40 protein-coding genes and 1 other annotated feature are annotated in these 42,567 nt (G+C 41.3%); of the genes, 17 read left to right on the forward strand and 23 right to left on the reverse strand.

Annotation, left to right across the window (positions count from 1 at the left end; all coding sequences use genetic code 11):
- Window positions 1-164: 164 nt before the first annotated feature.
- Window positions 165-2,435 carry an LTA synthase family protein gene (locus tag WS40_RS04775; protein WP_325208419.1) on the forward strand — a complete coding sequence of 757 codons (2,271 nt, stop codon included), beginning with the start codon at window positions 165-167 and terminating at the stop codon, window positions 2,433-2,435.
- A gap of 107 nt (window positions 2,436-2,542) precedes the next feature.
- Here WS40_RS04775 and rpmB read toward each other — a convergent pair whose 3' ends face one another.
- On the reverse strand, window positions 2,543-2,728 hold the full coding sequence (gene rpmB / locus WS40_RS04780) for a 50S ribosomal protein L28 (RefSeq protein ID WP_022288401.1): 186 nt from the start codon (window positions 2,726-2,728) through the stop codon (window positions 2,543-2,545).
- 248 nt (window positions 2,729-2,976) lie between these two features.
- Here rpmB and WS40_RS04785 point away from each other — a divergent pair, with 248 nt between their 5' ends.
- The 11 genes from WS40_RS04785 (at window position 2,977) to WS40_RS04835 (ending at window position 13,561) form a co-directional block, all read left to right on the forward strand.
- On the forward strand, window positions 2,977-3,642 hold the full coding sequence (locus tag WS40_RS04785; protein WP_046440626.1) for a site-2 protease family protein: 666 nt from the start codon (window positions 2,977-2,979) through the stop codon (window positions 3,640-3,642).
- A gap of 26 nt (window positions 3,643-3,668) precedes the next feature.
- Window positions 3,669-4,871, forward strand: coding sequence for a segregation and condensation protein A (locus WS40_RS11425; RefSeq protein WP_325208420.1), 1,203 nt, complete (start codon window positions 3,669-3,671; stop codon window positions 4,869-4,871).
- A 20-nt stretch (window positions 4,872-4,891) separates the two neighbouring features.
- On the forward strand, window positions 4,892-5,455 hold the full coding sequence (gene scpB / locus WS40_RS04795; protein WP_046440628.1) for an SMC-Scp complex subunit ScpB: 564 nt from the start codon (window positions 4,892-4,894) through the stop codon (window positions 5,453-5,455).
- Between the two features lie 19 nt (window positions 5,456-5,474).
- A complete protein-coding gene (locus WS40_RS04800) occupies window positions 5,475-6,479 on the forward strand; it encodes a hypothetical protein (protein ID WP_046440631.1) in 1,005 nt (334 codons plus the stop codon).
- Window positions 6,480-6,499: 20 nt separating this feature from the next.
- Window positions 6,500-6,895: a GerW family sporulation protein gene (ytfJ, locus tag WS40_RS04805; protein WP_046440632.1), complete on the forward strand. Its 396-nt coding sequence runs from the start codon at window positions 6,500-6,502 to the stop codon at window positions 6,893-6,895.
- 123 nt (window positions 6,896-7,018) lie between these two features.
- Complete coding sequence (locus tag WS40_RS04810; protein ID WP_325208421.1) at window positions 7,019-8,104, forward strand: D-alanyl-D-alanine carboxypeptidase family protein; 1,086 nt, start codon at window positions 7,019-7,021, stop codon at window positions 8,102-8,104.
- 37 nt (window positions 8,105-8,141) lie between these two features.
- Complete coding sequence (locus WS40_RS04815; RefSeq protein ID WP_046440634.1) at window positions 8,142-8,873, forward strand: pseudouridine synthase; 732 nt, start codon at window positions 8,142-8,144, stop codon at window positions 8,871-8,873.
- A gap of 233 nt (window positions 8,874-9,106) precedes the next feature.
- Window positions 9,107-10,489: a carboxyl transferase domain-containing protein gene (locus WS40_RS04820; protein ID WP_022288409.1), complete on the forward strand. Its 1,383-nt coding sequence runs from the start codon at window positions 9,107-9,109 to the stop codon at window positions 10,487-10,489.
- Between the two features lie 38 nt (window positions 10,490-10,527).
- The gene (locus tag WS40_RS04825; protein WP_046440636.1) at window positions 10,528-10,890 is read left to right on the forward strand and encodes a biotin/lipoyl-containing protein; all 363 of its coding nucleotides are present in this window, start codon (window positions 10,528-10,530) and stop codon (window positions 10,888-10,890) included.
- A gap of 37 nt (window positions 10,891-10,927) precedes the next feature.
- Window positions 10,928-12,325, forward strand: a complete 1,398-nt coding sequence (locus tag WS40_RS04830) for an oxaloacetate decarboxylase subunit alpha (protein WP_022288411.1) — start codon at window positions 10,928-10,930, stop codon at window positions 12,323-12,325.
- 108 nt (window positions 12,326-12,433) lie between these two features.
- The gene (locus WS40_RS04835) at window positions 12,434-13,561 is read left to right on the forward strand and encodes a DUF4317 domain-containing protein (RefSeq protein ID WP_022288412.1); all 1,128 of its coding nucleotides are present in this window, start codon (window positions 12,434-12,436) and stop codon (window positions 13,559-13,561) included.
- 34 nt (window positions 13,562-13,595) lie between these two features.
- On the opposite strand, the gene yfcE is transcribed toward WS40_RS04835, so the two are convergent.
- Genes yfcE through WS40_RS04850 form a run of 3 tightly spaced genes read right to left on the reverse strand, consistent with a single transcriptional unit; the run spans window position 13,596 to window position 16,320 of the window.
- A complete protein-coding gene (gene yfcE, locus WS40_RS04840) occupies window positions 13,596-14,111 on the reverse strand; it encodes a phosphodiesterase (protein WP_046440638.1) in 516 nt (171 codons plus the stop codon).
- A 13-nt stretch (window positions 14,112-14,124) separates the two neighbouring features.
- A complete protein-coding gene (locus WS40_RS11430) occupies window positions 14,125-15,312 on the reverse strand; it encodes a PIN domain-containing protein (protein WP_325208422.1) in 1,188 nt (395 codons plus the stop codon).
- A gap of 6 nt (window positions 15,313-15,318) precedes the next feature.
- Window positions 15,319-16,320: an SGNH/GDSL hydrolase family protein gene (locus WS40_RS04850; protein ID WP_046440640.1), complete on the reverse strand. Its 1,002-nt coding sequence runs from the start codon at window positions 16,318-16,320 to the stop codon at window positions 15,319-15,321.
- Window positions 16,321-16,454: 134 nt separating this feature from the next.
- Between WS40_RS04850 and WS40_RS04855 the strand changes: the two genes are divergently transcribed.
- Window positions 16,455-17,315, forward strand: coding sequence for a helix-turn-helix domain-containing protein (locus WS40_RS04855; protein WP_278634634.1), 861 nt, complete (start codon window positions 16,455-16,457; stop codon window positions 17,313-17,315).
- A 40-nt stretch (window positions 17,316-17,355) separates the two neighbouring features.
- On the opposite strand, the gene mnmA is transcribed toward WS40_RS04855, so the two are convergent.
- The 4 genes from mnmA to rnhA all read right to left on the reverse strand — a co-directional run bounded on the left by mnmA (window position 17,356) and on the right by rnhA (window position 20,612).
- Window positions 17,356-18,426: a tRNA 2-thiouridine(34) synthase MnmA gene (mnmA, locus tag WS40_RS04860; protein WP_046440643.1), complete on the reverse strand. Its 1,071-nt coding sequence runs from the start codon at window positions 18,424-18,426 to the stop codon at window positions 17,356-17,358.
- Window positions 18,419-18,850 carry a Fe-S cluster assembly scaffold protein NifU gene (nifU, locus tag WS40_RS04865; RefSeq protein ID WP_022288418.1) on the reverse strand — a complete coding sequence of 144 codons (432 nt, stop codon included), beginning with the start codon at window positions 18,848-18,850 and terminating at the stop codon, window positions 18,419-18,421. Before nifU ends, mnmA begins: the two co-directional genes overlap by 8 nt.
- Window positions 18,851-18,862: 12 nt before the next feature.
- Window positions 18,863-20,068, reverse strand: coding sequence for a cysteine desulfurase NifS (gene nifS, locus WS40_RS04870; RefSeq protein ID WP_022288419.1), 1,206 nt, complete (start codon window positions 20,066-20,068; stop codon window positions 18,863-18,865).
- Between the two features lie 106 nt (window positions 20,069-20,174).
- Window positions 20,175-20,612, reverse strand: a complete 438-nt coding sequence (rnhA, locus tag WS40_RS04875; RefSeq protein ID WP_046440646.1) for a ribonuclease HI — start codon at window positions 20,610-20,612, stop codon at window positions 20,175-20,177.
- Window positions 20,613-20,861: 249 nt separating this feature from the next.
- Between rnhA and WS40_RS04880 the strand changes: the two genes are divergently transcribed.
- Window positions 20,862-22,277, forward strand: a complete 1,416-nt coding sequence (locus WS40_RS04880; RefSeq protein ID WP_046440648.1) for an ABC transporter substrate-binding protein — start codon at window positions 20,862-20,864, stop codon at window positions 22,275-22,277.
- Window positions 22,278-22,375: 98 nt separating this feature from the next.
- Here WS40_RS04880 and trpA read toward each other — a convergent pair whose 3' ends face one another.
- From trpA to trpE, 7 genes are read right to left on the reverse strand one after another with little or no spacing between them, the layout of a single operon-like run.
- Window positions 22,376-23,167, reverse strand: a complete 792-nt coding sequence (trpA, locus tag WS40_RS04885) for a tryptophan synthase subunit alpha (protein WP_046440650.1) — start codon at window positions 23,165-23,167, stop codon at window positions 22,376-22,378.
- The gene (gene trpB / locus WS40_RS04890; RefSeq protein WP_038671769.1) at window positions 23,157-24,347 is read right to left on the reverse strand and encodes a tryptophan synthase subunit beta; all 1,191 of its coding nucleotides are present in this window, start codon (window positions 24,345-24,347) and stop codon (window positions 23,157-23,159) included. Before trpB ends, trpA begins: the two co-directional genes overlap by 11 nt.
- A complete protein-coding gene (locus WS40_RS04895) occupies window positions 24,348-24,980 on the reverse strand; it encodes a phosphoribosylanthranilate isomerase (RefSeq protein WP_046440652.1) in 633 nt (210 codons plus the stop codon).
- Window positions 24,981-25,760, reverse strand: coding sequence for an indole-3-glycerol phosphate synthase TrpC (gene trpC, locus WS40_RS04900; RefSeq protein WP_046440655.1), 780 nt, complete (start codon window positions 25,758-25,760; stop codon window positions 24,981-24,983). It lies immediately after the preceding gene.
- 2 nt (window positions 25,761-25,762) lie between these two features.
- Window positions 25,763-27,400, reverse strand: coding sequence for a bifunctional anthranilate synthase component II/anthranilate phosphoribosyltransferase (locus WS40_RS04905; RefSeq protein ID WP_046440657.1), 1,638 nt, complete (start codon window positions 27,398-27,400; stop codon window positions 25,763-25,765).
- 12 nt (window positions 27,401-27,412) lie between these two features.
- Entirely contained in the window at window positions 27,413-28,489 is a 1,077-nt protein-coding gene (trpS, locus tag WS40_RS04910) for a tryptophan--tRNA ligase (protein WP_022288427.1), read from the reverse strand.
- Window positions 28,490-28,508: 19 nt separating this feature from the next.
- Window positions 28,509-29,984: an anthranilate synthase component I gene (gene trpE, locus WS40_RS04915; RefSeq protein ID WP_046440659.1), complete on the reverse strand. Its 1,476-nt coding sequence runs from the start codon at window positions 29,982-29,984 to the stop codon at window positions 28,509-28,511.
- A 75-nt stretch (window positions 29,985-30,059) separates the two neighbouring features.
- Window positions 30,060-30,312, reverse strand: a binding site (T-box leader).
- A 206-nt stretch (window positions 30,313-30,518) separates the two neighbouring features.
- Between trpE and WS40_RS04920 the strand changes: the two genes are divergently transcribed.
- On the forward strand, window positions 30,519-31,841 hold the full coding sequence (locus tag WS40_RS04920) for an AI-2E family transporter (protein ID WP_022288429.1): 1,323 nt from the start codon (window positions 30,519-30,521) through the stop codon (window positions 31,839-31,841).
- 49 nt (window positions 31,842-31,890) lie between these two features.
- Here WS40_RS04920 and WS40_RS04925 read toward each other — a convergent pair whose 3' ends face one another.
- The 3 genes from WS40_RS04925 to WS40_RS04935 all read right to left on the reverse strand — a co-directional run bounded on the left by WS40_RS04925 (window position 31,891) and on the right by WS40_RS04935 (window position 35,400).
- On the reverse strand, window positions 31,891-33,336 hold the full coding sequence (locus WS40_RS04925; protein ID WP_325208423.1) for a D-alanyl-D-alanine carboxypeptidase family protein: 1,446 nt from the start codon (window positions 33,334-33,336) through the stop codon (window positions 31,891-31,893).
- Window positions 33,333-33,968 carry a hypothetical protein gene (locus tag WS40_RS04930; RefSeq protein ID WP_325208424.1) on the reverse strand — a complete coding sequence of 212 codons (636 nt, stop codon included), beginning with the start codon at window positions 33,966-33,968 and terminating at the stop codon, window positions 33,333-33,335. The genes WS40_RS04925 and WS40_RS04930 overlap by 4 nt, the downstream gene beginning before the upstream one ends.
- 211 nt (window positions 33,969-34,179) lie before the next feature.
- Complete coding sequence (locus tag WS40_RS04935) at window positions 34,180-35,400, reverse strand: peptidylprolyl isomerase (RefSeq protein ID WP_046440662.1); 1,221 nt, start codon at window positions 35,398-35,400, stop codon at window positions 34,180-34,182.
- Between the two features lie 197 nt (window positions 35,401-35,597).
- On the opposite strand from WS40_RS04935, the gene WS40_RS04940 reads away from it, so the two are divergent.
- Together WS40_RS04940 and WS40_RS04945 are read left to right on the forward strand one after the other, a co-directional pair.
- Entirely contained in the window at window positions 35,598-36,350 is a 753-nt protein-coding gene (locus WS40_RS04940) for a glycerophosphodiester phosphodiesterase family protein (protein ID WP_325208425.1), read from the forward strand.
- 1 nt (window position 36,351) lies between these two features.
- The gene (locus tag WS40_RS04945) at window positions 36,352-36,975 is read left to right on the forward strand and encodes a pentapeptide repeat-containing protein (RefSeq protein ID WP_325208427.1); all 624 of its coding nucleotides are present in this window, start codon (window positions 36,352-36,354) and stop codon (window positions 36,973-36,975) included.
- Between the two features lie 40 nt (window positions 36,976-37,015).
- On the opposite strand, the gene udp is transcribed toward WS40_RS04945, so the two are convergent.
- The 5 genes from udp to WS40_RS04970 all read right to left on the reverse strand — a co-directional run.
- Window positions 37,016-37,804 (reverse strand): uridine phosphorylase, encoded by a 789-nt coding sequence (gene udp, locus WS40_RS04950; protein ID WP_046440664.1) that lies wholly within the window; start codon window positions 37,802-37,804, stop codon window positions 37,016-37,018.
- A 20-nt stretch (window positions 37,805-37,824) separates the two neighbouring features.
- A complete protein-coding gene (locus WS40_RS04955) occupies window positions 37,825-38,334 on the reverse strand; it encodes a DUF3592 domain-containing protein (protein ID WP_325208426.1) in 510 nt (169 codons plus the stop codon).
- A 107-nt stretch (window positions 38,335-38,441) separates the two neighbouring features.
- Window positions 38,442-39,281, reverse strand: a complete 840-nt coding sequence (gene nadC / locus WS40_RS04960) for a carboxylating nicotinate-nucleotide diphosphorylase (protein ID WP_046440668.1) — start codon at window positions 39,279-39,281, stop codon at window positions 38,442-38,444.
- Window positions 39,278-40,774: an L-aspartate oxidase gene (locus tag WS40_RS04965; RefSeq protein ID WP_046440670.1), complete on the reverse strand. Its 1,497-nt coding sequence runs from the start codon at window positions 40,772-40,774 to the stop codon at window positions 39,278-39,280. Before WS40_RS04965 ends, nadC begins: the two co-directional genes overlap by 4 nt.
- Window positions 40,775-41,058: 284 nt before the next feature.
- Window positions 41,059-42,567: iron-containing alcohol dehydrogenase (locus WS40_RS04970; RefSeq protein WP_046440672.1), on the reverse strand; the 1,509-nt coding region annotated here is incomplete at its 5' end.

Below are 42,567 nucleotides of genomic sequence, written 5' to 3' on the forward strand. Positions count from 1 at the left end.
ATTTTATAACAAGAAGGCGGCTGACACTTTCTATTACGAACGCTTAGTTCTAAGGGGGTGACCGTCAGTCCATTACCTTCTTATTATATCAAAATAAGCATAGCCTGTCACCACTGTAGTCAGCAGTTTGGACTATGCTAATATTATACCAAAAGGAGATATAAATGAATAAGGTCATAACAAAGATCCGCAGCGGAATAGGCGGATATCTGAAGGATAACATCTTGTTTCTAACATTTGTATTTGCATCTGTTCTGAATGGATTTCTTCTTAGAGCATTTACTGTTAAGTTTAATTACAGCCAGATAAAACCGCTCATGGCTGATATGGCAGTTATACTGTTGCTTGCTCTAATTTCATATGTGTTTAAAAAGCCAAGAAAGCAATTTGTATATTTGCTTATACTCACCATAATTTTTTCTATTCTTTGTACGGCAAATTCTATATACTATACAAATTATAAGTCGTTTATCTCAGTGTCGCTTATTTCAACGGCTTCACAGCTCGGCGGAGTAATGGACGCTGTTACTGAGAACATCATGGAACCAAAGGATCTTATTTTCCTGTGGGATATCCCTGTGATCATAGTTGTGTACATACTTCTTAAAAGACGTACAAGAGATTATATCACCGAGGTCAAGGAAAAGAGAAAGCGCCGTGGATATGCTCTTGGAACATTTTGTGTTTCCATAGGTCTTGCAGGAATATTTTGCTCAACACTTACTGGCACTGATTATTCAAGACTTGCTAAGCAGTGGAACAGAGAATATGTTCTTGGCACTTTTGGTCTTTATACATATCAGTTCAGCGATGTTATTTCATGCACTCATGCGAAAATAAATATGATGTTTGGTTACGAGGAAAGCGAGGAGGTTTTCAATAAGTTCTATGACGATAAGTCAAAGACTGAAGAAACTTCCGAAAAGAGTAACAAGTACACAAATATTTTCAAGGGTAAGAACATTATAGTTATCCATGCTGAAAGTTTTCAGCAATTTTGTATGGATACATATATAAACGGAGAAGAGCTTACACCTAATATGAACAAGCTTGCGAGAGAGGGTCTTTATTTCTCAAATTTCTACGCTCAAGAGAGCGTGGGAACAAGCTCAGATAGCGAGTTTACCTTTGCTTCTTCACTTATGCCAGCTTCAAGCGGTACAGTTGCTATCAACTATTGGGACAGAGATTACACAACTACCCAGAAAATGCTTAAGAAGAAGGGCTATTATACTTTCAGTATGCACGGCAACAACGGTTCTTACTGGAACAGACTTAATCTACATCATTCCCTTGGTTATGATGATTTCTTTAACTATAACAAAGATTTTAACATTGATGAAACTATTGGTCTTGGTCTGTCAGACAAATCGTTCTTCAGACAGGCAGTTCCAAAGATCGATAAGATAAACAAGGAGCATGATAAGTGGTATGGTGCGTTCCTTATGCTCACAAACCATACGCCGTTTACTGACATTGAGCGTGTGAGCGACTATGAGGTAGATTTCAAGTATAAGATGTACAACGAAGAGGACGGGATGTATGAGGAAAAATCTGCACCGTTCCTTGAGGGTACAAAGCTTGGATCTTATTTTAAGTCTGTTCACTATGCAGATCAGGCTATCGGTCAGTTCATGACAGACCTTGACAATGCAGGACTTCTTGATAACACTGTAGTTGTTATTTATGGTGACCATGACGCAAAGATAAAGGCAGAGGAGTATGACCGATATTTCAACTATAATCCATTTACTGATTCTGTTCTTACTGAGGATGACGAGGGCTATGTTCCTGTTGATGATTTCTACTACAATCTTAACAGAAAAGTGCCGTTCATAATATGGTCGAAAGACGGCGGATATGAGCCTACAGAGGTCAAGCAGATAATGGGTATGTATGACGTTCAGCCAACACTTGGAAATATGTTTGGCTTCTCAAATGTCTATGCACTTGGTCATGATATCTTTTCTGTTGCTGATAACGAGGAAAATGTTGTTATCTTCCCAAACGGCAATTTTGTAACAGATACTGTTTACTATGATAGCCAGAAAAACACATATTTTGATCTTACGGATTACAAAAATGTGGCAACGGCGGTGTCATGCAATCAAGTATATAAAGATGATCCTAACCCAGTGTATATGGACGACGATCAGGGTCTGTTCAAGACCACTGTGAATGAAACGTACTGTCAGGATTCTTGTAACGCACGAATAAACGATGGTGTTGTGGACGAGGATTATATCAGTAATTATTCAAATTATGCCGAGGAGCGAATTAACATCTCCAATGCTATAATCTACTATGATATGATATATAAGACCGACCACGGTTTCAGCAACAACAATATGAACAGTGACAATTCATCGTCAGGTGCTAATTCTGTTTTTGCACCGCCTGAGAATAAGAGAACATTTGGCAGACACGCTGCATAATAAAAATCGGAGCAGAGTATGACACTCGGCTCCGGTTTTTTGTTGTATCTTAAAAAGCATAAAAAAAAGACTAGCGAAGCTAGTCGATTTTTTGGAATATTCAAGCATTAAGCTCTTTCTACCTTACCTGAACGCAGGCATCTTGAGCAAGCGTAAATGTGACAAGGAGTGCCGTTTACAACAGCTTTAACTCTCTTTACATTTGGCTTCCAAGTTCTGTTTGTTCTTCTGTGTGAGTGTGATACCTTGATTCCGAAAGTAACGCCCTTACCGCAGATTTCGCATTTTGCCATTACGCTGCACCTCCTTTACCCTTAAAAATGCAATACTATTATTCACAATATTAAATATTATAGCATAACTGAAAAGAAATTGCAAGAGCTTTTTGAGATTTTTTTTGAAATTTCCGTAAAATCGTATATATTTATAGTTTTCGATTAAAAATAAAGACAAAATGCCTTGAAATTTCATTGAAAATAGTGTATAATTACACTTGTGATTTGTGTAATTTTGTTTTGAAATGACAGGAGGTCATGAAAATATGGATCCGCAGAAAATTCTTGATTACGGTGCAAAGCTCATCGTAATTTTCATGTGTATACCTATCCATGAGTACGCTCACGCATGGGCGGCAACAAAGCTTGGGGATGATACCCCACGCTATCAGGGTAGACTTTCTCTTAACCCTCTTGCACATCTTGACCCTATTGGTGCATTGTGCATATTCTTCATAGGTTTTGGTTGGGGTAAACCTGTTCAGGTAAACCCTATCAGGTTTAAGAATTACAGGAAGGGCATGGCACTCACGGCAGCCGCAGGTCCTATCTCAAATATCATAATGGGACTTATCGGAATAGTTCTTTATAAGCTTTTCTATGTTCTTTATATAGTGCATTATTCTATAGCTCTTTACTATGTGTCGCTTATATTATATTACTTTACAGCTATAAACGTGGGACTTGCAGTGTTCAACCTTATACCTATCCCACCGCTTGACGGTCAGAAGATACTTTCTTACTTTACAAGCAGTAAGGTAGATCGCTTTATTGCGCAGTATCAGAACTATATCGCTATTGCATTTATGATACTTGTTGTAACAGGAATTCTTGATACGCCTATAGGTTGGTTGCAAAATGGTATGTTCTGGATAATGGATAAGCTTACGTTCTGGGTTGACCCTATACTAAAAGCGATATTTTTGAAATAAAACTGTTCATGAAAGGAAAAACGTAAATGAGTGCTGCTCAGTTCAAGCTTGATATGTTTGAAGGACCGCTTGACTTGCTTCTTCACCTTATCAGCAAGCACAAACTGAATATTTACGATATTGAGATATCTTTGCTCCTTGAACAGTATATGGATTATATCAATGATCTTGACCACGAGGATTATGAGGATGCCGCTGATTTTCTTGAAATGGCGGCACGCCTTATATACATAAAGACCTGTTCGCTTCTGCCTCATGACGAGGAGTCAAAAGAGCTTAAAAAAGAGCTTGAAGGCAGGATCATTGAGTATTCTCTGTGCAAACAGGCGGCACAGACTCTCCGTGAAGTTTACGTTGGTGACCTTGTTTTTATAAGGACGGCGATAAAGCTTCCTGTAAACAAGACCTATACCCGTGAGCATGACCCTCAGTGCCTTTATGACGCTTATATGGGCATATCAAAGAAAGCCCGTGAGAGCGTTCCGCTGAAAGCGAAGATGTTCGAGCCGATAGTTTCACATAAGATAGTATCGGTCACATCGAAGATAATCCATGTCCTTAAAAGACTATATAAGCATGGTGAATGCGATATGGGCGACCTTTATGACGGCATGACGGAGAAAAGCGAGAAAGTCGCTACTTTTCTTGCTATATTGGAGCTTACAAAGTCTGGCAGGATATTTCTCAATGACGATAACTCAAAGATTTTTTTCAACAAGGCTTCAAAGAACGAAAAAGTCGAGTCCGACTTCGATAAGCCTGTTGTTATCAAAAGCGAAACGACAGAAGCTGTCCCCGAGCCTGAGCCTATAGAAAATATACTTGGCGATGAGCCTGCAGATGAGATAGAAGAAGTTGCTGATGTCGACGCAGAGCGTGAAGAAGCTTCTCAGTCAAAGCGGTATATATCTGCAAAATCCGAGCGCATATCAGGTGAAGTCATTGCGGCGTATGCTCCTGTGAAGTCAGCTGAGGAGGTCATGGCAGAAATGGAGCAGATATCTGAAAAGATAGACAGTGTTGTTTTATATACCGAGCCTGTTATGGCAAAGCCTGAGCCCGAACAGCCTGATGAAGCCACTATGGAGGAGATAAGGCTAATCGAACAGCTTGCGGATATCACCCCTGATACTGTATTCAAGCCGAACTATTGGGCAAAAAGAAGATATTATTGGGGATATTCACCTGTGGGCGATGACGGAGACAATAATTTCTGGTGCTACGGATAAAATAAGAAAAGGGATAATCTATGGAACATTCAAATATACAGGCAGCCGTCGAGGCTGTGCTTTTTGCAAGCGGGGAGCCAGTGGAGAGCGAGAAGCTATGCGAGGCAGTTGGTATCGTCAAAGATCAGCTTGAGGAAGCTCTTGGCTCTTTGGCGGATAAATACAGCAAGGCTGAAAGCGGAATTACGCTTCTGAGCCTTAATGGGTCATATCAGCTTGCCACAAAAGAAGAGCTTGCGACATTCATTAAGGCGGCTTTAGAGATAAAGAAAAACTCTGTTCTTAGCCCTGCGGCAATGGAGGCGCTGACAATAGTCGCATACAATCAGCCTGTAACAAAGGGCTTTGTCGAACACGTCAGGGGAGTTGACTCCTCGGGAGTTGTAAATTCTCTCGTGGATAAGGGTTTGCTTGCAGAAGCGGGAAGACTTGACCTGCCTGGCAGACCTATTGCATACAAGACGACGGACAATTTTCTCCGTTGTTTCAGGCTGTCAAGCCTGGACGATCTGCCGCCTATCCCTGATAAGCAGGAGCAGATAACCATTGACGAGATAACAAAAGAGAATGATACGGAAGAATAAAGTATGACCGTGAGGGGAGATGATAACGATAATTGTTTTATGGATACTGCTTGGTATTATAGCAGTTATTGTTATCCTGCTTCATTTTTCCATTACGGCACAGATAGATCTGAATAAAAAAGGCTTTGATCTAAAAGTGCGGTATATGTTTTTTGACATTTATCCACGAAAGCCTAAGAAGAAAAAACAGAAAAGATCAAAAAAAGCTCAACTGCCTGAGGATAGTTTTGATGATTTTGAGGAGTTTGAGGACAATATTGAAGAAAGCTTACCTATCCCGCAGACTGATGATACGCCTGATAAAACAGGAGAAGTGTCCGAGCAAATTGTTGAAGCTAAGCCTGAAAAAATAGAAAAGAATGAAACAGATGAAAATGTCAGCGTGGCTGAGGTAGAGGATAAGCAGGAAGATATCTCTGATATTGATACTGATACCAATGTTGAAGCTGGTGCAGAGGACAAACCCGAGAAAATAACTGTGAAGCATGAGAAAAAGGGCTTTGTCGGAAAGCTTTTTCATAAAAAGGATAAGGGTGAAAAGAAGCCGGTTTCCAAATCTAAAGAAAAGAAAAAAAGCAAGTTCTATGAGCTGAAAGCGCAGTATAAAAAGGTGAAGCCTTATATTCCAATGGGCTGGAAATATTTCAAAAAGCTTCTGAAAGCTATACGCTTTACAGACACAAGGATAGTTCTTGACGTTGGAAAAGAGGACGCTTACGAATCGGCTATGCTATACGGCAAGGTGCAGGCAGGGCTTTTCAATACCATTGCAATACTTGCGAGTGTTTTTACAGTAAAGCTTAAAAAAGCTGATGTGAACTGCATTTTTGATGAAAAAAAGTTCGGATATGACGTTCATACCTTAGTCAGGGTAAGACCAAGCACTTTGATAGCAATAGGGTTTTGCACGGGCGTTAATTTTCTTAAAATATATCTTTCAGGCAGACGTAAGAAAAAGCGTGCTGCCAAGCGTCGCAGTAAAGAGCTTGCGGCTAAGAAGAATGAAGTTAAAGCAACAAATTGAAATACGAAAGGTTGAGAAAAATGAGCGAAAGTACAAAGATCGAGGGACTTGTTAAAACTGCAATGGACAAGGTCCGTGAAATGGCAGACTGCGAAACTGTTGTGGGCAAGCCTATCGTTACCGCAGATGGTACTACTATAATCCCAGTTTCAAAGATATCAGTAGGCTTTGCGTCGGGTGGCTCCGACTTGCCAACAAAAAGCACAAAGGAAACGTTCGGTGGTGGCTCAGGCGGAGGAGTAACTATCCAGCCTATCGCTTTTATCACTGTTTACAAGGGCGAAGCAAAGCTTTTACAGCTTTCAATGAATGCGACAAAGGAAAACGCTATCATAAATATGGTACCTGAGGTAATAGATAAGATAACAGATTTTCTTGGCAAAAAGTCTGACGACGAGGACGAAGACGAGGAATAATTTTACTGAATTTTAAAAGCGTAAGTGAGCAAACTAATCCTTGAAATTGATTTTAAGGGTGTGGTTTGTTTGAAATGCGTGACGGTATTTATTTGTACGGTCATGATGATGTGCTTTTGCTGTATGAATGTCAGTGCTGACGATCTCAGTGAGATATCCGCGAAGAGTGCTATAGTTATAGACGGTGAAACAGGTGATGTGCTGTTCGAGAAAAACGCCTATGAAAGGCGTCCGATGGCAAGCACTACCAAAATAATGTCTGTGCTTCTTGTGCTTGAAAGTGGTGAAGATCTTGACAAGCAGTTCGTGGTAGACAGCGAAGCTATAAAGGTCGAAGGCTCGTCCATGGGTCTTCAAGATGGTGACAAAGTCACTCTACGCGATCTATGCTGTGGTATGCTTCTTCCAAGCGGAAATGACGCTGCAAATGCTGCTGCGGTAAGAGTGGCAGGAAGTATCGGCAAGTTTGTTCAGTTTATGAACAAAAAGGCTGAACAATTGGAGCTTAATGATACTCATTTTGTAACGCCGTCAGGGCTTGATGATGATACAGATGAGCATTATTCCACTGCAGCGGATATGGCAACGCTTGCAGCGGAAGCAATGAAAAATGAAGATTTCAGGGCTATATGCCACCTTGAAAAGGTTGAGTTGTGCTATGGAAACCCACCGTATGACCGCTGGCTAATTAACTCAAACAAGCTTTTAAAAAGCTGTGAGGGTATTGTGGGCGTAAAAACGGGGTTTACGGACAAGGCGAGGAGATGTCTTGTTTCAGCCTGTGACAGAAAGGATAAAGAGCTTATATGCGTTACCTTGAATGCTCCTGATGATTGGAATGATCACTCAAAGCTCTATGATTATTGCTTTGATTTTGTATCTAAACAAAAGCTTCCACTGGATAAAAGTAGTTTTGATGTTGCAGTTGTTGGCGGAGTGAGCGACAGTGTGAAATGTAAGGTAGGGCATGCAAGTGCTGTGCTTTTGAACGGCAGGGCTTACAAAGTCAAGACAAAGATATATCTGCCAAGGTTTGTTTATGCGCCTGTGAAAAGTGGAGATAAAATAGGGCTGGCATTGTTTTACTACAATGATGTAGAAATAGCCCGAACGGATATCACGGCGGTGGAAGATTCGATGCTTGCAGAGCCTGAAAAGCCAGATATATTCCACTATTATCTAGATAAGCTGAAAAAATTGTTTGCATAACGGCTCAATGTGAGCCGTACATAAATAAGGAGAAAATATGGAAAAGATTCGTATACAGAAAATAATGTCTGACAGTGGTGTTTGTTCAAGAAGAAAGGCAGAGGAGTATATCTCAGAGGGAAGGGTAAAGGTCAATGGCAGACCTTGCAAGCTTGGCGACAAGGCTTTGGCAGGCAAGGATATAATCACACTTGATGGGGAAAAAATATATGTTGCCAAGAAAAGACAGCTTTATTATATCATGCTCCACAAGCCAAGAGGATATGTTACCACAATGAGCGATGAGCTTGATAGAAAGTGCGTAACCGAGCTTCTAACAAAAGTGCCTGAAAGAGTTTATCCTATCGGCAGACTTGACAAGAACTCAGAGGGACTGTTGCTTTTCACAAATGACGGAAATTTTGCCAATGATATCATGCACCCTTCAAGGCATATCGCTAAGACTTATCGTGTTACAGTAAGACCTGACATAAACGATGAGCAACTCATAAAGCTTGCTTCAGGAGTTGAAATAGACGGCAAAATGACGCAGGAGTGTTCAGTTGTCGTGCTCGACAAACAGCCTGGCAGGGTTGTGCTTCAAATGACTATCCATGAGGGCAGGAACCGTCAGATAAGAAAAATGTGCGAAGCTGTGGGACTTGAAGTCGCAAGACTAAAGCGCACTGCCATCGGTCCGGTTAAACTGGGCATGCTAAAACCAGGTGAGTATAGAGAGCTTAAACCTGACGAGCTAAGGGCTTTAAGGAATGCTATCACCAAAAAATAACGCTCATCGAGGGTCTCTTTTTGTCAGGAGGCCCTTTGCTATTGTGCAAAATGCTTAATAATATGCGTGTATCGATATTGATTATGCTACTAAACGTAAAATATGCGGAAATAGGTCAATTTACTCTTGTAAATTTGGCGAAAAAATAGTATAATATTAAGTGTATAAATATGATAAAATCCAGTAGTTTTGCGTTATTTTATCACAAAAATTATTTGAATGGAGGAAACTGTATGTCTGATTCAATTTCTACTCTTGCTGAGCTTAAAGCTGCGTCGCAGACTCCTACTGCTGCAAGAAACAGGCTGACATATTTGTTTGACGAAGGAAAATTTACAGAGCTTGACGCTTATGCTGCTGCGGGTGACTCCCTTGCTGGAGTTATTACTGCTTTTGGCTATGTTGAGGGTAATCCTGTATATGCTTTTTCTCAGGACGTGACTGTTAAGGACGGTGCTTTGACAGAGGCACAGGCAAAGAAGATAGCAAAGGTTTATGACCTTGCTGCTAAGACAGGTGTTCCTGTTGTCGGAATATTCGATTCTTATGGTGCTGACGTAAGCGACGGTTCAAAGGCTCTCAATGCTTATGGTGAACTGCTTATGTGGACTTCTAACCTTTCAGGTGTTGTTCCTCAGATAGCTGTTGTCGCTGGCACTTGTGCAGGCTGTGCAGCAATGCTCGCTGAGTCTGCTGACTTCACTGTTATCGCAAAGGATGCTGAGCTTTATGTTGCACCAAACGCAAACATAAAGAACTCTGCTGAAAATGCTGCTGAAAACGGCACTGCTGCTGTTGTTTGCGAGGACGATAAGGCTGCTGTTGAGGCTGCAAAGAGTATACTTACAAAACTTCCACAGAACAACCTTTCACCAGTACCAATGTATGAATTTGCTGATCCAACTGAGGCTGTTGGTGATGACGCTGATGGCATTGCAAAGGCTGTTTGCGATGGCGACAGTGTAAATGAGCTTAATGCTGAGTATGGCAAGGCTTCTTATACAGCACTTGCAACACTTGGCGGTGCTACAGTTGGCGTTGTTGCTACTAACAAGACAGGCGACAAGCTTACGTCTGCTGATTGCTCAAAGATCGCAAGATTTGTAAGAACTTGCGACGCTTACGCTATCCCTGTTGTAACTTTTGTTGATACAGAGGGCTTTAAGGCTGATGATGATACTGAGGCTTACGGTGCTGTGAAGGATATGGCAAAGCTTTGCCACGCTTACGCTGAGGCTACTACTATTAAACTTGCTGTTGTTACAGGTAAGGCTTATGGTCCTGCATTTATTGCACTTGCTGGTAAGGGTTCAAATGCTGATCTGTCATTTGCTCTTGATACAGCTGTTATCTCTGCACTTGCTCCTGTAACTGCTGTTGAGTTCCTCCAGCATGATGAGCTGAAGGGTGCTGCTGATCTTACTGCTGCAAGAAACACTCTTGCTGATAAGTTCGCTAAGGAGAATGCCTCTGCTGCTGTTGCTGCAAAGAATGGCTGCGTTGACGGTATAATCGCTAAGAACGAGATCAGACAGACACTTATGGATTCTATCGAGGTAATGGCTGGAAAGAGAATTTCCAGACTGCCTAAGAAACATAGCAATATTCAGTTGTGATAAACATATCAAATTAAAAAAGATTGGTGGTTTTTAAGATGAAAAGATATAATATTACAGTAAATGGAAAAGCTTATGACGTTGCAGTTGAAGAAGTCGGCGGAAGTGCCGCTGCTGCTCCTGTAGCCGCTGCCCCTGTTGCAGCCGCTCCTGCTGCTCCAGCTTCAGCCGCTGCACCTGTTGCAGATGGCACAAAGGTAACAGCTCCAATGCCTGGTACTATCCTTGACATCAAGGTAGCTGTAGGCGACACTGTTAAGTCAGGTCAGGCTATTTGCGTACTGGAAGCTATGAAAATGGAGAATGACGTTAACGCTCCTTGCGACGGTAAGGTACTGAGCGTTAATACAACTAAGGGCTCTGCTGTTGAGACTGGTGCAGTTCTTGCTGTTATCGGCTAATAACATTCCTGAAAAATAACGAAAGGATCGATTTAAAATGGCAAAGCTTAAAATAACTGAAACTGTCCTCCGTGACGCTCATCAGTCACTTCTTGCTACAAGAATGTCAATGGACGATATGCGTGAGATACTCCCTGAGATCGACAAGATCGGTTTTTATTCTGCTGAGTGTTGGGGCGGTGCTACATTTGACTCATGTATCAGATTCTTAAATGAAGATCCATGGGAAAGACTTCGTATACTTAGAAAAGAAATGCCTAACACAAAGCTCCAGATGCTTTTCAGAGGTCAGAATATGCTTGGCTACCGTCACTATGCTGATGACCTTGTTGAGTATTTTGTACAGAAGTCTATTGCAAATGGTATTGATATTATCAGAATTTTTGACGCACTGAACGATATCAGAAACCTTGAAACAGCTATCAAGGCTGCTAAGAAGGAAAATGGTCACGCTCAGGTTGCTATCTCGTACACACTTGGCGAGGTATTTACTCATGAGTATTACATGAACTATGCAAAGCAGATTGAGAATGCAGGTGCAGATTCTATCTGTATTAAGGATATGGCGGCTCTTCTGACTCCATATGAGGCTGAAACACTTGTTAAGGACCTCAAGTCAGCAGTTAAGATCCCGATCCAGTTGCATACTCACTACACATCAGGTCTTGCTTCCATGTGTATCCTTAAGGCTGTTGAGGCTGGTGTTGACGGCGTTGATACTGCAATGTCACCACTTGCTCTTGGTACATCTCATGCGCCAACTGAGTCTATCGTTGCCACATTCAAGGGCACTGAGTATGACACAGGTCTTGACCTTGTTAAGCTCAACGTGATAAGAGATTACTTCATGAAACTCAGAAAGAAGTACATCGACAACGGTCTGCTTGACCCTTCAATGCTCGCTACAAATACAAACGCACTTCTGTATCAGGTTCCTGGTGGAATGCTTTCAAACCTCCTTTCACAGCTGAAACAGGCTGGCAAGGCAGATCAGCTTGACGACGTTCTCAAGGAAGTTCCAAAGGTTCGTAAGGACGCAGGTTATCCACCACTTGTTACACCTACATCACAGATCGTTGGTACACAGGCTGTGTTCAACGTAATCATGGGCGAGAGATACAAGACAGTAACTAAGGAGTTCAAGGGACTTGTTAAGGGCGAGTACGGTAAGACACCAGTTGCTATCGACCCTGAGTTCCAGAAGAAGATTCTTGGCGACGAAGAGCCTATCACTTGCCGTCCTGCTGACCTTCTCCAGCCAGAGTTTGAAACAATGAAGAAAGAGGCTGCTGAGTGGACAGAGCAGGAGGAAGATATCCTCACATATGCAATGTTCCCTAAGGTTGCACCTAAGTTCTTCAAGGACAGACGTGATAGAAAGTACGGCGTTGACGGTAAGCACTCAGACGCTGAAAATAAGGTTCACCCAGTTTAATAACAATTATCCCACAGTTTCGGCTGTGGGATTTTTTTGTCTGTGGCTCTTGAAAAATCTGTACATTTGTGCTATAATTAATATACATTTTTTCGGGAGGACGCCAAGATGAACAAAAAGGAAATAAATGAAATAAAGAAAAATTTTAATGACGATTGTGGCTTTTTCACTGTAAATCACGTTGTTACGGCATTTGTGGATGCTGAAAAGAACATAAAGTGCAAGACCAATCAGCTTTACAACACTATTCCGCAGGACGAGGCGGAGCTGATAATGATAAACCTGAAAAAGGTGCTCAGCGGCTCTATCGGCAAAAATCTGCTGGAATATTCGTTTCCAAAGGACGCATATCTTGAGGGTGGGGCACAGCCTTTCATGTATGAAACATTGCAAAGCAAGCTGCTTGATGAGGAAAAGGTTGATAATTTTCTCAACGCCATAGTTGAAAAGGTGGAGTATGTGTCAACATATACCATTTTCATGGCACATTGTACATATTCTGTGCTGAAAAAGAACAAAATGGACGAGTTTGAGGACGAAGCTGACACAGATTACAACTTCATAGTGACGGCGCTTTGCCCTGTAAATCTGCGTATTGACGGGCTTGTGTATGACGAGCAGGACAACTCTATCGCTAAGAAAGAGTCATGCGATAGAATTGTTGAGCTTCCAAGCGATGGCTTTTTGTTTCCTCTTTTCAATGATCGTGCGCCTGATATCAACGGCGTGCTTTACTACACGAAAAACGCCAAAAAGCCGAACACTTCCGTTGTGGAAGAGCTTCTGGGTTGTGAGTTCTCAATGACCTGTCAGAACGAAAAGGAAACTTTCAAGGATATCCTCACAAGCGTTGTGGGTGATGAGCTTGACTATGATCTTATCACTACTGTGAATGACAAGATTTCCACATTTGTTGACCAAAATGCTCATGAAACTGAGATACCGACAATTGACGAACATAAACTTTCGTCCATTCTGTGGGAAGCTGGAGTTAGTCAGGATAAGCTTGATAATCTTCCTAAAGTTTTTGACGCAGCGGCTGGTGGAAAGCCACTCACAGCGGTAAACCTTGTGGAGAAAAGGACCGTAGTTTCTGCTCCAAGCATAACCGTAAATATTGGCAAGGACGCAGTTGACAAGGTAAAAACTCAGATAGTCGATGGCAGAAAATGCCTTATAATCAATCTTGATGACCCTGAGATAGAGGTCAACGGACTTGAAACTACAATAAAATAGGCACAAAAAAAGGCAGCCTTGAGCTGCCTTTTATTTATGTGAGATCACCGAATGTGAACTTGCCGTTTTCCAGTATCAGATAGCTGTGTGCTGAATTTTCTTTCGGTATGGAAACAGAACCGGGGTTTATATAGGTGTAATCGCCACAGTCTTTAATAACAGGTACATGGGTGTGACCGTGAAGAAGAATGTCGCCATTTGAAAGTGGTGGCAGATTGTCGCAGTTGAATTTGTGACCATGTGTGGCGAATATCCTCAGTCCGTCACAGCATATATAAGCATATTCCGCCATAACAGGGAAGTCAAGCACCATTTGATCGACTTCTGTGTCACAATTACCACGCACGCACAGAAGCTTGTTTTTTAGTGGATTTAGCATGGCTATCACCTGCTTTGGTGCATATTCCTCTGGAAGGTCGTTTCTTGGTCCGTGATAGAGGATATCACCCAAAAGAATTAGTTTTTCCGCGCCGTTTTGCTCAAAGGCTTCAAGCATTTTTTTGCACCAGTAAGCCGAACCATGAATGTCTGACGCTATCATAAGTTTCATATTTTACACTCCTTTATTTAATGATCTCAGATGCAAGCTTGTGCAAAGACACATACTCTGGCTTTATTTTGTTATATATATCGCAGCCTTTTTCCTTTTTGAACTCTTTTACCATTCTGATATAAAGCTGCTGTTTTGTTGTGGCATCAATGACTGCTTCTCTTATAAGCGCCAGTTCGTCTTTATTGCATTTGCCGTCGAGTAGCTCATCAAGTTTTACGGATAGTACATCATGGTAAACAACCTTTTCAGTTTTCTGAGCCGTCATCGTTTTATCTTCATCAGCGGTGCATGTATTTTCGGATTCCTGTAGTCCTTTAAGTCGCAGATATCTTGGCCTGAGAAGCTTGTAAAAATCTGTAGCCTGCTTTTTATATACCTTTGCAAGAGAGTTGTGAAGCTCCTCTTTTGTGTTAGACTCAGCTATAAGTTTGCTGATCTCTTCTATTTGCTCTTCGCTGCAAATGTTTGCAAGTATGCTTTGGAGATCGTTGTTTTTTTGTGTGGTACACTTTTTTCTACCCTTTTTCACTTTGACGATAGTTTCAACAACAGGATCACTTTCTACTTCGACAATATCAGGTGCACAGGCTTCTGGTTCTTCTTCGACCTCTTCTGTATTACCATTCATATTTTCGTTTAGTGTAACAGAATAATCTATAGCCGCAGACTCAGGGTTTGGCTCATCAGCTTCGTCAAGAGTTATCTCTGACTCTGTCTGAATTTCTGCTGTTTCTTGTATTTCTTCTGCTTTTTCGACTATATGTTTAGTCGTTTCTTCATCTTCATTGTTTTCGGTCGGATTAACCTTATGATTAGCGAAATTAATAGCGGTTTGTATTGTCCTAGTTCTGTAGACCATAGCATTTGGGCTATCAACATACTTACCGTGCCAGAAATCATGAAGAAAGTCAAAACCTCTGTCATTGCTGATAACAAAAATATTCGTATAAGTATCCTTGGCTACCAGATAACCCAGAAGTGTTGAAAGCTGAAAATCCAGGGCATTTTTGCCACCAACGTTTACCTTGAAGTATTCAATATCAGCCTTTGATGTAAGAACTTTCTGGTGCATTTCAAAGTTAATGGTATCGGAATTTTCACTGTAAAAAATTATGACGGTATCAGTTTCAGTTAAATTGTCTATGCCCTGAAGTCCTTTGGATTTGACATTTTCAAAGTCTACCAAATATATTTTCATGTTGATCTATCCTTTCTTTTTGTGTCGTATAAGCATCGTAGCTGCGATTATAACAATAAGTCCGCCTGTCGCAGTTGCTGTCATAAGTATGGCATTTTTGCCTTTTTCATCGTTCTCACTGCTGTCAGTAACGATCTCCTCATAGGTATAAGTTTTTGTCCTTAACGCCTTGTCTATACAAGAAGCAATAAGTGCATGACCTTTTTTATTAGGGTGTATATCAAAGTCATTTATGTTGGTAAGTTCCTTTCCGTGACTGCTGAATTCACTAAAAACATCTGCCACTATGTATCTCTCATTTTCATCTTCGTCAGTGGAGTGTTCTTTGATAATGTTGTTAAGTTTTGAAATTTTATCCTTCGACATACTCTGGAAAACAGCAGCTGCAGTGAAATTATCAAGCGGGTCATATAGTGTCTGAACGATTATTTCACCCTTACTTTTAGCTTCAACAGCGTTAATTATATCATCTAGAGTGTTCGTAAAATTTTTCAGCGCCTTATCCATATCATCAGACATATCCTTCATATCCATTGCAATGCCAATAATATCCTTGGTTTTATCCATCAAATCAGACATTGTGCTTTTAGAAGTAATGCCCAGATCGTTCATCAAAAAATCTATGAAAAGACCAAGAATGTCATTGCCACCTATGGATATAATAACAGCGTCGCTGTCTGCAAGGTCAGCGTCAAATTCGCCTGAATTAATGCGGTCAAGAAGCTGTTGTGAAGTGTCGCCCACAACAGCAGAGTTCACAAGCTTACAGCCGCCAGCGCCTTTAAGCTCAGCGTCATACTGGTCGTGAAGAAGATTTGCATAAGACGCACAAGAATATCTGTTTTCACTGTAGCCTTCCAGACCATAGCCAGCGGCGATTGAATCCCCAAGCACAAGTATATTAGGCGGAACATTTACTTCATGCTTTATAACTTCAGCGTTGCAGGCAAGAGGTGTGGCACATGCCATAACGGTTGCCGTGAAAAAAGCCGTTAATTTTTTTAACATCTTATCATCTCCTATATGAGTATATTAACCTTATTATATAATATATTGTACCACATTCAGGACAATTGTACAACATATTTTTTTGAAATTTCTTGACTTTTTTAGTGTGTTGTGATAATATATAATAAAAGAATATGAAATCAGTTTGGAAAGCGAGATTTATTATGACTGACTATTATTACCCTGTCCTCAGCGATGAAACGAGCCTGCCTTTGTATGTGCTTGGAATCGGTGCGAGAGATAGAGAATTTCATTTTGTAAGAGAAGATGGCTATCCTAATCATCAGATAATATACTGCACTCGTGGTCAGGGTCACATTATATTTGATGGTCATGAGTATGATATAAAGCCGGGGGATGCATTTTATCTGCCGCCTTCTGTGCCGCATGAGTATTATCCTGTTGGTGATATATGGGAAACCCACTGGATAACCTTTGAGGGCAGGGAAGCAATTGAAATGCTCAAGCATATCAAGCTTGAGAAGGCTAAAGTGTTTCACATAAATGATATCAATGCTGTTGATGCCATATTTAAGAAGATACTTTATCTTATGAAGACTAATTACTACTACTGTGGTCACCAGTGTTCGGCATATCTATATCAGTTTCTTATTGAGCTACACAGAGTCGTAAACCTACAAAATGGTAGTCAGGACGGACAAAAACTCAATCAGCTGCAGCCTGTAATTGATTATATTGATAAGAATTTCAGAAAAGAACTTACACTTGTGGAGCTTGCTGATCTTATTGACCTTTCACCGCAGTATCTTTGCAGACTTTTCAAGGAGTGTCTTAGTCTAAGACCTTTTGAGTATCTAGCAAGAAAGCGTATACAGCAGGCAAAGCTGCTTTTATTGGAGGATAAGCTTAACATCAATGAAATCGCTGCGGAGGTAGGTTATAACGATTGCAGTTATTTTTGTGCGGTGTTCAAAAAGCATGAAATGCTTTCCCCTGCAGAATTTCGTTCTCTTCATAAAAAAGCAGGTAATTAAAAATTTGATGCCCCACGGAAATGGATCCGTGGGGCTTTTTTTATAATATAGTTCCGCCTCCGATAACGTATTCGCCGTCATAGAAAACCACTGCCTGTCCCTTTGAGATAGCTTTATGAGGTTCTTTAAAAGTCACGAGTACTTTGCCATCATTCATTGGTGAAACCGTACATTCAGCGTCCTTTTGATGATAACGTGTCTGAGCAGTGCAGGTTATAGGCTCTGTGAGGGTGTCAAACGGAATAAAGTTCACATCTCCTGCCACAAGGCTGTCACTGTATACTTCATCAGCCTTGCCCATAATAAGTCTGTTATGCTCCATATCTTTTGTAATAACGAAAAGCGGTTCGCTATATGAAATGCCTACGCCCTTTCGCTGTCCAATAGTATAGTGTATCAGACCTTTGTGTTTACCAAGCTTTGTGCCGTCAGAAAGAACGATATCTCCCGACTGCTGTTCACCGCAGCGTTTTGTGATAAAGCCTGCGTAATCACCGTCAGGGATAAAGCAGATGTCCTGAGAGTCAGGCTTGTCTGCATTTATAAGCTTGTTTTCTTCTGCAATATCACGGATCTTGTCCTTGTGCATCTCGCCAACAGGAAAGAGAGTGTGTGCTAACTGCTCTTGCGTCATGCTGTAAAGAACATAACTTTGATCCTTTGACCTGTCAGGTGAGCGTTTCAGAAGCCACCTGCCTGAATTTCCGTCATATTCTCTGGCAGCGTAATGCCCTGTAGCTATATAATCAAAGCCCAGCAGCTTTGCACGCTCATAGAATTTTGCGAATTTCAGATGTTTGTTGCACTCGATACACGGGTTAGGCGTGCCGCCTGCCAGATATGTATCAACAAAATTGTCGATAACATAGTGCTTAAAATCATCAGAAAAATTGAATACATGGAAATCAATGCCTAGTTTAAAAGCAACAAAACGTGCGTCCTCTACATCATTGAGAGAACAGCACGTTCTTGTTTTATCCAGACCGATGTCCTCATTGCTGTAGAGCCGCATGGTAGCCCCTGCCACGTCATAACCTTCATCAAGAAGGAGCTTGACCGAAACAGAGCTGTCAACGCCGCCGCTCATTGCCACAAGAACTCTATCAGCCATTGCAGTTCTCACAATCAGGAGCAGACTGCTTACCTACGAACGGAGTTGGATCGATACCCTGTCTTTTATAGTAGTCAGAAACCGCAGCCTTCATAGCCTCTTCGGCAAGAACAGAGCAGTGAAGCTTTGCTGGTGGAAGACCGTCAAGAGCTTCAACAACCGCCTTGTTTGTAAGTTTCAAAGCGTCTTCAAGCTTTTTACCTTTTATCATTTCTGTAGCGATAGAAGATGTAGCAACAGCCGCACCGCAACCAAAAGTCTTGAACTTAACGTCAGTTATAACGCCGTCATTGACCTTGATGTACATTTTCATTATATCTCCGCACTTGGCGTTTCCTACCTCGCCGACACCGTCAGCATCTTCAATCTCGCCGACATTTCTCGGATGCGCGAAATGATCCATTACCTTTTCGCTGTATATCATTTTTTATTCCTCCTAATCAAGTGTATAGTCGTGAATATTCTCAGTTCTGCAAATTCTTTCCCAAAGTGGTGACATACTTCTCAGGTGCTTTACGATTGGTGGAAGAACCTCAAGAATATAATCAACATCTTCCTCTGTGTTCTCGTCATTGATAGAAAGTCTGAGTGAGCCATGTGCTACTTCATGTGGCAGACCAAGTGAAAGCAGAACGTGTGACGGGTCAAGTGATCCGCTTGTGCAGGCTGAACCTGATGAAGCTGCAACGCCCTGAAGATCAAGTGAAAGAAGCAGGCTCTCGCCCTCTACTCCTCGAACAGATATGTTTACGTTTCCTGCAAGTCTGTGTTCTGTGTCACCATTAAGTCTTGACTCTGGAATCTTTAGAAGCCCCTCGATAAGTCTATCTCTCATTTTTCTTACACGCTCGTTCTTTGCAGGGATATCCTTTACAGCATCAGTGATAGCAACGCCGAGAGCCACGATAGAAGGTACGTTCTCAGTACCTGCACGCTTATTTCTCTCCTGTGCTCCGCCGTAGATAAGGTTAGGAAGGTTGATGCCTGTTTTTACATAAAGCGCGCCAACGCCCTTAGGAGCGTGGAGCTTATGTCCTGAAAGTGAGAGCATATCAATGTTCATATCTTTAACATTGATGTCAATATTTCCTACAGCCTGAACAGCGTCAGTATGGAACCATACGCCATGCTTGTGGCAAACTTCGCCGATCTCAGCGATAGGCTGTATAGTACCGATCTCGTTGTTAGCTGTCATTATTGTAACAAGGCAGGTATCCTCACGGATAGCATCCTCGACCTGTTGTGCAGTAACAAGACCCTTGTCACCTACAGGAAGATATGTTACCTCAAAGCCAAGCTTTTCGAGATACTGACAAGTGTGCAGAACTGCATGATGTTCAAAAGCAGTTGTGATGATATGCTTCTTGCCCTTTTTTTCTCCAAGCTGTGCACAGCCTCTTATAGCCCAGTTGTCAGACTCAGAGCCGCCAGCAGTGAAATAGATCTCGTTGACCTTCGCACCAAGAGCGTTTGCGACCTGTTCTCTTGCTTTAAGAACGGCTTTTGCACATTCCATTCCCAAAGAATATATACTTGACGGATTTCCGTATAGCTCAGTGAAATAAGGCAGAGCGGCGTCAAGAGCTTTCTGAGATACTCTAGTCGTAGCTGAGTTATCTGCATAGACAAATCTCTTTTCCAATTAAATCATACCTTTCATATATAGATTTCTATTTTATTATATACTAAATTACTACAAAATGCAATAGTTTTCCTTAACTTAATAAAAAATTAATATTTATTTAATTCTATTTATACTGTTTAGAGCCCATTACTGCAAGTTCGTCGCAACGTTCGTTTTCCGGATGTCCTGCATGGCCTTTTACCCAGTTGAAATTGACCTTATGCACCTCCAGCAGATCAAGAAGCTTTTCCCACAGATCACTGTTTAGAGCCTTTTTCTTGTCCGATTTCACCCAGTTGTTTGCACGCCATTTTTTTGCCCAGCCTTTTGTAACAGCGTCGATTATATACTTTGAGTCGCTGTAAAGCTCTACCTCACATGGCTCTTTCAGTGCTGAAAGAGAAGTGATAACAGCGGTTAGCTCCATGCGGTTATTGGTTGTAGAAGGATCACCGCCCCAAAGTTCTTTTGAATTGCCTTTGTATCTTAGTATCGCACCGTATCCACCCGGTCCAGGATTTCCAGAGCAAGCACCGTCAGTGAAAATTTCTATTTTCTTCATTTATTTATCTCCGTTTTTGTGATGATTATTATGCAAAACATATTATACTACATTTCTCTCGTTTTTTCAAGTACCTCTCAAGGTTTAATATTTTAATATTTATTACTTTTGAAATGTTCAAATTATACAAATGGCTTGAATGTCTTTGTATAAAATGAGAATTGACTTAAAGGACATTAAGCTTTATAATTGTAGTGTAACATTGGTTGTTAAGACAGAAAATCATTTGATTTGGAGGTCAATTATTTTATGAAGATCAAGAAGATTCTTGCATTGGCAGTAGCGCTTACATCTGTTTTTGCAGTTGCAGGTTGTGGCTCCACAGGCGACAGTAGTTCAAAGGTATCAACAGTAAAGAAAGTTAAGGTCGAGGACACACAGGAAATAGAGGCTATCCCTGACGATGCTCAGAAAACTATCCGTTGGATGGGTACATATGACCTTAACCCTGACGAGAAAAAGGGCGAGGATAAGTCCGTTGAGATGACCCTTTTCAACAACAAGGGTGGTAAAGTAGAGTACACAAGAGTAACTGATAGCGAAAAATTTGACCAGCTCGCTAGTGCTATCATGGCTCAGCAGAATGTACCTGATATCTTCAAGTATGAGTGGATGGCTTTCCCTGCACAGGTGCTTAAGGATATGTATCAGCCGGTTGACGATATTGTGAACTTTGACGATCCGTTGTGGGCTGATGTGAAAACAGCGGCTGATAAGTTCGTTATGGGCGGCAAGCATTATGTTGCTCCTATAAGCTTCACAGTCGGCACGCTTATGATGTACGATCAGGACGTCATTGATGCTGAGGGTCTTGACGATCCATATGAACTTTATCAGAACAACGAGTGGAATTGGGATAACTGGTATGACATGATGTCGGAGTTTGTTTCAAACGCTCCTGCTGATGTTGAGAGATTTGGTATCAATGGTTGGTTCCAGACACAGGTCATTCAGCAGACCGGTAAAACAATGGTAAACTATGACGGAGAGAAGTTCACAAACAATATAAATGACCCTGATATCGAAAGAGCAGAAGATCTGCTTTATCAGGTAGGTAAGAACAACCTTGTAAACGGCAACTGGCTTGGCAATGCTAAGCAGGCGCTTAAAGACGGCAATCTGCTGTTTTACTGCATGGGTACATGGGCTATGACAGGAAATAACGGACCTTCTGACGCTGACACTTGGAGAGTGGTCCCTGTTCCGTCTGATCCTAACACTGATGAAAAGTACATGACATCTGATATGACGGCATATATGTGGGTAAGAGGTTCAACAGCTAAAGAGGCTGTTAAGTGTTGGTATGAGTGTTGCAGAATGGCTAACACAGATGAAACATATAAGGAAAACGGCAAGGAGAAATTCCTCAACGCTAACCCTAACTGGACAGAGGATATGTATCAGGTGATCGTTGACTGCTCATCTTCTGAGTACAATCAGGTGTTTGACTACGGCTACGGAATTTCTTCCACAATGTCTGACGACAACGCAAATGAGGACGGCAACTGCGTAACAAGAAAGCTTTATGAATACACAAACAAGGCTGACGATAACGGCAAGCAGTTCTCATGGACAGAGCTGAGAGAATCATACTCTGCAACTGTTGACGCCGAGCTTAAGACTATCAACGACGCTGTTGTTGCATTCAATAAGAAAAATTCATAAGAATACTTTACAAGACTTCGGTTTTATCGGGGTCTTGTTTTTGCATAAAAATAAGGCTCTGAGAGATACATTTCTCAGAGCCTTTGCTATTGTTATGTTTAGTTGTCCATGCCTTCACGAACAGACTTGATAAACTTGCCAACATATTCAGGAGCGTCTTTGCCGTGTTCCTCAACTATCTTGACAACAGCACTTCCCATGATAACGCCGTCAGCGTACTGGGACATTTTCTTTGCCTGCTCAGGATTTGAAATTCCGAAACCTATGCAGCAAGGGCAGTGATCGTTGTTTCTGATAGGCGCAAGAAGCTCGTTGAAATCAGTGGTTATCTCTGAACGCATACCAGTAACGCCCAGTGAAGATACAACATACAAAAAGCCCTTTGACTTTTCTGCTATCATTTTTACACGCTCGTGTGAAGTCGGTGCAACGAGGAAGATAGTGTAGATACCATTTTTCTCAGCTTCGCCCTGAAGCTCTTCACGTTCCTCGAAAGGCATATCAGGAACGATAACACCGTCTATCTGAGTTTCTTTGCAAAGCTCAAAGAACTTTGCTGTACCGAACTTGAAGATAGTGTTTATATACATCATCAGAAGCATAGGCTTGTCAGTCTGTGTGCGGAGTTTTCTTACAAGGTCAAATATCTTGTCAAGATTTGTTCCACCACTGAGTGAACGCAGAGAAGCTTTCTGAATAGTCACACCCTCTGCGATAGGGTCAGAGAACGGCACGCCTATCTCGATAATGTCAGAACCATTCTTATACATTTCAAGAACGCATTTTTCTGTTGTATCCATATCAGGGTCGCCTGCGGTGATAAATGTCACAAGCGCCTTTTTGTTTTCTGCTTTGAGTTTTTCAAAACAAGCGTCTATCCTATTCTTCATTGAGCTCGACCTCCCTGTATCTTGCTATTGAGTATACGTCCTTGTCGCCTCTGCCTGAAAGGTTGATGACAAGTATTGAGTCCTTATCCATTGTAGGAGCAATCTTAAGCGCAGCGGCAACTGCGTGTGATGACTCGATAGCAGGGATTATACCCTCTGTTCTTGAAAGGTACTCAAAAGCACAAACTGCTTCTTCATCGGTTATGTCAACATACTGCGCTCTGCCTATAGAGTTAAGATATGCGTGCTCAGGTCCGATACCTGGGTAGTCAAGACCTGCGGAAATTGAGTAAACAGGGTCGATTTGACCGTATTCGTTCTGCAAGAAAAGCGACTTCATTCCGTGGAATATACCAAGTGAGCCTTTTGCAACTGTAGCCGCATGGTCAGGTGTGTCAATGCCTCTGCCTGCTGCTTCTGCACCAACAAGCTTAACTGACTTGTCTTCGATAAAGTTGTAGAATGCACCCATAGCGTTTGAGCCGCCGCCTACACAGGCAACAACACAGTCAGGCAGTCTGCCTTCCTTTTCCATAAGCTGTGATTTTATTTCAGCACTGATAACTTTCTGGAAATCCCTAACCATTGTAGGATAAGGGTGAGGTCCCATTACAGAGCCTATGCAGTAGTAAGTTGTGTCGATATTTGATACCCAATCTCTGAAAGCCTCATTGATAGCGTCTTTCAGTGTAGCAGTACCGCTTGCAACGCCAGTTACCTTTGCACCAAGGAGGTTCATTCTGTAAACGTTAAGGGACTGTCTTTTCATATCTGTTTCGCCCATATAGACCTCACATTCAAGACCCATAAGAGCACATACTGTAGCGGTAGCAACACCGTGCTGACCTGCACCAGTCTCAGCGATTATGCGCTTCTTGCCCATTTTCTTTGCCAAAAGTATCTGACCCAAAACGTTGTTTATCTTGTGTGAGCCTGTGTGATTAAGATCCTCACGTTTGATGTATATTTTAGCTCCGCCAAGATCTTTGGTCATCTTTTCTGCATAATAAAGCATTGACGGTCTGCCTGCATAATTGTGGTATAGCTCCTGAAGCTCTTTGTTGAACTCAGGATCGTCCTTGTATTTATCGTAAGCTTTTTCAAGCTCGTGAACAGCAGTCATGACAGTTTCAGGAATATATTGTCCGCCAAATTCGCCGAATCGTCCAATTTTACTCATTTATATCCTTCTTTCGGTATTATTTCTGATAGTTTCAACTATCCTTTTTATCTTGTTTTCGTCCTTAAAGCCATCGGTTTCCACTGAACTTGAAAAGTCAACGCCGTAAGGTTGTACCTTTTCCATAGCATAGCAGATGTTGTCCTCGTTCAGTCCACCTGCAAGGAAAAACGGCTTTGATATGTTTAACTGTGAAAATATATCAAGGTCAACACACTTGCCAGTCCCACCGTAGCTGCCTGCTGAAAAGCTGTCTATAAGCAGTTTGTGGACGGGAAGTGCGTCAGCTTTTGCAATATCATCAGCACATTTCATACGAACGGCTTTCCATATCTCACAGTCGCAGTTTTCACGGAGCTTATCAATATACTCTGCGTTTTCCTCACCATGAAGCTGGATAACATCAAGCTTCTGTGCAAAGCTTTTCAGTATATTCTCTATAGGCTCGTTTACAAAAACGCCCACTCGTTTGATTTCCTTATTAAGAAGAAGTTCAAGATCGTAGAATGTGTCAATGTCTACCGTGCGTGTAAAGCCCTCCGACAGTATAAAGCCAGCATAATCAGGGTGGTATGTGTTCACATAAAGAATATCGTCCACACGGCGCATACCACATATCTTGATTTTTGTCATTTATACGCCCTCTCTCAGTTCATGGAGAGTTGTAGCGATATTGCCGCTTCTCATAAGCGTTTCACCTATAAGCACAGCGTCTGCACCAAGGCTGCGTACCTTTTTCATATCGGCATTTGTTTTTATGCCGCTTTCTGAAACAAGCACAGCATGGTCGCCTACTATATTGCTGAGCCTGCCCGTGGTTTCAAGGTCAACGTCAAAAGTGTAAAGATTTCTGTTGTTTATGCCAAGCATATCAGGCTTAAAACCAAGCGTCTTTTTATACTCTTCCTCGTTGTGCACCTCTACAAGACATTCAAGTCCAAGCTCGTGAGCGATATCAGAATATTCTTTCATTTGATCCTCGCTGAGTATAGCCGAGATAAGCAGCACTGCATCAGCACCTATGGCTCTTGCCTCGTAAAGCTGATATTCGTCGATAACGAAGTCCTTGCGGAGTATAGGCAGATTCACAGCCTTTCTTATTGCTTTGAGATATTCCGCAGAGCCTTGAAAATAATGCTCTTCAGTGAGACAGGAAATAGCGTTCGCACCGTTTTTCTCATACTCGCAGGCGATTTTCACAGGGTCAAAGTCAGGGCAGATAAGTCCCTTTGACGGAGAAGCTTTCTTTACCTCGCTTATGACTGAAAGGGTATCACGCTTTACAGCCTTTGAAAAGGAGACAGTTTGGTATTCCTTTTGGGCTGACATAGCTTTTATATCCTGTCTTGAAACTTTTGATATATCTCTTTCAAGCTGTTCTTTTCTTTTGTCGCAGATATTGTCAAGTATCATTTTTATCCTCTGTTAGTAAGTTCAACAAGTTCTTCAAGCTTTTTAAGAGCCTTTCCGCTGTCTATCATTTCAGCTGCAGTCTTTACGCCCTCTTCGATGCTGTCACATTTGCCGCAGATATAAAGTGCACAGCCTGAGTTGAGAAGAACAATATCTCTCTTTGCACCCTTGATTGTGCCCTCAAGTATACCTCTTGTGATAGCTGCGTTGCCCTTTCCGTCATCGCCAACGATGTCAGCAAGCTTGCCTCTTTTAAGACCGAAGTCCTCAGGCTTTATCTCATACTTGATAAGCTTTCCGCCGTTTATCTCGCAAATAGTTGTTGGTGCTGAGATTGAAACTTCATCAAGCCTGTCATTGCCGTAAACGAGCATTGCTCTCGTTATGCCAAGATTCATAAGCACCTTAGCCATTGGTTCAAGCAGGTCAGGGTCATATGTTCCAAGTATCATATAGTCAGCCTTTGCAGGGTTTGCAAGAGGACCGAGAATGTTGAAAACAGTTCTCACTCCTATCTGTGCTCTTGTAGGTCCTACAAATCTCATTGCTGAGTGATATGACTGTGCAAACAGGAATGAAAGACCGATCTCGTCAAGGGACTTTTCAGCCTGTTCATGTGTTGACTGAATTTTAACTCCAAGAGCCTCGAGAACATCAGCCGCACCGCTCTTTGAAGAAACGCTTCTGTTGCCGTGTTTTGCGACTTTCTGTCCTGCTGCCGCAATTACGAATGAAGAGGTTGTGGAAATGTTGAAGCTGTTTGAAAGATCTCCACCTGTGCCAACTATATCAAGAGTACCCTTGACATTGACCTTTGACATTTTTTCTCTCATTACCTTTGCAAAGCCTGTTATCTCGTCAATAGTCTCACCTTTCATTCTCAGAGCTGTGAGCAGGCAAGCGATCTGAGCATTAGAAGCTCTGTCGCTCATGATGATATCCATTGCTTTATAAGCTTCGTCCTCAGTTAGTGACTTTCCATCACATACTATTTTGAGATACTTTTTAAGCTCAACTCTTTCGCTGTCAGGAAGAGCTGCAGACTTTGTTTTTGTGGTCTTTATGCCAGCGATATCGTTCAGGAAGTTTTCGATTATCATGTTTCCAACTTCGCCAGTGAGAACTGACTCAGGGTGGAACTGAACGCCATAGGTCGGGTGTTCTCTGTGTCTTATTGCCATTATCTGAGCTTTATCGTCAGTTGCGATAACAGACAGGCAGGTAGGAAGTGAAATGCTGTCAACAACAAGTGAGTGATATCTTGCGGCTTTTATTGTGCTTTTCAGACCGCTGAAAAGTGGGTTTGCAGTGTTAAGATTTATATCTGTCTGCTTGCCGTGAAGCTGCTGCTTTGCGTGAACTATCTTTCCTCCGAATGCTTCGGCTATCGCCTGGTGTCCTAGACAAACGCCAAGTATAGGGATCCTGCCACTGAATGTCTTTATGATTTCTTCGGAAATTCCTGCGTCCTTTGGATAACCAGGACCAGGGGAGATGATGATAGCCGCAGGTGACATTTTTTCGATCTCATCTATGGTTATCTCATCATTTCTTGCTACTGTAATGTCTTTTGTGAGTACGCCTACAGCCTGATAAAGATTGTAGGTAAAGCTGTCATAGTTGTCAATAAGTAAAATCATAGTAATCTTCCTTTACAGTACAAACTTATCAATGAAAGTTTTGTCGTTGAAGTAGTTTATGCCGATAGCATTCCTTATTTCTGAAACAGTTTCGTTTGAAACCTCTATTGCACGTTGTGTGCCTTTTTTAAGTATCTCTATGAGCTGCTCTTTGTCTTTCTCATATTCCTCTCGTCTTGCTCTGATAGGTGCGAGAAATTCTTGCATAACGTTGTTAAGAAACTTCTTACATTTCATATCGCCAAGGCCGCCACGCTCATAATGTTCTTTCATCTCTGCGAGGTTCTTATAGTCAGGGAAGTATTTAGCAAAATCTTCGTCCTTGCTGAATGCGTCAAGATAGATAAATACCGGATTGCCCTCTGTGTGACCAGGGTCGCTTACATTGATATGTGTAGGGTCAGTGTACATTGACATTATCTTGTTTTTCAGCGTTTTTTCATCGTCTTTAAGGTAAATGCAGTTGCCAAGAGATTTGCTCATCTTTGTGTTGCCGTCTGTACCAACAAGTCTGTTGCAGCTTGCGTTGTCTGGGAGAACAGCCTCAGGCTCAACAAGTATATCGCACTTATAAATTCTGTTGAAGCTGTTTACTATCTCTCTTGCCTGTTCAAGCATTGGAAGCTGATCTTCTCCAACAGGAACATACTTAGCCTTGAACGCTGTGATATCTGCTGCCTGGCTGATAGGATATGTCATAAAGCCAACAGGAAGGTTTCTTTCAAAGTTTCTCATTTTTATCTCAGACTTGATAGTAGGGTTTCTTTCAAGTCTTGACATTGTAACGAGGTTTGAATAGTACATTGGAAGCTCATAAAGTGCTGGGATATGTGACTGAACGAAGAATGTTGTCTTGTCAGGTTCAAGCCCTACCGCAAGATAGTCAAGCATTACCTCAAGAATGTTTTGTCTTATCTTCTCAGGATTATCAGCGTTATCTGTAAGTGCCTGAAGATCTGCTATCATAACGAACTGATCGAATTTTCCTGTGTTTTGAAGTTCAACTCTTTTTCTGAGAGAACCTACATAATGACCAAGATGAAGTGATCCAGTTGGTCTATCGCCTGTAAGAATAATATTATTGCTCATGTTATTAACTCCTTTTAAATTATAATTTGCTTGCTTCTTTTATTGCATTTATAACAGCCATTGCCTTGTTGCATGACTCCTGATATTCGTTCTCAGGAACTGAGTCTGCGACAACTCCGCCTCCTGCTTGGATATAAGCCTTGTTATTTTTGAAAAGCACTGTTCTTATAGCGATACAAGTATCCAGCGAACCGTCAAATGCAAGATAACCAACTGTTCCGCCATAAAGGCCTCTTTTTGTTGTTTCAAGCTCGTCGATTATCTCCATTGCTCTTACCTTCGGTGCGCCTGAAAGAGTGCCGGCAGGAAGAACAGCCATAAGTGCGTCAAGAGGTTTCTTATCTTCTCTCAGTGTACCCTTTACATTCGATACAAGGTGCATCACCTTTGAATATCTTTCAACTATCATCATATCTGTAACAGTTACGGAGCCGAACTCAGAAACCTTTCCTATGTCGTTTCTTCCAAGGTCAACGAGCATTGTGTGTTCAGCTCTTTCCTTTGGATCGTTGAGAAGCTGTTGTTCATTGCGGATATCTTCGTCGTAGGTCGTTCCACGCTTGATAGTGCCTGCAATTGGTCTTGTTACTACTGTTCTATTTTCTACTGATACCAGCATTTCAGGTGAAGCGCCTGCAACAGCATAATCATTGTGCTTAAAGTAGTAAAGGTAAGGTGACGGATTAGTGGAGCGGAGCATTCTGTAAACGTCAAAGCTGTCAGGCGGATTGTCTATCTCAAATCTCTGTGACGGAACTATCTGGAAGATGTCGCCCTCTTCGATGTATTCCTTAGCCTTTTCAACGTTTGCGAGATAATGTTCCTTTGTGATGTTGGATTTTACTGTGATGTTGTCCTCCGTTGTCTTTGGAGTTTTCATAACAGGCTTGTAATTTCTAAGAGTTTCAACTACTTCGTTGCATATCTTTTCACATTCTTTGTATTTAGTTTCAAGATCATCGCTCTTATTGATGTTGAGGATTATTACAGCCTTGTTTGAAAGGTGATCGTAAGCAACGATCTTTTCAAAAAGGTGCAGGTCAGCGTCAGGAAGCTTAAGATCGTCCTCAGGTGGGTTGCACAGTGTTTTCTCAAAGTATCTTATCATATCATAAGCGAAAAATCCTATTAGACCACCTGTGAGCTTTGGATAATTATTAAATCTCGGTGACTTGTGGCCTTCGATTATCTCAGAAAAGAAAGCGATAGGATCATCGACTTTTACCATTTCATCAGCCTTACCTTTTTCTTTGACAGTAACAACGTGCTTGTTAAGAATATATTCGCATTTAGGATCAATGCCCACATATGAATATCTGCCCCACTGGTCTTTATTATCTACAGATTCAAGAATGAAACAATCATCATACGCCTCGTGCAGACAGTTAAAAAGTTGTATTGGCGTACATGAATCCATGAGAAGCTCATAGAATACAGGCACAGTCTTGTAGTTTTCAAAAAGTTCCTTTACTTGTTCAATAGCAGGGTACAGCATAAATATTCCTCCTAAATGCTTTTTTGTCGTAAAATTGACAATAAAAAAAGTCCTGTCATCACACATAACATCTAGTTATGGGACGATAGAACCGTGGTGCCACCCAATTTCCCGATAATAAATTATCGGCTCACAGATACGCATTCTGACTGGCAGAAATCAATATCCTGTCCTTTAACGCAGGAATCACGGCGAGTGATACTCGAATAAACTTTCACACCGCTCCTCACAAATCCATTCATCTGAAGAAAATGTATCAGCTCACACCTACCGCTGACTCTCTGTGACCTTTTGCATCAAACTACTTACTTTTGCTCATAGGATTTATCGTATTAACTTTAGTCTTATTATATTCCTCTGTTTCTAAAATGTCAATATCAGAAAATGTAAATATTATTGCTATTATGTAAATATTCTTTTGCAATTTGGATTTATACCAAAATAAATAATTTTAAATTTTCAATATTCCTTGCATTTATAAATAATGTAGTGTATAATAAAGTAATAGTTAAGGTAATTGAGAAAGGAAAATATATGAAAGTACAAACTAATAAGAAATACACCACAATTGCATTTTATGCAGTTATCGTTATTGCTATAAATGTGCTTTTGGTAGTGGCTGTATTTAAATTTAATACGATCTTAAAGCTTATTTCCACACTTGTTTCTGCACTTACGCCTGTTATAGTTGGTCTTGTGATCGCATTTCTTATAAATCCTATAATGGTGAATTTTGAAAAGCTGTTCAGAAATAAAGTGGTAAAAAATCCGGCTAAGAAAAAGCTTACCAGAGCCTGCTCAGTAACTGTAGCGTCACTTGTTTTTCTGGGGATAGTTGTTGGACTTACTTATGTTGTTGTTCCAGAACTTATAAATTCCATAATTGATATTTTTAACAATGCATCTAACATCGTTGTTAAAGTGCAGGGTTGGATAAATAAGCTGTTTAAAAACTATCCTGATATCGAAACAATGGCTACAGAGAAGCTCAAAGCTTTTTCAACTGATTTGGGAACTGTTATTGAGAAGATACAGCCGATGTTTGAAAATATTCTTTCGGGTGCATGGGGCGTTATCAATGTTCTTAAAAACTTTGTATTTGGATTTATCGTTTCTATCTATATGCTTTGCAGCAAGGAAAAACTTCTTGCTCAGGCTAAGAAGATAATCATTGCAAACACAAAAAAGTCTACATGTGAGAAGATCATGAGAGTTTGCACTGAAACAAATAAAGTTTTTGCAGGTTTTTTGAGCGGAAAGATCATTGACTCGGCAATAATCGGAGTTCTTTGCTTTATAGGTCTGACTATCATGAATATGCCTTACAACATCATGATAAGTGTTCTTGTGGGTGTAACTAATATTATCCCATTTTTTGGACCGATAATCGGTGCGATACCATCAACTGCACTTATGCTGTTTATTGATCCTAAAAAAGCCATTATACTTCTTATTTTCATAGTTATTTTACAGCAGTTTGACGGCAATATCCTTGGTCCTAAGATACTTGGTGATTCTACTGGGCTTCCTGGTTTTTGGGTGCTGGTATCACTGTTCTTCTTTGGAAATTTGTTTGGGTTCATAGGTATGGTCATTGCAGTTCCGACTTTTGCATTGCTTTATACTTTTACACGAGAGAGCGTTGTTCAGCGGTTAAGAAAGAAGAAGCTCCCTGTAGATACCGACTATTATATGGAGGATGTTGAGCATTTGTATAAGAAAAATGAAAAGCGTATTCCGCTTACGCCTGAACAGCTTGACGCCATGGTCATTCCAAGTGCTGATGAGGTAAATGAGGTCAACAGAGAGGATGATCCAGAAATAGTTGACGATCACAACGAAAATAAAGATCAGTAAACGCAAAAGAGCGGCCTGTTCACAATTCATAGTGAGCAGACCGCTTATTTTATTTCATGTATTTTTTCTGTATTTTTGCAATATGTATCACAGAGTATATTACTATAAGTGCAATAAGTATTGTTAATGTGACCTTGAAAACAGACGATTCAAAGTATGACTTAGCTATTTTAACCTTCGCTTTGACTTGGGAACGTTCTACTTTAGTTGTGGAAACGAGATCTATAGTTGCAAGCACCTCACCTTTGTAGACAAGTTCCATTTTACCAAGCACATCGCCAACCTCAACAGGTGCAACAACGTTGTCATAAACGGTTGTTTTCTTTTCCACATCATTTACTGATATATCTACAGGCCACAGCCTTGTAAAACCATTTGCAGGTTTTAGATTTGCGTAATCTATGCCGTCACCATAGCTTACCTTTACATCACGGACTTCGCTGTTTTTGTCCACAAAATCCGTTGCTACAAGACTTGAAAATGCCCATTTGTAAAGACTGATGTGATCAAGGAGGTTGTAGTAAACATTATCTCCACCATATATGGAATCAGGATCTTCCTCGCCCTTCTTCACATCTTCTTCAAGCTTATCCATTGGTGCACCCATTGTCACAATAAGATATGTGGTGCCTTCATATTCCGCATATGAAGCTAAACATCTTCCAGCGGAGTCAAGGGTGCCTGTCTTTATGCCTTTAGCATAGGAGTAGTAATAATCGGTCATTGAGTCAAGCATAAGGTTTGTATTATAAATATCTGTACCATCTGAGTGATAAGAGGTGGATGCCATATGATAGCTTGGCAGACAGACAATATCACGAAATACCTGATATTTGCTTATGGCATATTCACAAAGAGTTGCCATATCCTTGCAGGACGAATAATTCTGTTGCGCCCACAGACCATGTGCATTTGAAAAGTGTGTATTTTCCATGCCGAGTTTTTCAGCTTTTTCATTCATAAGGTCTGTAAATCCTGTTATGGAATCGGACACATTCAAAGCGATTATATTCGCTGCTTCACATGAGGATGGGATAAGCAGTGCCGCCAGGAGATCATAACAGCTTACTTCTTCGCCTGGTTGTATATCAGCTGTTGAAGCACCAGTATCATATAGTTCATCAAATGCTTCCGAGCCTGCTGAATAGTATGTATCTTTTAGTTTTTGTTCATCACCTTTGAATTTGTCCAGAAGCACCACAGCAGTCATTATCTTTGTTAGGGAAGCAGGCACACGCTCGTCTTCACCGTTTATGTCAACGATAGCTTCACCGCTGTCAAGATTGACCATATAGACCGCTTCAGAGTAAAGCTCCAACGGTATCGCTTTTCCTTCATCGTCATAGCCTGATGTAGGTGTAAAATTGAATGCGTCTGCACACATCGCAGGCACAAGCAGCATTATTGCCAGCGTCATGGATAATATCCTGCTGATTTTTCGTTTTAGTTTCATTGACAGCTTCCTTTCGCACTGTATGTAAAGAGCCTTGCTCATTCAGTTTTCTCATAAAGTATATTAGCACCCTGTTTGCCCACACGTTTCACTCTTTCAAGATATGTGAGTATATTAAGCGTTACCTGTGCATATTCACGAGATATCTTTGCATTAAAGGCAAAGTCTTTAGAAGTGAACTGCTTTGGCAGGTCCTCCGGGAGGAACATATCAAAGTCGGCAGGGCAGTCGATATGTATTTCATCAATAAGACCTTTTGGTATTCTGTCATGACGTGAAGATCCACGCTTTTTGTTCTTTGACCAGCCGTTAAGCAATCTTATCTCCTCGGTTTCAAGCATACAAAGGCACAAATGAAATCGGGGGTTATCAAGGGTGTATTTTATTTTGTACAGTTCGGGCATGACTTCATAGATAGTGTATTTTCTCGGCGATTTGTGCTTTTCTGACAACTCTCCTGTTTCAGTATCTATCCAACGGACATATTTGACCGCAGGGATAGGGTAGACCACTGTCACGTCACAGTAGTCAAGAAAGGCTTCAAGTTTTTTCAGCAGTTTGTTGAACTGTCTTGTTTGTACCTCGATAACACCGTTTTCGCATACGATATCAGCCACATATCCGCCAATGCGTATCTCCTGATTTTCACCATATGGCTCAAAATAGTTTTTCAAAACAGCATGAAGCGTTTTCTCACCTAGAGTTCCGATGCCGTTGCGTTCACGGCTTTTGCCTATGATTTTATCGCAAGCATCTTGAAATTTCAGCCTGTCCGTAAGATCACCTCAGTTTTTATTATATCAGATATTCACTCTCACGTCAATCACAAAAACGCATAAAAAGAGCCTGAGATCTGCTCAGGCTCTTTAATCATACCATGACCCATCAGGTTATGCTGTCCGCAGTTATCTTGTCCCACTGGTCGCAATACTTGACTTCCATTTTGTCCATTCTTTCGTTGTAAAGCTTTGAGATAGCAGGTGTATCATATGAATAGATCATATCGTCTATGTTCTGTTCTACATAATCCATATCAACCGGCAAACGCTTGATTATGAAATATCCATATGTGTCATTCTCTGTAAGTTCAGTGGAAATGCCGTTTTCTTTTAGTTTGAAAGCGTCTTTTACAAGCTCCTCAGGATATCCAGTCGTATCTTTATTGAAATAATATCCTGTTGAAGGATCTTCAAGACCGAGATCCCAGCCGTACTTTTCAATAAGCTTGTCAAAGTCTTCTCCGTCCTGAGCTTTTTTCAGAACTTCCTCTGCAAGCTTCTTAGCCTTTTCCTTAGCTTTCTTTACACCATCATCATCAAGCTTCGCATAAGCTGACTGCTTTGCGCTCGCTTTGTCTGAAAGTGACATGCTGTCATAACTGTCAGCGGTACTGTCATCAAGATCTACCTGTGCATAGAAAGGGATCATAACGTGAATTTCACGGCAATACTCGTTTGTATCCTTGACTATTTTTTTAAAGTCCTCTTTTTTAGTTGCATACTTACCGTTATTCTTAAAAAGAGTATCGTTTACTTTAGTATAGATAGCAGCCGTTTCAAGCATTTTCCTGTAAAGATCCTCTGTGAGGTAAGCCGACTTAATGTCATTAAGATAAGCTTCATCAGAATCATAGTTTGCTTTTGCTTTAGCTATCTGGTCATCAATTGTCTTGTTGTCATCGTCTGTAAGCTTAATTCCGTTTTCTTCTGCAAGCTCAGGTGCAACAAGTTCCTGCTTAAGTGCAGTGATAACATCCTCCATAAGAAGCTTAAAACCACCGTCAGTTGACTTGATAGTGTCAAGGGTAGCTCCGTAAGTGGAAGTGTACTTGCTTATAGTATAATAATAATAGTATCTGAAAGTATCAAAATCAATATCCTTGCCGTCAATAGTGCAAACGATAAAGTCCTTAGTATCAATGGACTTGCCGTCAATTGTAAGGGACGGCTCAGGTGTCTGTTTTTCAGTTGTGCTGTCAACAGCTGAAACAGAAGAATCCACTGTGGAAGATACGGTTGATGAGCTGTCGTTATTTTTGCTGCATGAAGTAAAGCTGCAAATAGCTATTGTGAGAGCTGCTGTAACAGCGGCTAATTTCTTTATCATAATAATTGTCCTTTCCTTTGAGAGAAAATCCTCTGCATAACATAAATTTAATTATATCTTATTATTGTGATGATACTGTGTGATAATTCTTAAACTTTCTGTGAATGAAATATATATTATCCAGCGTGATACAGTTGACAATCTAAGCCTGGGAGAGTATAATATAAATGACTTTAATACGAAAAGAGGTATCCCATATGGATTTTGGCAAATATATTGCTCACAGAGGTCTTCACTCAGATCTTGTTCCTGAAAATTCTCTTACTGCATTCAGGCTTGCGGTTGAAAAATGTCTTTCTATCGAGCTTGATGTACGTCTAACAAAGGATTGCCGCATTGTGGTTTTCCATGACAATGACCTTATGAGAATGTGCGGCATTGAGGGCAAGGTGTTTGATTACACATATGAACAGCTGTCTGCGTTCAGACTTGGTGGCAGTGATGAAAAAATACCACTGCTGTCAGAGGTGCTGAAAACTGTTGACGGCAAAGTGCCACTTCTTATTGAGCTCAAAGGCGGTGCGCCATTTGGAGAGCTTGAAAGCCGAGTTGACCATATGATGAAGAAATACAAAGGCGAATTTGCAGTGCAGAGCTTTAACCCGTTCTCAGTGATGTGGTTTAGGTTTCATTCACCTAAAGTCACAAGGGGTCAGCTTATCTCAAAATACAGAAAGAATATAGACCTTGAATATATCGAAAGGTTCATTTGTGCTCAGCCGTTTATATGGCGTTTTATATCAAAACCGCAGTTCATTGCAGCTGACCTTAGGTCAATAAGCCTTGAAACTGCATTTCAGGCCGTTGATATAGATGCAGACTTGCTCACATGGACGGGAAGAGGCAAAGAGCTTATAGAAACTGCTTCACAGTTTTCAAAGACAGTTATAGCAGAGCAGTTTCCTGAGAATTTTGATTTTTCTGACAATTGGGAGGGAAGCTGTGAATAAGATGCAAGACCTTCCATTGTGCGACCTTAACGAAGTCAAACGTACTGCAAAACGCACTGACAGCGATATTTCAGGCTGTAAATTTAGCGGAGAATATCTTGAAAGCGAAGATCTCTCCTGCCTGTCATTTATAAACTGTATGTTTGAAAACTGCACCTTTACCGATTGCGATTTTGAGCGTTCCTCATTCGTTGATGTGACGTTCATATCCTGCGATCTGTCAAATTCATCACTGGACTCATCCTACCTCAGCAGATGTGAGTTCCGCTCCTGCAAGCTCGTTGGTGCAGAGTTCAAGGATTGCTCCATTCAAGGTGTAGCCTTTGAATCCTCAAACTGCGGATATGCCATATTTGATAAATGCAAGCTGTCTGAAACCCAGGTGAAAAACAGTGATATGTCCTCCGCTGAGCTTGTTTCCTGCAATTTAAAAGCGTTTAAGACAAGCGGAAGTAAATACCTTGGCACATCATTTTTCAGAACGGCTCTCGGCGGCGTTGATTTTTCTACCTGTCTTGTAAGTGGACTGCGCATTTCTGATACATTCAGAGAACTCCGAAACGCTGTTTTTTCAGCAGATCAAGCTGTGGAGCTTGCAATGCTTCTTGGAATAAGAATAAAATAATTTAAGCCGCTATGACAATAAACGTCACAGCGGCTTTTTATCACTTTTTATCCTGTTTTATCAGTATTTTCACAGCGTTCACCGCACAGTGGATACCTCTTGAGGTGTCGTCGCTCACATTGTCTTCAAGGTCTGCCTTTGAACGCTCCACGTTCCATATAGCTGTTATAACAGCTCCACAGCGGACGTGTCTTGCGATACCTACTGAGAAAACTGCGGCACATTCCATTTCGGAAGTCATACAGCCGCACCTTAAATATGCGTCCCAGCGGTAATTTATATCGCCGCTCACAGGCATTGAGTCAGGCTCTACTTCTCCATAAAAGCTGTCCTTGCTGTGGACAACGCCCACATGATAACGCTTGCCAAGCTTATCTTCTGACAGTGCCGCAGCTGCCTTTGCCAGTGCAGTTGTGACCGTGAAATCTGCCACAGCAGGGTAGCCCTCGGGGAGATATTCTTTTGACGTACCTTCGCCACGAACAGCCGCCGAAGCTATAACAAGGTCGCCACCGCTAACGGAAAGATCCATTCCTCCGCTTGTACCGATACGAATAAATGTGTCTGCGCCGCACTTTACCAGTTCCTCCACTGCAATTGCCGCAGATGGCCCACCGATACCGGTCGAGCACACAGTTACCTTTTCACCGTCAAGATAGCCTGTATAAACATTGTATTCTCTGTTTTGAGCCACCTGCTTTGCGTCATCAAGAAGTGCCGCTATTTTTGGCACTCTTCCAGGGTCACCCGGCATAATAACATATCTGCCCACTTCTTCAGGGATAGTTCTGATGTGAAATTGTCTTTCACCGTCCATAATGCTTGCCATAAAAATTCCTCCTCTCAGAATTATTCGTCGTATGGATAATTATTTTCTTCGTATAATTCATTTTCTGCAAATTTTTTTTCGGATTTCTGCTTTTTCTTTATATGTATAAGCACTATGATAAGCACTATTGCTATAATCGCAAATAGCCCGCCTAATCCACAGAAAACAACTGTTAATATGGTATTGGTTGTATCATTTGGTGCATAAAACGTTTCAGGGTCGTCAGGGTCACAGAATATCTGGATCGTTTGTCCTCTTCTGTATCTGATGTTGCTGGAATATGTATTGCTGTGAGTGGTGTAGAGCTGTCCGTCAACGTTATATGAATACACTGGTGTGTAAACTGTGCTGTATGATACGTGTCCGTCATCGTTCTCATGTCGTTCATCTTTACTGAGAATGTCTGATATTATAGCATTGACTTCAAGAGTACATCTGTTTTTGAGTTGAGTTTGGTGTATTGCAAAAACTATTCCAACTGCAAGAAATGTCACGCCAACCAACATGAAAACTAACGCTACTATTTTCATTGCTGATTTGCTGTAATGCACATGAGATCTTTTGTAATAACGCATATTTTCCCCCCATTTAAGCATAAAAGCCAACACCTTAATATGGCGTTGGCTTTTGTTTTATCTTACTTTTCCATTTTCATTGAAATGTCAAACGCCTTGACTGAGTGTGTGATAGCACCGATAGAAATGATATCAACGCCCGTTTCAGCTATTGCACGGATTGTTTCAGAGGTCACGTTTCCTGAAGCTTCTAAAAGTGCTTTGCCATTTGTCATTTCAACAGCCTTTGCCATATCTTCATTTGTCATATTGTCAAGCATGATTATCTCAATGCCAAGTGTAAGAGCTTCTTTGAGTTCTTCAAGGTTTCCGACTTCAACTTCTATCTTGACAGTATGTCCCATTTTTTCTCTGAGAGCGTTTACTGCGCCTGTCATGCTGCCATATGCGTCAAGGTGAGTGTCTTTTAGCATTGCGCAATCTGAAAGATTGTATCTGTGGTTTTTTCCACCGCCTACTGTAACTGCATATTTCTGCAAAACTCTAAGACCTGGGAGCGTTTTTCTTGTATCAGCAACAGACGCCTTTGTACCCTTTACAAGCTCAACGCATCTGTTTGTTGCAGTTGCAACGCCTGACATATGCTGAACGATATTCAGTGCCGTTCTTTCGCCTTTGAGCAAGGCTCTTGTTGAGCCTGTTATTCTTGCGATAATGTCACCTTTCTTGACCTTTTCACCATCATGGATAAATATCTTACATTTAACATTGCTGTCAAGAAGCTGAAAAACTCTCATTGCAACATCAATTCCACAAAGAACGCCTTCGTCCTTTGAAACATACTTTGCTGTTGAAACTGAATTTTCGTCAACAAGATAATCCGTTGTAACGTCTATATAGTTGATATCCTCCAGCAGAGCTGTTTTAATGATATCGTCGATCTGAAACTGCATTAATCTCATTTGTTTTCCTCCATTTTTTCTTTGGATTTGAGCTTTTCGATAGCGTCCTTTAATACGATATAAGCGACAGTTGTAAGAGACCTTGCTTCAACATAATCTCTGTCTATTTTGAAATTACCGTCACAAAGGAAATTTTTTAGCTTTGTTACTTCTTCAAGATCAGGCGGCAAAGCCTCCTTATCAGGGATAACGAAATATGCACGCTGCATTATATCTCTTATCTCTGTTCTTATGCCCTGAGGAATGTGTGGGGCTTCATTGTCTATCTTGAAATTATATGTTTCAAGGTCACCACTGTCAGATTTTATCTTCTCATTGATGTCAGCCGCTGCACGTCTTGAAAATACCAAAGCTTCAAGTAGGGAATTGCTTGCAAGTCTGTTATTGCCGTGAACACCTGTATGTGAACATTCGCCGCAGGCATAAAGCCTGTCAATGTTAGTTCTTGCATATGTATCAACATTTATACCGCCCATAAGGTAATGATGACAAGGGAAAATAGGTATCATATCCTTGGTCATGTCATAACCTGCTTTGAGAAGCTTTTCATTTATCATAGGAAATCTGTTTCTGACAAACTCAGGGTCTTTGTGAGTGATATCAAGATAGAATTTGTCAGAGCCTGTTTTCTTGGCTTCAGCCATGATCGCATGAGAAACAACATCTCTTGGCGCAAGCTCCAGACGATCGTCATAATTTTGCATAAATCTTTCGCCGTTGCAGTTTTTAAGATAAGCTCCCTCGCCTCTGACAGATTCAGAGATAAGGAAAGTTTCACGAGTGTGCTTGTTGTTAAAGCCTGTTGGGTGGAACTGGATATAGCTGAGATTTTTTATCTCTGCTCCAAGCTCATGAGCGATAGTTATGCCGTCGCCTGTTGCGATAGCGGAGTTTGTAGTGTATTCGTAAACTCTGCCTATTCCACCAGTTGCAAAAATGGCGTATCTGCAATTATATGTCGTATATTCGTTGTCATTAGTCAGCACAAGAATGGAAAAACCTGTTTCGGTTTTCTTTGCGTTGCACATAACGGCATTTTCGAGTATCTCAACATTATCTAGCTGTTGAACATTTCTTAGTAGAGTTGTTTCGATCTCCAGACCTGTGGTATCGGCATGATGAAAAATCCTGTTCATACCGTGTCCACCTTCGAGAGTGCGGTGATATGATCCATCAGGACACTTATCAAAGTCAGCACCAAGCTCTATGAGTTTTCCAATGTCAATATAGGCTTCGTCAACAAGGACCTGAGTGGACTCGGGATCATTTTCAAATCCGCCTGCTACAAATGTATCATGTTTGTGATATTCAGGCGAGTCCATTGGATTATCATAAACGCCTGCAATTCCACCCTGTGCAAGGGAAGAGTTACACAATGTCAGCTCTCTTTTGGAAAGCACAAGTACATTTAAATCACGGGAAAGGTTAAGTGCTGCATATAGACCTGCCGCACCGCAGCCAGCGATAATAACGTCATAATTTTTGTTGTTCATATTTGTAACCTCTTTGTATGGCGGAGTGTCGCCAAGTGTTATGTAAAAATCACATCAGATATTGCTCTGAAATAATTTATACTTATTCTATTATACCATATATTTTTTCCTTTTTCAACTGTTATTTGAGTATATAATATACATACCTTACATTATTATTTTAAGTGCAAATTAACAAAAAAATGACTGCCTGCTCCCTAAAGGGAACAAGCAGTCGGAGGTTTATTATAGATCAACTAATAATCAAATATTAGTCACTCTGCAAATTGCTTTGTCAGCAAAGATTATTTGCCGTAGTAAGCCTTGAGGTACATTTCCTTCAGCTCGCTCATCAGTGGGTATCTTGGGTTAGCACCTGTGCACTGGTCATCAAATGCGTCCTCAACCATGTTGTCGAGAGTGTCAAGGAAGTGCTTCTCGTCTACGCCGTAATCAGCGATAGTCTTCTTGATACCAACTCTTTCCTTGAGTGCCTCGATAGCGTCGATGAACTTGTTGAGTGTATCCTCATCGTTCTTACCAACGATACCAAGTGAATGTGCACACTCGCAGTATCTCTCAAGAGTATGTGGATACTGATACTGTGAGAAAGTACCCATCTTTCTAGGTGTTGGGTCAGCGTTGTATCTCATTACCATTGTGATAAGGAGAGCGTTAGCAACGCCGTGTGGCAGGTGATGATAAGCACCGAGCTTATGAGCCATTGAGTGGCAAACACCGAGGAATGCGTTAGCAAATGCCATACCAGCCATTGTAGATGCTGTAGCCATTTCCTCACGAGCCTTAACGTCTGTCTGACCGTTGTCATATGCACCTGGCAGATACTTGAAGATAAGCTTCATAGCTCTAAGTGCAAGACCGTCAGTGTAATCTGTAGCCATTACAGATGCATAAGCCTCAAGAGCGTGTGTCAGAGCGTCGATACCTGATGCAGAAGTCAGACCTCTTGGAGCAGACATCATCATATCTGTATCAACGATAGCCATGTTAGGCATGAGCTGGTAGTCAGCCAGAGGATACTTAGTACCTGTCTTTTCATCAGTGATAACTGCGAAAGGTGTAACCTCAGAACCTGTACCAGAAGATGTTGGGATAGCAATGAAGTATGCCTTCTCACCCATCTTAGGGAATGTGTAAACTCTCTTACGGATATCGATATATCTCATAGCCATATCGAAGAAGTCAGCGTCTGGATGCTCGTAAAGAACCCACATGATCTTACCAGCGTCCATTGCAGAACCACCGCCGATAGCGATAATTGTGTCAGGCTCGAAAGCTCTCAACTGAGCAACACCCTCAAGTGCACAAGCAAGTGTTGGGTCTGGAGCAACATCGAAGAATGTTTCGTGGAGAATACCCATTTCATCGAGTTTATCTGTGATAGCCTTTGTATAACCATTCTTATAAAGGAACTGGTCTGTTACGATGAATGCCTTTTTCTTGCCCATAACAGTCTTCAACTCGTCAAGAGCAACAGGGAGACAACCCTTCTTGAAGTATACCTTTTCAGGTGCTCTGAACCAAAGCATATTCTCTCTCCTCTCAACGACTGTCTTAATGTTCAGCAGGTGCTTAACGCCAACGTTCTCAGAAACTGAGTTGCCGCCCCATGAACCGCAGCCGAGTGTGAGGGAAGGAGCAAAGTCAAAGTTGTAGAGGTCACCGATACCGCCGAGTGAAGAAGGTGTGTTTACGATAAGACGGCAAGTCTTCATTCTTGCAGCGAACTTATTGAGTTTTTCTCTCTCGTTTATGTTATCTACCCAAAGAACTGAAGTATGACCAAGACCGCC

This window comes from Ruminococcus sp. N15.MGS-57, from assembly GCF_000980385.1.
Taxonomy (GTDB): domain Bacteria; phylum Bacillota; class Clostridia; order Oscillospirales; family Ruminococcaceae; genus Hominimerdicola; species Hominimerdicola aceti.

Bases quoted from the DNA above. Each gene is read 5' to 3' on its own strand.
- WS40_RS04775 (WP_325208419.1), top strand. From the start codon at position 165: ATGAATAAGGTCATAACAAAGATCCGCAGCGGAATAGGCGGATATCTG.
- rpmB (WP_022288401.1), bottom strand. From the start codon at position 2,728: ATGGCAAAATGCGAAATCTGCGGTAAGGGCGTTACTTTCGGAATCAAG.
- WS40_RS04785 (WP_046440626.1), top strand. From the start codon at position 2,977: ATGGATCCGCAGAAAATTCTTGATTACGGTGCAAAGCTCATCGTAATT.
- WS40_RS11425 (WP_325208420.1), top strand. From the start codon at position 3,669: ATGAGTGCTGCTCAGTTCAAGCTTGATATGTTTGAAGGACCGCTTGAC.
- scpB (WP_046440628.1), top strand. From the start codon at position 4,892: ATGGAACATTCAAATATACAGGCAGCCGTCGAGGCTGTGCTTTTTGCA.
- WS40_RS04800 (WP_046440631.1), top strand. From the start codon at position 5,475: ATGATAACGATAATTGTTTTATGGATACTGCTTGGTATTATAGCAGTT.
- ytfJ (WP_046440632.1), top strand. From the start codon at position 6,500: ATGAGCGAAAGTACAAAGATCGAGGGACTTGTTAAAACTGCAATGGAC.
- WS40_RS04810 (WP_325208421.1), top strand. From the start codon at position 7,019: ATGAATGTCAGTGCTGACGATCTCAGTGAGATATCCGCGAAGAGTGCT.
- WS40_RS04815 (WP_046440634.1), top strand. From the start codon at position 8,142: ATGGAAAAGATTCGTATACAGAAAATAATGTCTGACAGTGGTGTTTGT.
- WS40_RS04820 (WP_022288409.1), top strand. From the start codon at position 9,107: ATGTCTGATTCAATTTCTACTCTTGCTGAGCTTAAAGCTGCGTCGCAG.
- WS40_RS04825 (WP_046440636.1), top strand. From the start codon at position 10,528: ATGAAAAGATATAATATTACAGTAAATGGAAAAGCTTATGACGTTGCA.
- WS40_RS04830 (WP_022288411.1), top strand. From the start codon at position 10,928: ATGGCAAAGCTTAAAATAACTGAAACTGTCCTCCGTGACGCTCATCAG.
- WS40_RS04835 (WP_022288412.1), top strand. From the start codon at position 12,434: ATGAACAAAAAGGAAATAAATGAAATAAAGAAAAATTTTAATGACGAT.
- yfcE (WP_046440638.1), bottom strand. From the start codon at position 14,111: ATGAAACTTATGATAGCGTCAGACATTCATGGTTCGGCTTACTGGTGC.
- WS40_RS11430 (WP_325208422.1), bottom strand. From the start codon at position 15,312: ATGAAAATATATTTGGTAGACTTTGAAAATGTCAAATCCAAAGGACTT.
- WS40_RS04850 (WP_046440640.1), bottom strand. From the start codon at position 16,320: ATGTTAAAAAAATTAACGGCTTTTTTCACGGCAACCGTTATGGCATGT.
- WS40_RS04855 (WP_278634634.1), top strand. From the start codon at position 16,455: ATGAAATCAGTTTGGAAAGCGAGATTTATTATGACTGACTATTATTAC.
- mnmA (WP_046440643.1), bottom strand. From the start codon at position 18,426: ATGGCTGATAGAGTTCTTGTGGCAATGAGCGGCGGCGTTGACAGCTCT.
- nifU (WP_022288418.1), bottom strand. From the start codon at position 18,850: ATGATATACAGCGAAAAGGTAATGGATCATTTCGCGCATCCGAGAAAT.
- rnhA (WP_046440646.1), bottom strand. From the start codon at position 20,612: ATGAAGAAAATAGAAATTTTCACTGACGGTGCTTGCTCTGGAAATCCT.
- WS40_RS04880 (WP_046440648.1), top strand. From the start codon at position 20,862: ATGAAGATCAAGAAGATTCTTGCATTGGCAGTAGCGCTTACATCTGTT.
- trpA (WP_046440650.1), bottom strand. From the start codon at position 23,167: ATGAAGAATAGGATAGACGCTTGTTTTGAAAAACTCAAAGCAGAAAAC.
- trpB (WP_038671769.1), bottom strand. From the start codon at position 24,347: ATGAGTAAAATTGGACGATTCGGCGAATTTGGCGGACAATATATTCCT.
- WS40_RS04895 (WP_046440652.1), bottom strand. From the start codon at position 24,980: ATGACAAAAATCAAGATATGTGGTATGCGCCGTGTGGACGATATTCTT.
- trpC (WP_046440655.1), bottom strand. From the start codon at position 25,760: ATGATACTTGACAATATCTGCGACAAAAGAAAAGAACAGCTTGAAAGA.
- WS40_RS04905 (WP_046440657.1), bottom strand. From the start codon at position 27,400: ATGATTTTACTTATTGACAACTATGACAGCTTTACCTACAATCTTTAT.
- trpS (WP_022288427.1), bottom strand. From the start codon at position 28,489: ATGAGCAATAATATTATTCTTACAGGCGATAGACCAACTGGATCACTT.
- trpE (WP_046440659.1), bottom strand. From the start codon at position 29,984: ATGCTGTACCCTGCTATTGAACAAGTAAAGGAACTTTTTGAAAACTAC.
- WS40_RS04920 (WP_022288429.1), top strand. From the start codon at position 30,519: ATGAAAGTACAAACTAATAAGAAATACACCACAATTGCATTTTATGCA.
- WS40_RS04925 (WP_325208423.1), bottom strand. From the start codon at position 33,336: ATGAGCAAGGCTCTTTACATACAGTGCGAAAGGAAGCTGTCAATGAAA.
- WS40_RS04935 (WP_046440662.1), bottom strand. From the start codon at position 35,400: ATGATAAAGAAATTAGCCGCTGTTACAGCAGCTCTCACAATAGCTATT.
- WS40_RS04940 (WP_325208425.1), top strand. From the start codon at position 35,598: ATGGATTTTGGCAAATATATTGCTCACAGAGGTCTTCACTCAGATCTT.
- WS40_RS04945 (WP_325208427.1), top strand. From the start codon at position 36,352: ATGCAAGACCTTCCATTGTGCGACCTTAACGAAGTCAAACGTACTGCA.
- udp (WP_046440664.1), bottom strand. From the start codon at position 37,804: ATGGCAAGCATTATGGACGGTGAAAGACAATTTCACATCAGAACTATC.
- WS40_RS04955 (WP_325208426.1), bottom strand. From the start codon at position 38,334: ATGAAAATAGTAGCGTTAGTTTTCATGTTGGTTGGCGTGACATTTCTT.
- nadC (WP_046440668.1), bottom strand. From the start codon at position 39,281: ATGAGATTAATGCAGTTTCAGATCGACGATATCATTAAAACAGCTCTG.
- WS40_RS04965 (WP_046440670.1), bottom strand. From the start codon at position 40,774: ATGAACAACAAAAATTATGACGTTATTATCGCTGGCTGCGGTGCGGCA.